The following is a 56,700-nucleotide window of genomic DNA, read 5'->3' on the forward strand; positions in this document are numbered from 1 at the left end:
CCTCGCCCATCAGCTCCTCCGCGTAGAGACCGCCGTCCGGCCGCCTGAACTGCACGTGCCGCTTGCGCGGCACCTCCCCAACGACCCGGTAGTACGGCATCCGCTCCTCCATATGTCCGTTAATCGGACGGGAGTGTCCTTTATATGCAACAACCGTCCGCTAAAGCGCTGGAGATGTCAACCCGGGCCCAGCGTCAATCGAGCGCCGCGGCCAGTTCCGCGGCGGCCGCGACCACCCGTGGCCCGGTGGACTCCTCCAGCGGCCCGAACGTCACCACCCCCACCGACGCCTCCAGCCACGGCAGGCCGGTGACGGGCGCGGCGACGCCTCGCGCCCCTTCCTGCAACTGCCCCTCCGTGACGAAGTAGTCGTCACGCCCGTCGCGCAGCGCCAGGATCGCCCGTCCTGCCGCACCTTTCTCCAGCGGATGGCGCGCGCCCTCGCGATAGGCCACGTGCATGTTCGTCCAGGACGGCTCGACCACCGCCACGGCCAGCCCGTCGTCGCCCTCCGCCACGGTCAGGTGCGCGGTCGCGCCCACGTCCTCGGCCAGCCGCCGCAACGTCGGCACCGCCGCCGCCCGCAGCAGCGGCTGCACGGCCTGCGCCAGCACGAGCACCCCGAACCCGAGATGCACCCGCCCCTCGGCGTCCCTGCGGACGAATCCCTCGTTCATCAGCGTCGTCAGCAGCCGGTACACCACAGGGCGGCTCAGCGACAGCTCGGCGCTCAGCTCGGTCGGCGTCCGGCCGCTCTTCCCGTCGGCGAGCAACCTCAGCAGGCGAAGCCCGCGTTCCAGGGTCTGAGCGGATTCAGCGGCCATGCGACCGATTATCCAGCGGCGCCGCGCCGGCGTCCGGGCGCGCGACTCACGACGTGCGGCCATGAACAGGCGGTGAAGGGGTACGTACCGAGGGAGAAAGCCGGGGGGTGACGATGCGGCACGGGTGGGTGCTCCTTCTTGCGGGCTTGGCCATGTGCGGGTTGTCCCCTTTTGCGGCCTCGTTCGGCGTCCCCATGGTGCACATGTCCAGGGACACCCCGCTCGACCCCGCGGACCGCGGGCTGGTGGAGGACACCTTCTACCTCACCGAGGGCATCGAGGTGAGCCAGTGGCTGCTGCCCACCGCGAAGGGCGTGGCCTTCCGCGCCGCGTACCTCGCGGTCGGGATCAAGGTCGATCAGGGCGGCAAGCTGTACGGGACGCCGCAACGCTCCGGCACCTACGTCGCCCCGGTCCAGCTCTGCGCCGGCCAGCTGTGCTCGGCGCAGGAGCTCACCCTCGTGGTGCTCGGCAACGTGCCGTGGGAGCCGCGCGAGCTGACGTTCCCCGGCTCCGTGGGCCGGCCGCTGCGCGGTGAGATCGGCATCAACGGCGGTCCCGCGGGCGTGGTGCCCACCTTCACCGTGACCGACCACGCCAAGCTGCCGCAGGACGTGACCATCGGGCCTGACGGCCACGTGGGCGGCGTCCCGGCCGCGCCCGGCATCTCCGAGGTGCCGGTACGCGTCTGCGTGGCGGGGAACTGCGCGGGCGTCGTGGTCCGGCTCATCGTCGTCTGAGCAGCCGTGGCGGGCGGAGTGGCCTGGTAGGGCGCGCACTACCCGCTGTTCGGGGGACGACGGGCATGAATCGGACAGGCCGGACGGCGGAGACTTCAAGGGTGATCCGCACACCCAGGGAGGCCGTCGTGAGCACCGTTGACAGCATCGAGAAGACAGTCGTCGCCGCCGCCGATCCACCGCCGGTCGTCCACACGGCCGCGACGCTGTGGCTGGCGGCGGTCGCGGCGGGGGCGTTCGAGACCGTGCTCATGGTCGTCAGCCAGCTCGCCGGGGGCACCGCGCTCATGGGCCTGCTGCCGGGGGCGGGGTTCCGGATGGCGGTGTTCGCCGGCGCGATCTTCCTGGCGCTGCGGCTGAGGAGCGGCCAGAACTGGGCGCGCTGGACGCTCGCGGGGACGCTCGGCGTGTTCGGGACGCTCTCGCTCCTGATCGGGCCCGTCGAGTGGCTGCTGGGGGGAGGCTCGATCGCCGAGGTCGTCGCCGGGGCGGACACGCTGTGGTGGGTGTTCGCGGCCAGCAGGACCCTGCACGTGGCGGCCGTGCTGGGGGCGCTGACCCTGATGTTCCAGCCCAGGGCCAACGCCTACTTCAGGTCAGCGTGACGGACTCTGGCTCCCGGGGCGCGCAGGTTGCGCACCCCGGGCGACAGCAGCGCGGCGAGCGTGGCCACCACGATGATGACCGCGCAGGCGAGCAGCGCCTCCTCCGTGCCGAACAGGTAGGCCGCGGGCCCCGCGAGCATCAGCCCGATCGGGCCGAACATGAGCGACCCGAGCATGTCGTACGAGCTGACCCGCGACAGCGCGTCGGCCGGGACCTCGCGCTGCATCGTGGTCATCCACAGCACGCCGAACATGTCGAAGCAGACCCCGAGCACGAAGGCGCCGATCACGATGGCCCAGAGCGGCGCGTCCAGCCCGAGCAGCACGTACGGCAGCGCGGCCGGCAGGCAGAGCAGCACGGCCACGAGGATCGGCCGCTTGGGCCGCAGCCGCATCGAGAACAGCACCCCGACGATGGTCCCGATCGCCTCGCCGGCGAGGAACGCCGACCAGGCCCCGGGACCGCCCAGGGTCTCCTTCGCCAGCAGCGGCCCGAGCACCCCGTGCCCGGCCTGGATGGCCATGACCAGCAGCGAGAACTGCAGGACCACCACCCAGATCCACTGCCGCGAGCTGAACTCCCGCCAGCCGTCGCGCAGGTCGCTCAGCACCGAGTGCCGCTCATCGCGCGGCGCGGGCTCGCCTTCTGACGGGTCCTCCGCCGCGGGGACGCGCACCGCTTCCGGCACGGGAGCGCGGTCCAGGCGGAGCATCGCGATCAGCACGCCCGCCAGCGCGAACATCGCCCCGCTCACCACCAGCGCCCAGCCCCCGCCGAACAGCACCACCGTGCCGCCGCCCAGCACCGCCCCGGCCACCCGCGAGGCGTTCGCGCCCAGGCCGAGCAGCGCGTTGCCGGCCTGCAGCCGGTCGAGGGGGACGACCTCGGGGATGATCCCGGTCAGCGCGGGGAACGTGATCGCCGTGGCCAGCCCGCTCAGCGCCGCCGCCGCGCTCAGCGCGGGCAGCGGGGTCCAGCCGGTGAGCAGCATGACCGCCAGGGCGAAGAACCCCGCCGCCATCACGAACTCACCCGCCATCATCACCCGCTGCCGCGGCAGCCGGTCCGCGATCACGCCGCCGGCCAGCATGAACACGATCATGGGCAGCGACTCGGCGGTGAGCACGACGGACAGGGTGGTGGCGTTCGCGCCGGGCAGGGCGAGGATGCCGAACGCCAGGGCCACGGGCGCGAACGCACTTCCCAGGACGGAGATGGTGCGCGCCGAGAGCAACAGCGTGAAGCGGCGATCTCGGAGCAGCCCGAGATCGCTCAAGTAACTGTGCACGGCACCGAACCCCCTGGAAAAACGGTCAAAGCCGATCTATTCTGCCGTTCTTTCGCACCCTTGTCGTCCCAATATTTCGGCGGACTTGTCACGCCGCTAACAAGACCGGTTGCGGAATGTGGAGGGGTTTGGCAAGAATCGCACCTTCTTCTCCCGTAATTTGCTAGGTCCCTGCTGTCGGCGAGGGGACCAGGCATGCGTGACACGCTGATCGCCCAGGTGGCCAGATGGGCGCGGGAGACGCCGGGCGCGCCCGCGTACACGTTCGTGGACCATCTCGGTGACGGCTCGCGGCGGACGCTCACCTGGCGGCAGGCCGACCTCAAGGCCAGGGCCCTGGCCGTACGGCTGCGCGAGCTCGCCGGGCCCGGCGACCGCGCGGCGGTGCTCGCGCCCCAGGGGCTGGACTACGTGGTGGCGATGCTCGGCACGATGTACGCCAGGCTCGTCGCGGTGCCGCTGTTCGCGCCGGGGCTGCCCGGCCACGCCGAGCGGCTGGCCGGGGCGTACGCCGACGCCGACCCGGTGATCGTGCTGACCACGACGGCGGCGCTCCCCGGCGTCACGGACTTCCTGGCCGGCGCGTACGCGCCCAAGCACGTCGTCACCGTGGACACCGTCTCCGACCTGCTGGCCGACGAGTGGGAGCCCGACCGCGCCGGGCCGGACGACCTGGCCTACCTGCAGTACACCTCCGGCTCCACCCGCGCGCCCGCCGGGGTCGAGATCACGCACGCGAACCTCACGGCCAACGCCGCCCAGCTCTGGGAGGTGTTCGAGGCCAGGCCCGGCACGTCGGTCGCGGTGCTGTGGCTGCCGCTCTTCCACGACATGGGGCTGGTCGCCACCGTCGCGATGCCGATGATGGGCGGGAACCAGGCGGTGTTCATGGACCCGGTGGCGTTCGTCATGAGCCCGGTGCGGTGGCTGCGGCTGATGTCGGAGTTCGGCGAGGTGTTCACCGGCGGGCCCAACTTCGCCTACGAGTACACCGCCGCCCGGGTCGGCGAGGCGGACAAGGCGGGGCTGGACCTGTCCGGCGTGCGGGTCATGCTGAACGGCGCGGAGCCGGTCAGGCCGGGCGCGATCGCCGCGTTCGACGCCGCGTTCGCCGGGTGCGGGCTGCGGCCCGAGGCGCACACCCCGGCGTACGGGCTGGCCGAGGCCACCGTGTTCGTGGCCGCCATGAGCCGGGGCGAGCGGCCGCTGGCGACCGGTTTCGACCGCGACGCGCTGCGGGACGGGCACGCGGTCCCGCACACGGGGACGGGCGCGCGCAGCCTGCTCGTCTCCTGCGGGCGGCCGCACGGCCAGCGGGTACGCGTCGCCGGCCCGGACGGGCGGGAGCGGCGCGACGGTGAGGTGGGGGAGGTCTGGGTGCAGGGGCCGAACGTGGCCCGCGCCTACTGGCGGGATCCGGCGCGCAGCTCGGAGGTGTTCGGCGCGGTGCTGGAGGGTGCGGAGGGGACCTGGCTGCGGACCGGTGACCTGGGCGTGCTCTACGACGGGCAGCTGTACATCACCGGGCGGATCAAGGATCTGATCATCGTGGACGGGCGGAATCACTATCCGCAGGACGTCGAGGTCACGGTGCAGGAGGCGCATCGGGCGGTGCGGCGGGATCGGGTGGCGGCGTTCGCGGTGCCGGGGGAGGAGACCGAGCGGCTCGTGGTGGTGGCCGAGCGCTCGCGCCACTTCCCGCTCGCCGCCGGCCCCGCTGGTACGGAGGAGGAGGTGGCACGGGCGGTGCGGGCGGCCGTACGGAAATATCACGACTTGTCGGTGCATGATGTCGTGCTGGCCGAGCCCGGGGCCGTGCCGAGGACGTCGAGCGGGAAGATCGCCCGCCGGGCCTGCCTGCGGGCCTACCTCGACGGCGCGCTGGTCCGGGCCGAGGCTGGTTGAGAAGCCGTTGTTCGAGCTCGCGGGCCGCCTCGTCTATCGCGGCAGATGGACGCTGCTGGTGCTGAGCCTGGCGGCGGCCGTACTCGTGGCGCCGCTGGGGATGGAGCTGTTCGGGCGGATGGCGGACGGCGGCTTCGAGGCCCCGCGTGCCGACTCCACGACCGCCGCGCGCTGGAACGACGAATGGTACGGCGGCGACGCCCCCGACGTGGTCGTCCTCTACCGGCATCCGTCGGTCAAGGCACGGGATCCGCGTTACAAGAAGGCCGTGCACGACTCGCTGCGCGCGCTGCCCCGCGCGTACGTGCGCAAGATGGTCACGTACTGGACGAGCGGCGCCAAGGAGATGGTCTCCGAGGACGGGCACTCGACGTACGCGCTGGTGACGTTGAAAGGCGGGCCGCAGGCCAAGCAGGACGGCTACGCGGCGATCGCGGACCGGCTCGAACGCGTCGAGAACCTGCGCGTCGAGGTCGGCGGGTCGGTGCCGCTGCTCAAGGAGCTCAACGAGCAGACCGCCGCGGACCTGGCCAGGGCCGAGGCCATCTCGATGCCGGTGCTGCTGGTGCTGCTCGTGGTGGTGTTCGGGAGCCTGGTCGCGGCCGGGCTGCCGCTGCTCGTCGGGCTGCTCTCGGTGCTCGGCGCGCTGGTGCTGCTGCGGCTGCTCACCGAGGTCACCGAGGTCTCCGTCTTCTCCTTGAACGTCGTCACCATGCTCGGGCTCGGGCTGTCCATCGACTACTCGCTGTTCGTGCTCAAGGCGTTCAGGGAGGAGATCAGGCGCGGGGCCACCAACGAGCAGGCCGTGGTCGCGACGATGGCCACGGCCGGGCGGACCGTGGCCTTCTCCGGGCTCACGGTCGCGACGGCGCTGCTCGGGCTGCTGCTGTTCCCGCAGATGTTCCTGCGCTCGATCGGGCTCGGGGCGGCGGCGGTGGTGCTGGTCGCCATGGGGTCCGCGCTGGTCGTGCTGCCGGCGGTGCTGGGGATACTCGGGCGGCGGGTGGACGCGCTGCGGATCACGCCCGACTTCGGGCGCGGCCGGGGCCCGGAGCGTGGATCCTCGTCCGGGCTGTGGCATGCCGTCGCGTCGAGCGTGATGCGGCGGCCCGTGGCGTACCTCGTCGTGGTCACGGTGGTGCTGGTGTCGCTGGCGGTGCCGTTCCTGCACGTGAAGTTCGGGAACGTGGACCACAGGGTGCTGCCGGCCGCCTCCGAGAGCCGCGGGGTCGCCGAGACCCTGGATCGCGACTTCGCCCGGAACTCCATGTCGCCGATCGACGTCCACGTGCTGGTCGAGCGCTCCTTCACCGAACGAGCCGCGACCCCAGGGCCGCTCGGGCAGGGGCACACGCCGATCAGCGCCGTCACGAGCGTGACGCCCGCCGACGTCAAGCCCCTGGTCGGGCGGCTGAAGCGGCTGCCCCATGTCACCGGGGTCGATGCGCGGGGCCTCTCGCAGGAGAACGGCGCGGTGCGGCTCGCGGTCCGTTACGACCGGGAACCGATGTCGGACGAGGCGCAGGAGCTCGTCACGTTGATCAGGTCGATGACTCCCGAGCCGAACGTGCGGCGGGTGGTGGTCGGGGGACCGACGGCGGCGCAGATGGACCTGCTGGACAGCCTCTTCGCGACCCTCCCGTGGATGGCGCTGGTGGTCTGCTCGGTGACGGGGGTGCTGCTGTTCGCCGCTTTCGGGTCGATCGTGCTGCCCGTCAAGGCGCTGCTGATGAACGTGCTGTCCATCGGGGCGTCGTTCGGGGTGATCGTGTGGGCGTTCCAGGACGGGCACCTGGCCTCCGTCCTGGGGTTCACGTCCACGGGGTCGATCGAGGCGACCGTGACGGTGCTGATCCTGGCGGTGGTGTTCGGGCTGTCCATGGATTACGAGCTGTTCCTGCTGTCGCGGGTGCGGGCCGAGTGGCTGCGCACGGGGGACAACACGGCGGCGGTGGCGGTGGGGCTGCAGCAGACGGGCGGTGTGATCACCAGCGCGGCGTTGCTGCTGCTGGTGGTCATCGGGGCCTTCTCCACGGCCGGGATCACGATCGTGAAGCTGCTCGGGGTGGGGATGTTCGTGGCCATCGTGGTGGACGCCACGCTGGTGCGGGCGCTGCTGGTGCCGGCGACGATGCGGCTGATGGGCGGGGCGAACTGGTGGCTGCCGGGGCCGCTGCGCCGCTTCCACGCCCGCATCGAACTCCACGAACCCCCCACCGCCTCGGCGGGTACGGCGCCGCCTGCTGTCCCGCCGCCCGGTGTGGATCGGCGCCCTCTTGCGGCGAATGTGCCCGGTGAGCTGGGCGATCCCCTGTCGCGGGTGACCGTCAACGGGCGGCCGGCCGTGTTCGGCGCGGACACCGATCCCCTGCCGCTGGCCGCCGAGCACGAGCCGGTCGCCGGCCAGCCGGCGGCGGCGGGTCAGGCCGTCGAGAGGGTGCCGTTTCGCAAGCGTCCCTACTCCATCGGTCCGGTGCGGGACCAGGTTCCAGCGCTCACCGAGCCGTCCGAGTCCACCGAGCCGGCCGCGTGCGGTGAGCGGGAGCGGGTTCGGTGGGTGCGGGTTACGGAAGGGCGTACCAAGGTGGTGCGGGCCGGGGCTCAGGGCGAGGGATGGGTGTGGGCGGAGGTGGACGAGTGAGCCTCGCGGTCACCTCCGAACGGCGGGCCGGGAAAGCCGGAGCGCTGTTCCTCGTCGTCGGCCTCGCCGGGTTCATCACCACGCTGGACAACACGGTCGTCACCGTCGCACTCCCCAGCATCCAGCGCGACTTCGGCGCCCGGCTCGCCGCGCTGGAGTGGGTGGCCACCGGCTACATCCTGACCTTCGCGGGTCTCATGCTCGCCGGCGGCAGGCTGGCCGACGTCTACGGGCATCGGCGGGTGCTGCTGGCCGGGCTCGCGATGTTCACCGGAGCCTCGCTGGGTGCGGGGCTGGCGGGCTCCGTTCAGCTTCTCGTCGCCGCCCGGCTGGCCCAGGGGGCGGGGGCCGCGATGATCCTGCCCGCGACGCTGGCCGTGCTGGCCGGGCGGCAGGAGCGGCAGCGGTCCATGGGGGTGGCCGTGTGGATGGCGTCCGGCGCGGGAGCGCTGGCGCTCGGTCCGGTCGTGGGCGGCTATCTCAGCCAATATGCGCACTGGAGCTGGGTGTTCCTGCTGAACGTGCCCGTGGGCGCGGTGGTCATCGCGCTCGCCTGGGCGGGCGTGCCGTCCGGGGCGCGGGGCGGGCGGAGCCTGGACGTGCCCGGCGTGCTGGCCTCCGTGGTGTTCCTGGCCGCGGGGACGTTCGCGCTGATCCACGGGGGTGAGTACGGCTGGACGTCCCCTGCCGTCGTCGCCGCCCTCGTGGTGTGCCTGGGCGGCGGGGCGGTCTTCGTGGTCGTCGAGCGGCGGGCCGCGGACCCGATGGTGGCGCTGGGGCTGTTCGCGGCCAGGAGTTTCACCGGTGGGGTGATCGCGCAGGTGCTCTGGGGGCTCGGCGTGAACGGGGTGTTCTTCTACACCGCGCTCTTCCTGCAGGGCGTGCTCCGGTTCGGCCCCGTGGAGTCCGGGATGGCGTTCGTGCCGCTGGCCCTGCTGGTGGTGCTGGTCACGCCGCTGGCTCCGATGGTCGCGCGGCGGCTCGGGGCCGGGCACACGGTGGCGGCCGGGCTGACGCTCGTGGCGGGCGGGATGGTGGTCGCGGCCTTTCTGGAGGCGGGGGACGGGTGGGAGTGGTTGCTGCCGGCCGTCTGCGCCATCGGGGTCGGGTCGGCGCTGACCATGCCGCTCGGGTCGGCGGTGCTGGGGGCGGTGCCGGAGTCGCGGGCCGGGGTGGCGGGCGGGGTCTTCTCGGTTAGTCGTGAAATTTCGGGACTCTTTGGGATTGGTGCCATCGGGGTGATCGTGCACGCGGCAGGGAGCTTCGCCGCCGGGTACGCGGCCGGCCTGCTGGTGGCGGCCGGGCTGGTGCTGGTGGGGGCCCTGGTCAGCTTGGTGACGTTGCCGTGAAAGCCGGCGATGCCGCTGGTCCCACAGTGACGGTGGCGGTGAGGGTGTGAAGGTGGCGGTGCTGGGGTTCGGGTCTCGGGGGGATGTGCAGCCGGGGGCGGGGCTGGCGCTGGAGCTGGCGCGGCGGGGGCATGGCGTCACGCTCGTCGCGGCCCGCCGGTACGGCGCGCTGGCGGGTGCGGGCGTGGGGTTCGCGCCGCTCGGCGTGGATCCGGTGGCCATCCTGGAGAGCGACGAGGGGCAGGCCTGGCTGCGGAGCGGGCCCATGGGGTTCGTACGGGGGTTCAGGACCGTCGTGGAGCCGCTGGCCGCCGAGCTGGTCGCCGAGGTGGACGCCGCCTGCGCCACGGCCGACCTGGTGCTCGCCCCCGCGCTGGGCGCGTTCGGCCGGCATCTCCACGACCGGTACGGGATGCCGTACCGGATCCTGCATTTCCAGCCCGGCGAGCCGACCGGCGAGTTCCCCAATCCGCTGGTGCCGTTCGAGACGCTGGGCCGGCTGGGGAACCGGGCCAGTTACGCTCTGGTGGAGCGGGTCGGCTGGATGATGCTCGGGCGGATGGTGAACCGGCTGCGTTCGAGCGTCCTGGGGCTCGGGCCGATGCGGGGCAGCCCGTTCGCGGCCGATCGGCGGGCCAGGGTGCCGGTGCTGTGCGGGGTCAGCCCGCTGGTGGTGCCCAGACCGGCGGACTGGGGTGAGCACGTTCATCTCACGGGCTACTGGCGGCTCCCGGAGAACGGCGGGCTCGCCGGGCTCCGGGACTTTCTGGAAGCGGGGCCGGAGCCGGTGTTCGTCGGGTTCGGGAGCATGGTGCCGGGTGAGCCCGCGCGATTGGCCGAGGAGGTGGTCGCCGGGCTGCGTGGGGCGCGGATGCGGGGGATCGTGCAGGGGCTGCCCGTGGCGGCGTCCGATGACGTGCGGGTGGTGGGGGAGGTGGCGCACGACGTGCTGTTCCCGAGGACGGCGGCGGTCGTGCACCACGGCGGCGCGGGGACCACCGGGACGGCGCTGGCGGCGGGGGTGCCGAATGTGGTGTGCCCGTTCTTCGCCGATCAGCCGTTCTGGGGGCGCAGGGTGGCCGCGCTGGGGGCCGGGCCGCCGCCGTTGCCGATCAGCGGGCTCACCAGGGAGGAGCTGACTGCACGGCTGCTCGCCGTACCGAAATATCGCGAAAAATCAGCGCAACTGGGACGGCTACTCCGCGTCGAGAACGGCGTGAAGAAGGCGGTGGATGTGATTGAACGTTGTTGATCGTCCAGATATTGTGCGATATGCCCACGATCACCCCCTGGAAGTAAGGCGCCATGCGACTGCGGCTACGGCAGATCTTCGTCATCGGACTCGCCCTCTCACTCCTGGGCATCGGCGTCCCGGCGTGGTCGGAGGACGACCCGCGGAGCTGTAACGACCTGATGTCCGCCGACACCCCGGCGTTCGTGGTCTGCCGCTGGATGGCGACCCCGGAAGAGGCCGCGGACATCGCGAAGTTCTGGCTCGACAACGACGGCCAGAACATGATCGACGCCGGCCCCATGGATCCCATCACCATCGACTGCGCCGAATCCGGCTCCGAGTGCCCCGTCGACTCCGAGGGCGACGGCGAGATGCACGACGTCGGCTCTCCTGACGTCGAAGGCGCCGAGGACGGCGGCACGCCCGAGTGCCAGAACGGCGAGCAGTGCTACGTCGACGGCAGCGAGATCAGCGCGGCCGAGAAGGCCGCCGCCGCGGAGACCCCGGCGGGCACCGCCACGAAGGCCGCCGTGCAGGCCCAGACGAACATGCGCATCTGGATCGAGACCGAGCTGGCCGACGACTACAAGGCGGGCAAGCTCGCCGAAGCCGTCAAGAAGGTCGCCGCGCTCGCCACGCAGCCGGGGGTCGTCGGCATCAGGTTCACCTCGCAGCTCGGCTACAACAAGACGTTCACCACCGCCGAGGAGATGGACAAGTTCGTCGCCGAGACCGCGACCGCGCTGCGCACCCTGTCGCCGGGCAAGAAGCTGGCCGCGCACACGGTGGTGCCGGTGTTCGGCTGCGGCGCCAATGACGCCTGCAAGGCCGAGCTGACGAAGAAGTACCCGCTGCTGAACCCCGACCGCATCGGCGCCTGGCTCTCCGCCGGCCTGATCGACCAGCTCTCCCTCGACAGCGGCCACCTGGGCACCGAGTACGCCACCTGGAAGATCGACGCCGCCGAGGCCCAGCGCAACCAGTGGATCCAGGTACGGGCCCGCGCCTGGGACGCCTACGCGCAGATCGCCTCCGAGGATGCCTCCTTCGCCTCCGCCGGGACCGCCCAGCTCAACGAGGAGCAGGCCACCAAGGCCATCACCGAGCGCATCGCCGCCCCGCTCCAGGACGACGCCGCCGAGACGGTCACCCTGTGGACCCGCTGGCAGAGCGACCAGGGCCAGGTCAGCCGCGTGTACGGCGAGAAGTGGGCCGCGAACGTGACCTGGGACCAGCTCAAGAAGCTCAGCACGGTCCGCCCCCGCCTGGCCACCATCTACGACCCGGCCAACCCCGAGGTGGACGTGGCCACGGACCTGAAGAACCTCTCCGAGGTCTTCGGCCAGGTGTACCTGCACGCCGCCTGATCCCCCTCCAGGACACGCACCCGATAGCCCCCGCCCGTCGCGCGACAGCCGATCGGCGGGGGCTATCGCGTTCTATCGGCGAGGCGCGAAATGTCCGGTCTCACTGGATCAGTGGCCTCGTCGTTAGGGTCCTGTGGCCCCCTTCTCCGGCCGTTGCCCCGCCCGGCGAACGCGTGAGAGTTTCGTAGCTCACGGGAAGAGGTCATCGGTCAGTGACGTCTGCGCTACGGCCGGTGACCTGGGGGATTTCACAGTTTTCAGAAGGGGGCTCCACCATGGCGGAAAACTTCGCCGAGCTGCCGCAGTCAAATTCCGTGCGGTTGATCGACTTCGAGGACGTCCGGGTTGTACCGGGGATCGTGCCCAACTCGTTCATCCTGATCGTCAGCGGCACCAAGCCGTACCTGAACATGAAGGTCTCGCTGTCGCCGCTCGTCTACATCAAGCAGCCTGAGTTCTGGGGGATCGAGGTCGTCGGCTCGCTGCCGGGGATCGGGCTGCCGGCCACGGCCCCCTACACGGTGTCGCTGCCGCTCGACGGCATCCTCGGCACCAAGGGGATCGAGGTCATCGGGGCGAACGTCCGCAAGACGTTCGACGTCCCGTAGACCCGTACACAAGGATCACCGCTGGGCCGCCGGCCAGGAGCGCGCTCGACGCGCCCCTGGCCGGCGCGGGGTTCTAGCCGCCGCGGAGCCCCAGCGCTCTGACGATCATGGGGTACGACCTCTTGAACTCGCGGGTCCAGTACGGCCAGGTGTGCGTGCCGTTCCCGTACAGGTGGAGGGTGTGCGGGATGCCGAGCTTCTTCAGCCGGGCGCTCAGGGCCTTGCCGGTGTAGGCCGAGAGGGGCTCGCCCAGGTGGGCCGGATGCCACGGGGAGCCGGGCGGGTCGAGCGGGCCGTTGAAGCTGTTCGTGCCGCTGGAGAGGTAGAGGCTGACGCCCCTGAGGTTCGGGGCCAGCACCATCGGGTCGTTGGCGGCCCAGACCTTCTTGTCCCGCTTCGGGTGCCCCCACAGCGCCAGGGGATCCTGTTTCTCGCTGGACTGGGCGTTCATGATGATCTCCGGGATGCCGGGGAGCTCGGTGGCCATGATGCCGCTGTACGCGCCGGCGAAGCGGAACATGCCGGGATAGCGGGCGGCGTACTTGATCGCGCCGTACGCGCCCATCGACAGGCCCGCGATCGCGCGCCTGGGCCCGGCGCGGTAGCCGACCTCCAGCAGGCGGCGCACCTCGTACGTGTGGAACGTCGCCCACGCCGGCGGGCCGCCCCTGCCGCCGTTGTGCCAGTCCGAGTAGTTGCCCGCCCGGCCCGCCTCCGGCATGACGACGATGGCGTCCAGGTTCGCGGTGTAGGCGGCGACGTCGGTCATGCGGGTCCACGACGTGTAGTCGTCCGCGCCGCCGTGCAGCAGGTACAGCACCGGCCACGTCCGCCGCGCGCTCTTCGACCAGCCTCGGGGGAGCAGCAGGCGGACCGGCGTCATCCGGCCGATGGACGGCGAGGAGATGAGGACGTCCAGCGTGCGCGCGTCCACGCGGCGCTCCCGCACGACGCGGGCGGTCCCCGGGAGCGCCGGCTGGCCCGGCGCGTAGCCGGACTGCCCGGACGGCGTGGGCGTGGGCGCGGCCGACTGCCCGCCACCGCCGTCGGGCACGATCGCCCAGTCGGGGTCGGCCGCGCGGGCGGGTGTGGTGCTCGTGCCCAGGCCGGCCGCTTGGGCGGGTGTGGTGCTCGTGCCGAGGAGCAGCAGCGTCGCCGCCAGTGCCGTCAGGCCGGACCGTCGCATGGTGGCCCCCCTTCGCCGTGGGTGCAGGCGAGGCTAGGGCGTACGGCATAGGTCCAGCTATGACCGCAGGCAACGAAATGCCAGCCGTTGTTGCGCGATGCCGGATAAATCAGCGGATTGTCACTCGCGTGACAAAGAGGACCCGAGGAATGTTCCGTTCGAGCCTGCCTCTCGCCCTGAACGGATGGGTATGTTGGCCGATCACCCCGGCTGCATGGGAGTGTTCCGTGGACGTACCCGGCGAAGGTGAGATCCGCCGCTTCCTCGTCGAGCGGCTCGGCGAGCACGTGGATCCCGATCGGCCGCTGGAGGAGTACGGGCTGTCGTCGCGAGAGGCGGTGGCGATCGCGGGCGAATTGGCCGAGCTGGTCGGCCGTGAGCTGAGCCCGACGCTCGTGTGGGAGCACCCGACGATCGCGCGCCTGTCCCGGGCGCTGTCCGCACCCGTCCCTCCCCCGGTACGCCTGCCGCCCGGCCCGGGCGAGCCGATCGCCGTGGTCGGGATCGGCTGCAGGTTCCCCGGGGCGCACGGGCCCGCCGCGTACTGGGAGCTGCTGATCGACGGCCGCGACGCGGTCGGGCAGGTGCCGGAGGGGCGGTGGGAGGCGTTCGACGACGGGTCGGCGCGCACCGGGGCGGTGCTGGCGGGCATGTCCAGGCACGGAGGGTTCCTGGACGACGTCGCGGGGTTCGACGCGGAGTTCTTCGGCATCGCGCCCGGGGAGGCGGCGGCCATGGACCCGCAGCAGCGGCTGCTCCTGGAGACGGCCTGGGAGGCGCTCGAACACGGCGGCATCGCGCCCAGATCCCTGGCCGGGACCAGGACCGGCGTGTTCGCCGGCCTGTCAGGCAACGAGTACGCCCACCTGACCGGCGCCGACCTGGCCGCCGTGGACGCGTGGACGGCGACCGGCGCGGCGTTCAGCATCGCCGCCAACCGCCTGTCCTACCTCCTCGACCTGCGCGGGCCGTCCCTGGCCGTGGACACCGCCTGCTCCTCCTCGCTCGTCGCCGTCCACCTGGCGGTCACCAGCCTGCGGGCCGGCGAATCCGACCTCGCGCTCGCCGCCGGCGTGAACCTCCTCCTCTCGCCCCTCATCACGCTGGCCTTCGAGCGCGGGGGCGGGACGGCGCCGGACGGGCGGTGCAAGGCGTTCGACGCCGCGGCGGACGGGATGGTCAGGGCCGAGGGGTGCGGGGTGGTGGTGCTCAAGCGGCTGGCGGACGCCGTACGGGCTGGGGACCGCGTGCTGGCGGTGATCCGCGAGAGCGCCGTCAACCAGGACGGCCGCTCGAACGGGCTGGTCGCGCCCAACCCCGAGGCCCAGGAACGCCTGCTCAGGCAGGTGTACGAGGGGCTGGGCCGGGGCCCCGACCACATCGAGGCCCACGGGACCGGCACGCTGCTCGGCGACCCCATCGAGGCGCGCGCCATCGCCGCCGCGATTCCGGCGCCGGTGCTGCTGGGCTCGGCCAAGACGAACCTGGGGCACCTGGAGGCCGCCGCCGGGGTGGCCGGGCTGATCAAGACCGTCCTGGCCCTGCACCACGGTGTCATCCCGCCCAGCCTGCACTTCCGCCACCCGAACCCGCACATCCCCTGGGACACCCTCCGCGTCGTCACCGCGCCCACGCCCTGGCCGCGGGCGGGGGCGCGGGCGGGGGTGTCGGCGTTCGGCTTCGGCGGCACCAACGCGCACGTCGCCCTGGACGCACCCGCCTTGAACGCACCCGTCCTGGGCGCACCCGTCCTGGACGCACCTACCTTGAGCGCGGCCGGGCAGGCGGCACGGGAGGCGGCGGGCACGAGCAAGCACGTGTTCCTGCTCACCGACACCACGGCCGAACGCGTCCGCGACCACGCCAGGGCCCTGGCCGCCTGGCAGCCCGCCGGCGACCTGCGGGACGTCGCCCACACCCTGGCCAGACGGGCAGGCCGCGGCAAGATGGCCGCGGCCGTGCTGGCAGGGGACGCGGCGGAGCTGGCCGAACGGCTGCGTACCGTCCGCCCCACAGCCCGGACGGCGGGGAAGGGTCCGGTGTGGGTGTTCGGCGGATACAGCCCGCAGCCGCCCCTCATGGACCTGTACGCCACCGAGCCCGCCTTCGCCCGCACGATCGACGACCTGGCTCCGCTCCTGGCCGCCGAGGCGGGGATAGACGTCCACGATCCGAACCCCTCCGGCGTCGCCACGCGGCAGCCGATCGCCTTCGCCGTCCAGATGGCCCTGGCGAACCTGTGGCGGGCCTACGGGTTCGAGCCGGCCGCGGTGATCGGCCACTCCATGGGGGAAGTGGCCGCCGCGGTGGTGGCGGGCGGGCTCCCGACGGCCGACGCCGTCAAGGTCATCTGTACGCGGGCCCGCCTGCTGGGCACCCTGGGCGGTGGCGGGACGATGGCGGTGCTCGGCGTGTGCGCGGCCGAGGTGCCGGACGACCTGCACGTGGCCGTCCACTCCTCGCCCGTGCAGAGCGTGGTGACGGGGGATCCGGCGCGGGTGGCGGAGTTCGCGGCCGAGGTGGCGGGGCGCGGGCTGTTCGCCAGGACGCTGACGGCCGAAGGGGCCGGGCACTCGCCCCAGGTGCAGCCGCTGCTTCCGCGGCTCAGGGCCGAGCTGGCCGCGATCGTCGCGGGCAGGCCCGTCGTTCCCTACTACTCCACGGTCTTCGACGATCCCCGGGAGACGCCGGCGTTCGAGGCCGCGTACTGGGCCGCGGGGGTCCGCCGTCCCGTACGTCTCATGCAGGCCGTGCTGGCGGCGGCCGGGGACGGGCACACCGTGTTCACGGAGCTGAGCCCCCGGCCGCTGCTCGCGGGCGCGCTGCGGGCCACCCTCCCCCCTGCGGCCCTGGTCACCGGGGGCGACTTCCACGCGGCGGTGGCGACGACCGCCACTGCCGTCACCCCGCGCACCGCAGGGCGGATCGTGGACGTGCCGCCGTCGCCCTGGCGTCATGTACGGCACTGGGCGGCCGGCCGCAAGCCTCCGGCGGGGCATCGGCTGCTCGGCACGCATGTGGAGACCCCGTCGGGGCACTCGTGGTCGACCACGCTCGACGACCTCGCCGAGGCTCCCTGGCGGCTGCCACGGGACGCATGGCACCGCGACGGCCATCCTGTCCTTCCGATCGCGGTCGTGGCCGGGCTCGCGCGGGCGGCGGTCGCCGAGGTGCACGGAGCGGCGGAGCTGCACGACGTCGAGCTCCATGCCCTGCTGCCGTTGCCCGCCCAGGTCACCGTCACCTTGTCTGAGGGGCTGGTCGAGCTGTCCGCCAAGAACGCGGCGGGCGCCTGGACCGTGCACGGCACGGCGACCCTCGCATCCGGAAGGATTCGCGAGGGTGCCGGCTCAGGTTCCGTGCGGGTGGGTGGAGTGCTGGAGCGGATCCGGCACGTGGCCCTGGACGGTGCCCTCTCAGCCGCCGAGACCGCCGATTCGCCTCCAGAGCCGGTCCCGACCACGCTGGACGCCAAACTGGTCGTCCGCGCCTGGGCTCCCACGCCACCACGGGAGGCGGGCCCGGCCCGCGCCTGGCTCATCCTGGCCGATGAGGGGGATGCGCGGGCGGCCCGCCTCCGTTCCCTCCTCGCCACGACCGGGCCGTCGTCCGGGCCGTCGAGCGGGCCGTCATCCGGGCCGTCATCTGGGGTCCTCGTGCTGCCGCCCCGGCTTCTCGGCCCGGCCGGTGCCCAGCGGGTCCTGCTCCAGGTCGCCGCGCTGGCCCGGCAGGGTGCTCGGATCGTCATCGCGACCGAGCGGGCGCAGGCCGTACGGGAAGGGGAGGCGCCGGATCCGGGACCGGCGGCGTTACGCGGCCTGGTCAGGGTCCTGGCGCTGGAGCACCCGGAGACCCGCGCCACCCTGGTGGACTTCGACGACCTCGGCGACCTGGTCACGGAGCTGGCGTGCGACCCGGCCGACGACGAGGTGGCCTGGCGCGGCGGGGTCCGGTACGCGGCCCGCCTGCGCCGCGCCCCCCTTCCGCCGCCCGCGCGACCGGCTCGTCCCGTCACCGGTCCCGGCGCGTACGTGATCACCGGCGGGTCCGGCAGGCTCGGCCGGCTCGTCGCCCGCCGGCTCGCCGCACGCGGCGCCGACCGCATCATCCTGAACGGCCGCACCGCCGCCGCGCTTCCGGACGGATGCGGTGGGGTCACGCAGGTGATCGCGGGCGATCTGGCGGCCCCCGGGACGGCGGAGCGGCTGGTGGCGGCGGCGACGGCCGGCGGGGTACGGCTGCGCGGCGTGATCCACGCGGCCGGCGTCCTGGAGGACCGGCTGATCGCCGACCTGGACCCCGGCAGCCTCGAACGCGTCTGGGCCGCCAAGGTCACCGGCGGCCTGCGACTCCACGAGGCCACCAAGGACCTGGACCTGGACTGGTGGGTCGCGTTCTCCTCGGCCGCCGGGCTGCTCGGCTCGCCGGGCCAGGCCGCGTACGCCGCCGCGAACGCCTGGCTGGACGCGCTGTGCGAACGTCGCAGGGCCGAGGGGCTGCCCGCGATCAGCATCGCCTGGGGAACGTGGGCCGGCGCCACCGCCCTGCCCTTCGTCGAACCGCTGACCCCGGAGGAGGGCCTGGAGGCGCTGGAGGCGCTGATCCAGCGGGATCTGCCCGCCGGTGTCATCAAGCTGGACACCACCCGGGCGGTAGCGCTATTTCCCGCTATCGCCCGCATACCGTATTTCTCCGACTTCACCGACGGAACCGAGACGCCCGCCCCCGACCTCGCCGCCCTGCCGCCCGGCGCGGCGCTGACCGCCGTGACGGGACGGCTCAGGGACCGGGTCGCCGCGGTGCTCGGGGTGGAGGCGGACCGGCTCGACGAGGACACCGTGCTGACGGACCTCGGGCTGGACTCCCTGGCCGCCACCCGGCTGCGCGGCACCGTCGAGTACGACTTCGGCGTCACCGTGCCCACCGCCCCGCTGCTCAAGGGCGGCACGTTGGGCGCCCTCGCCCGAACGATCACCGAAAACCTGCCCGCCAAGCCCGCCGCACCCGAGCACCCCGCCGCACCCGCCCAGCCCGCCGCACCCGAGCACCCCGCCGCCCCCACCGCGCGTGCCGCCCCGACCGACCTGACCGCCCCGACCGCGCCCGCCGCGTCTGCCGCGTCCGCTGTGGGGCCGAGGGATGCGGCGGAGCGGCAGGTGGTTCGCGTGCTCACCGGGCTGCTCGGCCGCGAGCCGTCCGTGACGGAGCCCGGCGTGGCGCGGATCGCGGACGCCGTCAGGGCGGTGGACGAGACGGCGGCCCGGCGCGGCGTCGTCCGTCCGCTGAACGCCGTGACCACCGGCAGGCCGCTCTTCCTGGCGCACCCGGCAGGCGGCACCACCGGCGTCTACACGCTGCTGGCCGCCCGGCTCCCCGTCCCCGTGTTCGGCCTCGAAAGGCTGGACGGCGCCGCCGGGATCCCCGAGCGGGCGAAAAGGTACGCCGAGGCCGTCCAGGACGTCTGCGAAGGCCCGTACCGGCTGGGCGGCTGGTCGTTCGGCGGCATCCTGGCCTTCGAGCTCGCACACCGGCTGGACGACGTGGAGCTGGTGGCGATGATCGACTCCGGGCTGCCCGACCGCGTGACCGAGCCGGCGCGGCGGGAGGCGCACGCCCGCCGGTACGCGGACTTCGCGGCATACCTCCGCGAGACCTACGGCGTCGCGGTCCGGCTGGAGCGGGCCGAGCTGGCCGGGCTGGACGAGGAGGCCCAGCTCGCCCTCGTACAGGCCCGGATCGCGGACTCCGGTGTCCTGAGCGAGCTGAGCCCGGCGATCGTCCATCACCAGCTCGCCTCCCACGAGGACACCAGGGCCATCGAACGCTACGAACCGGAGCCGTACGACGGAAGGGTCGTCCTCTACCGGTCCACCGAGGTCACCCCCTGGGCGGTGGCGGATGCCCGCTACGCGCACGAGAACGACCCGGCCAGGGGCTTCGGCCCGTACAGCAACCGTCTGGAGATCGTCGAGATCCCCGGATCGCACCACCTCAACCTGCTCGACCCCCCGCACGTCGAGGTCGTCGCCGAGCACCTGAAGGGACTGCTATGACGCTGGCACAGGCCGTGGTGGCAGGCGCGGAACGCGCCGAGCTGGAGCACCTGGACGTTCCCTCGGCCTACCGGGCCGCGCACCTCCGCAAGGAGGAGGTGGGAACGTTCGACCAGCACGACGCCGACAAGGATGTGCGCAGGACCATCCACGTCGGCGAGGTGCCGATGCCGGAGCTGGCCGCCGACGAGGTGCTCGTCGCGGTGATGGCCAGCGCGATCAACTTCAACACGGTCTGGTCGGCGATGTTCGAGCCGATCCCGACGTTCGCGTTCCTGGAGCGGTTCGGGCGTGCGGATCCGCGGCACGACCTGCCGACGCACGTGCTCGGCTCGGACGCGTCCGGCGTGATCGTCCGTACGGGGGCCGCGGTGCGCAGGTGGCGGCCCGGCGACCGGGTGGTCACCAGCCCCGCCTACGTCGACGGCGAGGACCCGGTCATCCAGCACGACGGCATGCTGGCGGCCGACCTGCGGGCCTGGGGCTTCGAGACGAACTTCGGCGGCCTGGCCGACTTCGCCGTGGTCAAGGCCACCCAGCTGCTGCCCAAGCCCAGGCACCTGAGCTGGGAGGAGGCGGCCTGCAACATGCTGTGCGCCTCGACCGCGTACCGGATGCTGGTCGGCGAGCGCGGCGCGCGGATGAAGCAGGGCGACGTGGTGCTGCTGTGGGGCGCGACGGGCGGCCTCGGCGGGTACGGCGTCCAGCTCGTCAGGAACGGCGGCGGCATCCCCGTCGGCGTCGTCAGCTCCCAGGGCAAGGCCGACCTGCTGCGCAGAATGGGCTGCGCGCACGTCGTGGACCGCTCGCAGTTCGAGGACCTGACCGACGAGAAGTCCTGGCGCAGGCTCGGGGCGGAGGTCCGGCGGCAGGTGGGGGAGGATCCGGCCATCGTGTTCGAGCACACGGGCAGGGAGACGTTCGGCGCGTCCGTGTACGTCGCGCGCAGGGGCGGCTCGGTGGTCACCTGCGGATCATCCAGCGGGTACGCCCACGAGTACGACAACAGGCACCTGTGGATGAAGCTCAAGCGCATCATCGGCTCCCACGGCGCGAACTATCAGGAATGCCACGAGGTGAACAGGCTCATCTCGCTCGGCCTGATCCACCCCACGCTGTCCGCCGTGTACCCGCTGACGGAGACGGGCGAGGCGGCCCGCGCCGTACAGCTCAACCAGCACGTCGGCAAGGTCGGCGTCCTGGCGCTGGCCCCCGGGGAACACCTCGGCATCGAGGACCACGAGCTGCGCGAGCGCATCGGGGAGGACCGGCTCGGACTGTTCCGCACACGATGAGAAGGCCCCGCCCGGGAGGGTTCAGATCTGGGCAGGAGCCGCATGTCGGTAGTTTGAGTGCGACCCAAACCTGCGACAGAGGGGACCGCACGTGTCCGACGATGCCGGCCTTCAGGCCCTCCGCGAGGCGGCGCGCCTATCCCCGGACAACCTCCCGCTCCGCCGTCACCTGGCCGGGCAGCTGCTCGCCCAGGGCTATCTCGCCGACGCCGAGGCCGAATTCCGGGCCGCGCTCGTGCTCGCGCCGAAGGACCCCGGCATCACGGCGGGGCTGGCGGAGGCGTTCGTCCGGCAGAGCGCCCACGGGTCGGCCCTGGCCGCGCTCGAACCGCTGCTGGCCGAGCCCGGCTACCCGCCCGCGCTCGGCGTGCTGGCGGCCCGGGCGCTGCTCGGCGAGGGCGACACGGCACGGGCGGGCTACCGCTACCACGAGGCGATCTCCCGCGACCCGTCCGTGGCCGACGCCGACCTCGCCGCCCGCCTGTCGCCCCCGCCCGCCCCCTCTCACGCCGCCCCTGCCCAGCCACAGGGCACGGCCGATCCGGTCGCCCCGCCCGTGACCCCGTACGGCGCGCCCGCCCCGCCGTACGGCGTCGCGCCGGGACCGGTCGCGCCCGCGTCAGGGCCCGGAGCCAGCGCCGAGGTCGAGCACTCGAAGCTCTCCTTTGCCGACGTGGCCGGCATGGACGCGGTCAAGGAGGCCCTGCGCGTCAAGCTGCTGCTCCCGCTCCAGCAGCCGGAGCTGTTCGCCGCGTTCGGCAAGCGCGCCGGCGGCGGCGTCCTGCTGTACGGCCCTCCGGGAGCGGGCAAGACCCACCTGGCCAGGGCGGCGGCCGGGGAGCTCGGCGCGTCGTTCGTCAACGTGGGCCTGGCCGACATCCTCGACATGTACATCGGATCGAGCGAACGCAACCTGCGCGCCACGTTCGACCTGGCCCGCCGCAACCGGCCATGCGTGCTGTTCTTCGACGAGGTGGACGCGCTGGCCGCGCGCCGCTCCGACATGCGCCAGGCGCACACGAGGCAACTGGTCAACCAGTTCCTGGCCGAGCTCGACGGCGTGGACCAGCACGCCAACGAGGGCGTGCTGGTGCTGGCCGCCACGAACGCCCCCTGGTACGTGGACGTCGCCTTCCGCCGCCCTGGACGGTTCGACCAGCCGGTGTTCGTGCCGCCGCCCGACCACGCCGCGCGCGCGGCCATCCTGCGCATCCTGTGCAGGGACAAGCCCCTGGCCGAGATGGACTTCGACGCGGTGGCCCGGATCACCGACCACTTCGTCGGCGCGGACCTCAAGGGCGTCGTGGACCGTGCGGTGGAGGCCAAGCTGCACCAGTCGATCAGCGCGGGCCGCGCGATCCCGCTGACCACTCCCGACCTGCTGGCGGCGGCCCAGAGCGTGCGGCCCACCGCCGTACGCGAGTGGATGGCCACCGCGCGCAACTACGTGATGCACGCCAACGACTCCGGCACGTGGGACGAGCTGATGCCCTGGGTCAAGGGCAAGTGGTGACCGTAGCCGATCCCATTCAGCGGGCGCGGACACTCCTGCAGCTGCGCCGGCCGGCCGAGGCCGAGCGTGAGCTGCGCGGGGTGCTCGCCCAGGAGCCGCAGCACGCCACCGCGCACTCCTTCCTCGCTCTCGCCCTCGTCCAGCAGGGCAGCGTCGCCGAGGCCGTCGCGGAGGCGCACGAGGCGGTACGGCTCACGCCCGACCAGTGGTTCGCCCACTACGCGGCCGGCCAGGTGTACTACCGCGCCCGCCGCCCCGACGAGGCGCTGGCCGCGATCGGCGCCTCGCTCGACCTCCAGCCCGAGCACGCGCCCACCTGGGAGTTGCTGGCCCGCGCGCACATGCTGAAGGGCGAATGGCACCGGATGGCCGATGCGGCGCGGCGCGGCCTGGCCATCGATCCGGAGGACACCGACCTGGTGAGCCTGCTGGCCGTGGCGCTCACCGAGCTCGGGGACGCGGGGCAGGCCCAGGCCGCCGCCGCGCACGCCGTAGGGCTCGATCCGGAGAGCGCCACCGCGCACCTCGTCTACGGGCGTGCGGCGCTGGCCTTCGGCGACCCCCGACGGGCGGCGGACGCCTTCCGCGAGGTGCTGCGCCTCGATCCCGGCTTCGGCCAGGCCAGGGACCTGCTGGTGGCGGCGCTGAAGCAGCGCAACCCGCTCTACCGCAGGCTCGTGCGGCTGCGCCAGGGCTATCGGGGCGGCTGGCGGCTGGTGTTCCTGCTGCCCGCGGTGCCGCCGCTGATCGTGGTCTTCATCCTCATCGCGGTACTGCACTGGGCGGCCTGGGTCGCCGAGGCGTGGACCACGCTCAGGCTGGCCCGGGCCAAGGCCACCAGCCTGCTGTTCGAGGACGCGGAGTCGCGCGTGGCCATGCTGTCCTGCGGCCTGGCGGTCGCGGGGGCGGTGGTGCTCGCGCTGGGCGTGTGGCTCGGCCAGGAGGCGCTCGGGACCGCGGGCGTCGCCGTCATGGTGCTGGTCACCGCCGTCCAGGAGGCCGCGCACACCGGCTCGGCCGGGGGACGCGCGCTCCTGTACGGCTGGGCGGTCCTGCTCGCGCTGGCCGCCGTCACCTCGGTGATCGTCGCGGTGCCGGCCGTGGCGCTGCTCAGCGCGTACGCCGGGCTGGCCACGATCTGGATCGCGGCCGGCGTGCGGCGCGTCACCGGCACCCCGGCATAGCGGCCGCCCAGGAGCCGCCGGCCGGGCGCGGCCAGTCGGTCGCGCCCGGCCAGTCGTGACCAGCCAGCCGCGGTCGGTCGGTCGCGCCCGGCCAGTCGCGGCCAGTCGCATCCGGTCAGAGCAAGGTGCCGCCCGTCACCTCGAACGTGGCCAGGGCCTCGTCGATCCTGGCCAGCGTGTCGGGGTGCAGGGTGAGGTCGGTGGCGGCCAGGTTCTCCTCGATGTGGGACGGCGTGCGGCTGCCGGGGATGGCCACCACGTGCTCGTCCTGATGCAGCAGCCAGGCCAGAGCGAGCTGCGCGGGGGAGATGCCCAGCCGGGTGGCCAGGTCCCGGATCGGGGCGTACCGGTCGTTGTTGCTCGACAGGTTCTCCGCCGAGAAGCGCGGGGCGTTGTGGCGGAAGTCGCCGTCCCCCAGGGCCTGCACCGTGCCCGTCAGGAAGCCGTTGCCCAGCGGGCTCCAGGCCACGAGGCCGACGCCCAGCTCGCGCGCGGTCGCCAGCAGGGCGGCGTCCGCGGGCCGCCACATCGACCACTCGTTCTGCACGGCCGCCACGGGGTGGACGGCGTGTGCCGCCCTGAGCTGCGCGGCCGTCACGTTGGACAGGCCGACGTGCCTGATCAGCCCGGCCCGCACCAGCTCCGCCATGGCGCCCACCGTGTCCTCGATCGGCACGCCGGGGTCCGGGTAGTGGGCGTAGTAGAGGTCGATCACGTCGGTGCCCAGATGGCGCAGGCTGCGCTCGGCGTAGCCGCGGACCAGGCGGGGCTCGGCGTTCACACGGAGCTCGTTGAAGGCGTAGCCGACCGGCTGCGACCTGCTCGACTCCCCCTCGGGGATCGCCAGGCCGAACTTGGTCGCGACCACCACCTCGTCCCTGCGCCCCTTGATCGCGCGGCCCACGAGGCGTTCGTTGTGCCCGTCCGCGCCGTAGGCGTCACTGGTGTCGATGTGGGTCGCGCCCGCGTCCAGCGCCGTCTTGAGTGCCGCCTCCGCGCGGGTGTCGTCGATCTCGCCGTACACACCGGGTGAGAGCACCATGGCGCCGTAACCGATGGCCGGGACCTGCAAGCTGCCGAGTACGCGTGTCTTCATGCCGACGATCCTGCCGCCCAGCCTGCACGGGCGTCCAAGACCCTTTGCTATAACCAATGGCTATGGACGTCCATCTGCGGGAGCTGCGCTATTTCGTCGCGGTGGCCGAGGAGCTCAACGTGACGCGGGCCGCCGAGCGGCTGTTCGTCTCCCAGCCCGCGCTGTCCAAGCAGCTCAGGGTGCTGGAGCGGCAGCTCGGGTTCCGGCTGTTCGAGCGGGTGCACAGCGGCGTGGCGCTCACCAGGCAGGGTCAGGCGCTGCTGCCCATCGCCCGCGACCTGCTCGGACGGTGGGGCGCCGGGGTGGAGGAGGCGCGTGCGGCGGCGCCGACGGGGACGCTGGTGATCGGGATGCAGACGGCCGTGGGGCGGGGGCTGCAGCAGGAGGCCCTGCGCCGGTTCCGGAAGAAGATGCCGGGGTGGGAGGTGTCACTGCGGCTGGTCGGCTGGGACGACCCCAGCGGCGGGCTAAGCGACGGGACCTCCGACGTGGCGTTCATCTGGCTGCCGGTGCCGCCGGGGCTGCGCACGTACGTGCTGGCGACCGAGAGCAGGGGAGTGGCCATGCCGGCGGGCCACCGGCTGGCGGAGCTGGCGGAGGTACCGTTCGGGGCGTTGCGGGACGAGCCGTTCATCGCGCTGCCGGTCGCGGCGGGGCCGTTGCGCGACTACTGGCTCGGGCGCGACGCCCGCGAGGACGATCCGGTCGTGGGGGTCACCGCCAACACGCCGGAGGAGGTGTTCGAGGCGGTGACCAGCGGGCTCGGCGTCGTGCTCGTCGCGGAGGGGAACGCCACGCTCTACAGCAGGCCGGGAATGGTCTATCGGCCGGTTACGGGGCTGCCTCCTGGGGAACTGGCCATTGCTTGGCGCGAAGGTGATGTCAGCCCACAAGTCATGGCATTCATCGACGCGTTGCGACAAGTGACCACTAAGGTCTGACGCGATATCGGATCTCGCATGAAGGGCGACACATGAGCGACTACGCCATCACCTTCGACCTGATCGACGCCGACAAGGACGGCCGCATCTCCGCGGTCGAGCTCGTCAGGCTGATGGAGGTGCTCGGCCAGCCGGTGAGCTTGGAGGCCGCGCAGGAAGGGGTGCTGAAGCTCGACAAGGACGGCGACGGTCTGATTGATCTGGAGGAGTTCGCCGCTTTCCTCCAGAAGTGATAGAAAACAAGCACTTGCTACACAATCTCTTGTTGCCTGGGTCACAATGGCGGCAGGAGGGACGATGGCCAACAAGAGTGACAACAGCGAAAGCCGTACACCCGCGGACATCGTACGAACGCTCAGAGCGGGCATCGGCCGGGTCTCCCAAGAGGTGATCGAGGAGATCCAGGCCCGGATCCCCGAATACGCCCGCCCGTCGGACGAGCTCTACATCAAGGTCGTCCGGACGGCGGTCGAACAGGGCATCGAGGGCTTCCTCGACCGCATCGAGCACCCGGGCGCCTCCTGGGACCCGGAGCCGTTCCGCATGATCGGCAAGGGCGAGGCGGCGGAAGGCCGCAATCTGGAGCCGCTGCAGACCGCGATGCGGCTCGGCGCCCGGGTCGGCTGGCGGCGGCTGACGGAGATCGCCGACCCGCTCGGCCTGTCCCCGCAGTCCCTGTACGACCTGGGCGAGGCCATCTTCGTCTACCTCGACCAGCTCGCCGACGCGGCGGCCGAGGGCTTCGAGGAGGCCAGGGCGCACTCCGCCGGCGAGATGGACCGCCGCCGCAACCGCCTGCTCGACCTGCTGCTCAGCCGGCCGCCCGCCGGCGCGGAGGCCATCGCCGGCCTGGCCAAGGCGGCCGGCTGGCGGCTGCCGCGAACGGTCGCGTGCGTGGCGCTGGACGACCGGCACGCCACCCGCCGCGCCCCCGCGCTGCCGCCCGACGTGCTGTTGGGCCTGGAGCGGCCCGCGCCCTGCCTGCTGGTGCCCGACCCGAACGGCCCTGGCCAGGGCCCGATGCTGGACCACGCCCTGCGCGGCTACCGGGCCGCCATCGGGCCCGCCGTGCCGCTGGCCGCCGCCGCGACGTCGCTGCGGTGGGCGCGCGAGGCGCTGGAGCTGTCGGGGCGCGGCGTCCTGCCGCGCGGGCTGCTGCGGTGCGCGGACCACCTGGCGACGCTGGTGGTGTTCAAGGACGAGGAGCTGGTCAGCGCCCTGGCCGAGGTGCGGCTCGCGCCGCTGGCCCACCTGCGGCCCACGCAGCAGGACCGGCTGGCGGAGACGCTGCTGGCCTGGCTGCGGCACGGGCGCGGGGCGGGCGAGGTGGCCGCCAGACTGCACGTGCATCCGCAGACCGTGCGCTACCGGCTGCGGCAGCTGGAGGAGCTGTACGGTGACCAGCTCGCCGACCCGGAGATCCGCTTCGAGCTGGAGATCGCCCTGAGAGCCAGACAGGCCGTGGGCGCGAGCCTCCGGGGCTGAGCCTCGGCCTCGGGAGCTGGGCCTCGGGAGCTGGGCCCGCACCGGCCCCCTGAGGCCGATCTCGCACCGGCCTCAGTGGTGGACCGCGCGTCTCGACGGGTACCAGGTGTCGCCGACCGGTTCGCCGGCCAGGTTCCAGCTCCACGAGAGAGCCGGCACGATGCGGGCGTAGAGGCCGGGACCGGCCACGCTGACCCGCTCCACCGGCGCCTCGGCCGCGCCGTAGACCCGCATCCCCCGCGCGATGAAGGGATCGAGCGAGACCAGGTCGTCCACGACCAGGGCCACCTTGGTACGGCCCGCCAGGACGTTGCGGAACTTACGGGTGCGGAGCGTGCTCTCGCCCACCCCGCCGACCCAGAAGCACGTCCCGTCGAACTCGTACGCGAGCGGCACCACGTCCGGCTGCCCGCCCTCCGCGAGCGTCGCGACCCGCGCGAGCGGCTGCGAGCGGAGGTAGGCGATCTCTTCCTCGGTGAACGACATGCGGGCTGCTCCTTCGGCTGGATGAGGTTCCGCATCGTTCATACGAACACCGGCGGCCCAGATCGACCAATGATCCGTAACATGTTCGGATAATTCTTGACAGGAGGCTCACGTGCCGACCCCCATCATCCTCGACTGCGACCCGGGACACGACGACGTCTTCGCGATCTGGCTGGCCGCCGGGAGCCCGGAGATCGACCTGCGGGCCATCACCACCGTCGGCGGCAACGGGCGGCTCAGCCACACCACCTACAACGCCAGGGTGGTGACCGAGCTGGCCGGGATCACCGGCGTGCCGATCTCGCCCGGCGCCGCGAGCCCGCTGGTGCGGAGGCTGACGCCGGCCGAGGGGATCCACGGGGACAACGCGCTCGGCGGCCCCGACCTGCCCGCGCCGTCCGTGGCGGCCGACCCGCGGACCGCGATCGAGCTGATCAGGGACACGCTCGATCAGGCGGAGCAGGAGGTGACGATCGTGGCCACCGGGCCGTTGACGAACGTCGCGATGTTCGTCAGGGCCTATGAGGACCGGCTCTCCCGGGTCAGGGAGGTCGTCTGGATGGGCGGGTCCACGGGGCGGGGGAACATCACGCCGTACGCCGAGTTCAACTCCTGGACCGACCCCGAGGCGGCGGCCATCGTGCTGGAGTCGGGGGTGCCGTTCACGATGATCGGGCTGAACGTCACCCACCAGGCCCTCGTCACACCGGACGTCCTCGCCAGGATCGGCGCGATCGGCAACAGGACGGCCGCCTTCGGGGTGGAGCTGCTCAGCTTCTTCAACACCGCGTACGAGGCGGACCAGGGCATGCCGGCGGGGCCGCTGCACGACCCGGTCGCGGTGGCGCTGGTGGCCGCGCCCGGGGTGGTGGGCACCGTACGGGCCAGGCTCGACATCGAGCTGCACGGCACGGAGACGGCGGGCGCGACCAGCGTCGACCTGACCGGCACGCTCAGGCGCCCGCCGAACGCGCGCGTGGGCGCCGGGATCGACGTCGAGGAGTTCTGGCGGATGGTCGAGGCCGCGATCCGCACGCTGGCCTGATCGGGCCCGCGCGCCTGACCGCGTGAATCGGGGGTAGCGGGGGGCGCATGCGACTGACGTACACCTCCGACGTCTGGTACAAGAACGCGGTCGTCTACTGCCTCGACGTGGAGACCTTCAAAGACGGCAACGGCGACGGCGTGGGCGACTTCCGCGGGCTGACGCAGGAGATCGACTATCTCGCCGGGCTCGGCGTGACCTGCCTCTGGCTCATGCCGTTCTTCCCGACTCCCAACAAAGATGACGGATACGACATCACCGACTTCTACTCCATCGACCCGCGATTGGGGACGCTGGGCGACTTCGTGGAGTTCATGCGGACCGCCACCGACCGGGGGCTGCGGGTGATCGCCGACCTGGTCGTGAACCACACCTCGGACCAGCACCCGTGGTTCAAGGAGTCGCGGTCGGGCCGGGACTCGCCGCGCCGCGACTGGTACGTCTGGTCCGACACCCCGGAGCCGGACGATCCCAAGCAGGTCGTCTTCCCCGACAAGGAGAACAGCATCTGGGAGTACGACGAGGGGTCCGGCCAGTACTACCTGCACAGTTTCTACCGGCACCAGCCGGACCTGAACGTCGGCAACCCCGAGGTCAGGGACGAGATCGCGCGCATACTCGGCTTCTGGATGGAGCTGGGCCTGTCGGGGTTCAGGGTGGACGCGGTGCCGTTCCTCATCGAGAACGTCACCCCGCGGCTGGCGAGCCCGCACGAGTTCCTGGCGGACCTGCGGGCGTTCATGACGCGGCGCAAGGGCGGATCGATCCTGCTCGGCGAGGTGAACCTGCCGTACAAGGACCTGATGCAGTACTTCGGCGACGGCCTGGGCGACCAGGTCACCATGTGCTTCGACTTCATCGGCATGCAGCGCGCGTGGCTGTCGCTGGCCCGCAACGAGGCGGGGCCGCTGGCCTCCGCCCTGCGCGAGCGTCCTGAGCCGCCGAAGGACTGCCAGTGGGCCATGTTCCTGCGCAACCACGACGAGCTCACCCTCGACAAGCTGACGAAGGAGGAGCGGCAGGAGATCTTCGCGGCGTTCGGCCCGAGCGAGGACATGCAGATCTACGGCCGGGGGCTGCGCCGACGCCTGCCGACCATGTTCGGCGGCGACCTGCGGCGGATCAAGATGGCCTACAGCCTGCTGTTCTCGTTGCCGGGCACGCCCGTGATCTTCTACGGCGAGGAGATCGGCATGGGCGAGAACCTCGACGAGGAGGGCCGCATGGCGGTCCGCATCCCGATGCAGTGGTCGCGGGACGGCGGCTTCAGCCAGGCGGAGCCGGTGCGCGAGGTCCCGGACGGCTCCTTCGCCCCCGACCGGGTGAACGTGGCGGACCAGAAGCGGGACACGAGCTCGCTGCTGCGCTGGTTCCAGCTCCTCATCGAGCGTTACCGGGAGTGTCCCGAGCTGGCCTGGGGCGAGTACACCGTGCTCGACACCGGCCATCCCGCGGTGCTCGCCCACCGCTCCGACGCCGACGGCGCCACGGTCGTGGTCGCGCACAACCTCTGCGACACGGCCCAGGACGTGGAGCTGAAACTGGCCGGGCTGGAGCGGTACCGGCTCACGGACCTGCTGGTGGACGGCACGGTCGACGTCTCGGCGGACGGCGTGGTGCGGCTGCCGCTGGACCCGCACGGCTGCCGCTGGCTGCGCGCCGCGCCCCCGGAGATCCCCCCGGAGGACGCCTCGGTCAAGTCCCTGTAACAGCCGCTGTACCCGCGGCCGGCCAGGCGGACATGGCCAGCGTGGCGATCCTGCGCAGCTCGTCATGGCCGGCCCCGTCGCGCGACTGCGTCGACATGCCCTGGATCACCGAGGCGAAGAACGCGGCCAGCCCCGCCGTGTCGGTGCCGGCCGCCAGCCGCCCGGCCGCGACGTCGCCGTCGATCCGCCCCTTGATCGCCGCCTTCGCCGCCTCCCTGAACCCGCGCAGCAGCTCCTCCACCTCCGCGGACTCGGGCCCGCAGTTGACCGCCGCCGAGATGATCAGGCAGCCGCGCGGATGGTCGTCACGCGCGTACTCGGCCGCCGACTCGCGCAGCACCCGTTCGACGGCCTGCCGCCCGGTCGGCTCCTCCGCCAGCGCCCGCGTGGTGAAGGCGCCGTAGGTCTCCTGGTATCGGCGCACGGCCTCCTCGAACAGCCGCCGCTTGTCCCCGAACGCCGCGTACAGGCTGGGCGGCCTGATCCCCATCGCGGCGGTGAGCTCGGCGATCGAGGTCGCCTCGTAGCCGTGCCGCCAGAACGCCCGCAGCGCGCTCTCCAGCGCCGTCTCCCTGTCGAATGCCCGCTGTCTCGCCACGCGTCCATTCTATAGCGTTCGCTATGTTATCGTTCTGTATCGATCGCTAAAGAATCGAGACGGGAGCGACAGCAGATGCCCACGGCCATCCACGACTCGGGCGCTGTGCACTACCACCGGGCCGGCAGCGGCCCCGGGCTGGTCATGGTGCACGGCACCGGCGGCGACGCCGTCACCAACTACGCCCACCTCGTGCCGGGTCTCACCGACCTCCGCACCGTCATCACCCCCGACTACGCGGGCAGCGGCGAGAGCGCCGATCCCGGCGGCGACCTCACGCTCGGCCTGCTCGCGGGCCAGGTCGCGGCCACCTTTGAGGGCCCGTCCGACCTCGTCGGCTTCTCGCTGGGCGCGGCCGTGGCCGTGGCGGTCGCCGCCGAGCGCCCCGAGCTGGTCAGGCGCCTGGTCCTGATCGGCGGATGGACGCACGCCGAGGACAGCCGGCTGCTGCTCGGCCTGCGGACCTGGGCCAGGCTGGCGGCCACCGACCCGGAGAGCTTCGCCGCGTACGGGCCGCTGATGGCGTTCAGCCCGGGATTCGTGAGCCGGGCGGGGACGGACACCCTGCTGGCCGGCGAGCCGCCGCGCGGCACCCTCCGCCAGATCGAGCTGGACCTGCGGGTGGACCTCCGGGGCCTGCTGCCGAAGGTCACCGCGCCCACGCTGGTCGTCGGCAGCACCCAGGACTACCTGATCCCCGTCGAGGGCGCCCGCGCCCTGCACGCCGCGCTGCCCGGCAGCGAGTACGCCGAGCTCGACAGCGGTCACGTGGTCCTGCACGAGCGCCCGGCCGAGATCACGGCGCTGATCCGGGACTTCGTCGGCCGGGGAGATTCGTAATCAACGAGTAATTTGTCCCGGTTACCCTCCGGCTCATGCAGACCAAGAAGCTAGCACTCACCGGGGCCGCCGCACTGTGCGCGCTGGCCCTGGTGGCGCCCCCCGCGCAGGCCGGCGCCCGATCGGTGACCGTCACCGTGATGGGCACGTCCGACCTCCACAGCAACGCCCTCAACTGGGACTACTTCAAGGACACCGCCTACGCCGACAGCGCCGGCAACAGCGTCGGGCTGGCCAAGGTGTCCTCGCTGGTCAAGCAGATCAGGGCGGAGCGCGGGGCGGACCACACGCTGCTGTTCGACTCGGGCGACACCATCCAGGGCACCCCGCTGGCCTACTACTACGCCAAGGTGGAGCCGATCACCCAGACCGGGCAGATCCACCCGATGGCCAAGGCCATGAACGCCGTCGGGTACGACGCCGTGACCCTGGGCAACCACGAGTTCAACTACGGTCTGCCGCTGCTGGCCACCTGGATCAAGCAGATGAGGGCGCCGGTGCTGGGCGCGAACGCGGTCTACGCCACGTCGGGGCTGCCCGCGTACAAGCCGTTCGTGATCAAGACCATGAAGGTCAAGGGCGACAAACCGATCAAGGTCGGCGTGCTCGGGCTGACCAACCCGGGCGTGGCCATCTGGGACAAGGCGAACGTCGAGGGCAAGCTGCGCTTCACCGACCTGGTCGAGTCGGCCAGGCGGTGGGTGCCGATCATCAGAGGGCTCGGCGCCGACGTGGTCGTGGTGACCGCGCACGCGGGCGACAACGGCATGTCCTCCTACGGCGGCGACCTGCCGGTCGAGAACGCCTCCGCGATGGTGGCCGAGCAGGTGCCGGGCATCGACGCGGTGCTGTTCGGGCACGCGCACAACGACGTGCCGCAGCGGTTCGTCACGAACAAGACCACCGGGCGGCAGGTGCTGCTGACCGAGCCGGGCAAGTGGGGCCAGCGCCTGTCGAAGCTGGACTTCCAGCTCACCAAGCAGCGCGGCCGGTGGGCGGTCACCGCCAAGTCCGCCACCACGATCAACACGAACACCGTCGCGGAGGACCCGAAGATCGTCGAGCTGCTCAAGCCGCAGCACGACACCACGGTCGGCTACGTGAACAGGGTCGTGGCGCAGTCGGCGCAGGAGCTGTCGGCGGCCGAGTCGCCGTACAAGGACACGCCGATCCTCGACTACATCCAGCAGGTGCAGGTGGAGACGGTCAAGCAGGCGCTGCCGGGCAACACGCTGCCGGTGCTGTCGATCGCGGCGCCGTTCAGCCGCACCGCCGTCTTCCCCGCGGGTGACGTCCGGGTCAGGGACGTGGCGGGGCTGTACGTCTTCGACAACACGCTGCTGGCGGTCAAGCTGACGGGCGCGCAGATCAAGGACTATCTGGAGTACTCGGCCAAGTACTTCAACCAGCTCGCCCCCGGAGCCCCGGTGGACGTCACCAAGCTGACGAACGCCGCGAACACCCCGGACTACAACTACGACCAGCTTTCCGGGGTCTCGTACGACATCGACGTGGCCAAGCCGGTCGGCCAGCGGATCGCGAACCTGACCTTCGACGGCGCGCCGGTCCCGGCGGACAAGGAGTTCGTGGTCGCGATCAACAACTACCGCCAGTCGGGCGGCGGCGGGTTCCCGCACGTCACCGGGGCCGAGGTGCTCTACAACGCGCAGGTGGAGATCCGGCAGGCGCTGATCGAGTACGCCACGGCCAAGGGCACCATCAACCCGCCGGACTTCGCCGCCGCCAACTGGAAGCTGACCAGGGACGGGGTGCCCCTCTTCTAGTCAGTACGGCTGCGCACGGGAGGACCCACCCGCCGTCCGGGGCCGGGCTCCCTCCAGGGCAACGCTCACCGTGCGCACGTGGCGGGCCGCCGCGACGTGCGCACGGGCACCGTCCGACGAGGCTCACAGGTACGAAGGCCCGCTGACCCGGTGCCTGAACAACCACCACACCCACGCCTGCGCCGACACCAGCAGCGGGATCATGACGAGGATCACCGGCACCAGCACGGCCCCCGACGTGCCCGGATGCAACGGCAGCCGCAGCCCGGCCAGCACCCCCACGATCCCCAGGGCCGCGGCGGTGAGCGCGTACGTGCGCGCCTCCCCGGCCCCGCCCGACAGCACCCCGGCGCGCTCCCGCAGCACCCCGCGCAGCCGCAGCGCGGCGAAGGTCAGCCCGTGCGTCCCGAACAGCGCGACCACCACCAGCGCCCCCAGGACCGCGACCGGCCCCTCGATGCCGAGCAGCAGGTGGCTGAGCAGCATCCCCCAGCTCAGCGCCAGCCCCCAGCTGCCGGCCACCACCGCGCCGTCCCAGAACGCCTGCCAGCGCGTCCCCGGCACGCGTCCGCGCAGCCACAGGCCCATGTCGCGGACCACCCAGGCCAGGACCAGCGTCACGACGAGCGTGTAGTTCCCGGTCAGCAGCTCGCCCTCCAGCTCGGGGAAGAGCCCGGCCAGCACGCCGGCCGTGGCCACCAGCCACACCTCGTTGCCCAGGAAGAACGGCGCGATCGCGGCGATCACCTCGCGCCGCTCGGCCGCCGACCGCCCCAGGTACGGCAGCGCCATGCCGACCCCGATGTCCGCGCCGGCCAGCACGAGGTAGCCGAGCGCGAAGAAGGCCAGGATGAAGATCTCCATGACGGCTCCTCAGAAGGAAGGGACGGGGACGGGGGCCTCGATCGGGCGATCGCCCAGTGCCACGGCATCGGGCCCGCGCCGGGCGCTTCTGGCCAGCAGCCAGTAGTTGACCACGATCAGCAGCGCGAACACGGCGGCGAATGCGGTCAAGGAGAAGGTCATCTGCGCCCCTGTCACAGGTGACATCGCATCCGCCGTGGTCAGCAGCCCGTACACGGCCCAGGGCTGGCGGCCCATCTCACGGAAGAGCCAGCCGGCGATCATGGTCAGGAACGGGACCGGAATCATGATCATCAGCAGCCAGTGCCACAGCCTGAACCCGCGGACGACCGGCCGGAAGAACATCAGCAGGCAGCTCAGCCCGGCCACGAGCATCAGCACCGCGAACAGCGTCAGCATCGCGATGCCGCCGCTCTGCACCCAGCCGGTCGACGGCAGCCAGTCGCCGGGGCCGTGCTCGGCCACCATCTCGGCCTGGGCCGCGGCGAGCCGGTCGGCGGACCCGCTCCACGCCGCCACCTTGGTCGGCTGCAGCGTCTCGAACCCGAGCCCGCCGAACGTCGCGGTGAAGAACACCGCGGGCAGCGCCACGCCGATCCCGATGCGCAGCGACTTACGGAAGAAGTCCTGCTCGGCCGTGCGCCTGCGCAGGTGGTACGCGCTCACCCCGGCCATGAAGAACCCGCCGACGACCAGCGCGCCGCCCGCGATGTGCCAGAACGCCACCTGCGCGGCCGGATTGGCCACCATCGCGCCGAAGTCCGTCAGCCGCAGCCGGCCGCCATCCACCACGTGGCCCACGGGGTTCTGCAGGAAGCCGTTCGCCACCATGATCCAGAACGCCGACGCGTAGGCCGTCGCCGTCACGATCCAGATCAGCGCCAGGTGGGCCCACCGGTTCAGCTTGTTCCAGCCGAAGATCCACAGGCCCAGGAACGTGGACTCGACGAAGAACGCCACCAGCGTCTCGATCGCCAGCGCCGAGCCGAAGACGTTGCCCGCGTACTCGGTCAGGCCGCTCCAGGACAGCCCGAGCTGGAACTCCATCACGAGCCCGGTGACGATGCCCATGGCGTAGTTGATGATGTAGAGCTGCCCCCAGAACCTGGTCATCCGCTGGTGCACGGGGCTTCTGCCGAACGTCGCCCTGGTCTGGATGACGGCCACGAGGGTCGCCAGTCCCAGGGTCAGCGCGACGAAGAGGAAGTGCGCGCCCGCGGTGAGCGCGAACTGCAGGCGGGCGAGCTCCACGGTTTCCATGCTTCAGAGAATCCGGGTACGGCTCGGCCCGCCGCGTCATGCTCAGGCGGGCACCTGGCGTACATCCCAGGTTGTAAGGGACCGCCCGCCGTACATCTCAGGGGGTAAGCCACCCCGGAGTGATCATGCCGGCCTCGTACGCGATGACCACCAGTTGCGCCCTGTCGCGCACGGCCAGCTTGGTCATGATCCGGCTCACGTGCGTCTTCGCCGTGGACGGGCTGAGCACGAGCCTGGCCGCGATCTCGTCGTTCGACAGGCCGGCCGCGACCAGCGCCATGACCTCGCGCTCGCGGTCGGTGAGCGCGTTCAGCTCGGGGCCGGGGTCGGGGCGCTTGACCCGGCCGGCGAACTCGGCGATCAGCCGCCGGGTGATCGCGGGCGCGATCAGCGCGTCGCCCCTGGCCACGACCCTGACCGCGTGGATCAGCTCGGCCGGCTCGGTGTCCTTGACCAGGAAGCCGCCCGCGCCGGCGCGCAAAGCGCCGTACACGTAGTCGTCCAGGTCGAACGTGGTCAGGATGATCACGCGGACGTCGGCGAGGCGGGGGTCGCCGGCGATCCGGCGGGTGGCCTCCAGGCCGTCGAGCTCCGGCATGCGGATGTCCATCAGGACCACGTCGGGCCGCAGCTCGCGGGCCTTGGCGACGGCCACGGCGCCGTTGGGGGCCTCGCCGACCACCTCGATGTCGTCCTCGTCGCTCAGAATGGACCGGAACCCGGCTCGTACCAGGGTCTGGTCGTCGGCGAGCAGTACGCGGATCATCGGGCTCCGTTCAGCGGCAGGCGGGCGGTGACGCGGAAGCCGCCCTCGGGGCGCGGACCGGCCTCCAGGGTGCCGCCGAGCGCGGTGGCGCGCTCGCGCATGCCCTGCAGGCCGAAGCCGGTGCCCCCGTGGTAGGCGGCACCGGGTCCATCATCTTCCACATCGATCACGATATTTCCTGACGTGCTGGTGATGGTGAGTTTGGCCTGGGCGGTGCCTGAATGGCGGGAGACGTTCGTGAGCGACTCCTTGACGATCCGGGTGGCGGCCAGGTCCACCTCGGTCGGCAGGGCGTCCAGCGGCCCGGTCAGCTCCGTACGCACCTCCAGCCCCGAGTCGGCGACCAGCTCGGCCACCCGCGCCAGGCTGGCGGCGGGCGCGGTCGGCGCGTCCTCGTCCACCTGGCGCAGCACGCCCAGCGTGGTGCGCAGCTCGCGCAGCGTCTCCTTGCTGGTGTCCTTGATCGTCCTGAGCGCCGTCTCGGCCTCCTCCGGACGCTTCTTCAGCCCGTGCAGCGCCGCGGCGGCCTGCACGTTGATCATGGAGATGTTGTGGCCGAGCACGTCGTGCAGCTCCCTGGCGATGCGCAGCCGCTCCTCGCTCTCCCTGCGCCTGGCCTCCTCCTCCTTGCTGTGCTCGGCGTCGAGCGCGCGCCGCTCGGCCTCCTGCAGGTAGGCGCGGCGGTTACGGGTGACGCCGCCGAACGCGATGGCCGCGACCACCCAGCCGGCGATCATCATGAACATGCTGTCGTCCACGTGCCTGACCCCGCCGGCCTCGCCGAACCCCATGGCCAGCAGCAGGGCCCCGCCCGTGGCGATGGCCGCGGTGAGGTGCCCCCTGTCGGCGGCGGTGTAGAGGGCGACGAACGGCAGCACGATGAGCGGCCCGTCGAGCGCGGCCCAGGGGTAGTAGGCGGTGACCGACACGGCCACGATGATCAGCCCGGCGATGGGATGACGCCGGCGGATCAGCAGCCCGCCGAAGGCCGCGATCGGCAGCACGACGTCCAGGGCGTTCGGGGGCCTGCCGGTCCTGATCACGAAGGTGAGCAGCGTGCCGGCGAGCACGGCGGCGATGACCGCGAGCGACGCGATCGTGCTCTTCGAGGGCCTGCGCATGCCCCCATTGTGGACGTCTGCGCAGATGCCGGGGTAATCGGCGGTGCGCATGTGGGTAGAGCCGGTGAATGAGCACTAAGGACGAACTACAGCAGGTCGAAGCGGACCTGGCGAGGTTGAGGGCCGAGATCAAGGACATGCGCGACCAGATCGGCGAGGTCGGCGCGACCGACCAGGTGGAGATCTCGTCCATGATCAGCCAGGCGGACGAGCAGGAGGAGCTGGCCGCCGAGCTCGAACGCCGCCGCGACGTCCTGCGGCAGCGGCTGGAGGGCGAGGGGTGAGGGGGCGCGTGGGCGCCCCCCGGTTTGTCGGGGGGTGTTGAGCGAGGCACGGCTGTCCGGTGGAGCGCGGAGGCTCAGGTGCGCGCGGGCTCCTGGCGGAGCGCGGCGCCGACCTCGTGCAGATGCCGCAACGCCTGCCCGTACGACGCGACCAGCCCGGTCTCCAGGTAGCTGACGCCGATCTCCGCGCAGTACTTCTCGACGATCGGCTGGGCCTTGCGCAGGCTCGGGGCCGGCATGTTGGGGAACAGATGGTGCTCGATCTGGTAGTTGAGCTGGCCGAGCGCCACGTCCGTGAACCAGCCGCCCTTGACGTTGCGCGAGGTCAGCACCTGCTTGCGCAGGAAGTCGAGCTTGTCGTCCTTGGTCAGGACGGGCATGCCCTTGTGGTTCGGCGCGAACGAGCACCCGAGGTAGATCCCGAACAGTCCCTGGTGGATGATCAGGAACAGCAGGGCCTTGCCGACCGGCAGCACGGTGAAGATCACGCCGAGGTAGAGCGCGAAATGCGTGAGCAGCAGCGCCAGCTCCGGGCCGCGCCGCTTGGCGCCGGGCTGGAACAGGGCTTTGACGCTGGCCACATGGAGATGCCATGCCTCCAGCGTGAGCAGCGGAAAGAACCAGAAAGCCTGATACTTCGCAAAAAATCGCGGTATCCCGGTGCTTCTGGCCACCTGATCCTCCGACCAGACGATCACGGCCGGTGAGACGTCAGGGTCGTGGTCCTCGTGGTTCGGGTTGGCGTGGTGGCGGTTGTGCTTGGTGGTCCACCACCCCCAGCCGAGTCCGACGCCGAGATTGCCGATCAACAGGCCGGCGATGTCGCTCGGCCGCCGCGTCCTGAAGACCTGGCGGTGTCCGAGATCGTGGGCGACGAACCCCAACTGGGTGAAGATCACGGCCATCGCGACCGCGACCAGCATTTGCAGCCACGAGTCGCCCAGCCAGACGAACAGCGCCCAGCCCCCAAGATAGAGGGCCACGACGATGGACAGTCTCGCTGCGTAATAAAAGGGACGCCGGTCTAGGAGTCCGGCGTCCGTGATCTTTCGGGCTAGTTGGGCGAAATCACTGCCCTTGGTGTCGAGCGTGCCAGGACTGGCCACAGGTCTCCTCACTTCACGATGAAGGTAGCCCTAACCTAGGCGCATCTGAGGCAAAACGAAAAGATTCCACGGCGCACAAGTCGGCGATCGTAAGGTGGCCGGTGTGATTTACACGCAGACGCCCCTGACTTCGGCGATCCGCAAGGCCGTGGCTTTGACCTGGGGAGTCACCGGAGAGGGCGAGCGCCTGTACGGTGGCGAGGAGTCGGCGGCCTACCGTCTCGACGGCCACGTCGTCCGCGTCGGCCCGGCCTGGCGCGCGCCGGCGGAGTCCGAGTGGTGCCACGCGATCGCCCACCACGCCGCCGCCAAGCTGCCGGAGGCCGTCGCGCCGCTGCGGGTCCCTGGCGGCACGACGGTCGTCATGGTGGAGGGCCGCCCGATCTCCTGCTGGCCGTACATCGAAGGGGCCTGGCCGGACTCGGACGTGCCCGAGCAGCGCCTGGCGGGCGCGCGCCTGCTGGCCGGCCTGCACGAGGCCCTCGTCGGGTGCCGTCCTGGCCCGCGCCCTGTGCTCGCCTTCCAGGAACACGGCCTGTACGGCGACCCGCCGGGGGACGCCGCCGCGCTGGCCGACCCCGAGCTGGACCGCTGGCTGGCCGCCTTCCACGCCACGCACCCGGTGCGCCATCCCCTGCACGGCGACTACTACACCGGCAACACCCTGGCCAGCGACGGCAGGATCGTGGCGGTGCTCGACTGGGACGAGACCTTCGTCGGCGCCCCGGAGATCGAGCTGGCCGCGGCGGCGCTGGAGTGGGGCGACGACGAGCTGGGGCCCAGTAAGGAGTTCGTGGCCGCCTACCACGAGGCGGGCGGGACGGCCGGTCACCTCGACGAGGAGTCGCTGGCCCAGCTCATCCGGCACAAGCTGCGCAGGGAGTACGCCTACTTCCGCAAGGCCGTACGCGCGGGGGTCCGGCATGACGCGGACGACCTCGAATACCACCGCACCCGAACCGAACTCTTCCACCGCCTCCGCCCCTGATCCCCTCCACCCCTCACCCGTAACCGCCTCCGCCCGTGACGACGCCCGCTTGGGGCGTGATCGACCGCGCACGCCACCCCACCGCACGTCACGGGGACGTGACCGGCCCCAGAGCGTACGTCTCGGGGTCCGGCATCGCCGCCCCGCGCGCCAGCGCGGAGCGGTAGGCGTCCGGGCCCAGGGCGTCCAGGCACCGCCGCTCCAGCTCGTCGACGAAGGGATCGGCGGATTCGGCGATCCCGCGTAACGCCCGCGCCGCACCGACCAGCTCGGCCGCGACCACCGGCTCCAGGTGCCAGGCCACGCCTTCGAGCACGGTCGCCCGCGCGGTCCTGTCCGAGCACCCGGCCATCAGCTCCAGCGCCGCGCGCAACGGCCCGCCCGGCGAGGCGCACACCCGGGCCAGCTCGACGTTCATGAACGCCCTGAACTGGGCGGGCACCTCGATGTCGAACGCGAGCGCCGCACCGAGCAGCCGCTCGGCCCGTCCGGGGTCGCCGGCCCGCCTGGCCAGCTCGGCCTGCGCGTGCATGACCCTGGCGACCTGGGTCTGGTCCTCGGAGCGCACGGCCGCCTCCCAGGCCCGCCGCAGCGCCTCGGCGGCCCCGGCGTGGTCACCCGCCCGGCCCTTGAGCTGCCCCGCCCGCAGCAGGAACGTCATGGGCCCCAGCGGCGTGTCCAGCCCGCTCAGGTCGGCGGCGAGCCGCTCCGGCTCCTCGGCGAGCGCGACGGCAGCGCGGAAGTCCCCGCGGTTCTCCGCCACCAGGGAGAGCCAGTAGAGCCCCGCCCACTGCCCCCACCGGTCGCCGGTGGCCCTGAACCCGGCCAGCGCCGGCTCCAGCAGGTCCTCGGCCCCCGCCACCGCCCCGTACTCGAACCGGACGATGCCCCCGACCAGCAGCGCCGCGGACCTGGTCCACAGGTCGGGATGGGTGCGCAGCCGCGCCACGCACCGCTCCGTCATGCGTACCACGTCGTCGGGAGGCCCGATCGAGCCGCCCAGAGCCCACGAGTTCAGTGCGGCGGGGTGGTCGGACTCGTGCACCGCCTCGTTCGGCCCGGCGCCCAGGAGCACCTGGCAGAGCCCGTACGCCAGCTCTCGTCCCTCGGGTGCCACGTCGCCCACCCTGCGCAGCACGACGGCGGCCTGCTCGCTCATCTCGCGCTGCCGCCCGCGCATGATCCAGGGCCAGAACCTGGGCAGGATCGCCCGGAGCGGATCGCCGGAGTGCCGCAGCGCCGCGTCCAGGTTGCCCTGCTCGGCATCCAGCGTCGCCAGCCAGGCGAGCTGCGCGCCGGTGCGCAGGTGCGGCTCGGCGGCCTCGGCCAGCTCGGTGTAGTAGCGGGCGTGGGCCTGCCGGAGGTCGGGGAGGTCGGCGGCGGCGTACTGCCTGATGGTCTCCAGCATGGTGTAGCGGTCGCCGGTGACCGAGATAAGCGACTTGTCCACCAGCGAGGAGAGCAGGTCCGGGTCGCCGCCACAGACCTGGGAGATGGCCTCGTACGTGGCGCCCCCCGAGAACACCGTCAGCCCGCGCAGCAGGTCGCGCTCGCGTTCCGACAGCAGGTTCCAGCTCCAGTCGATGACGGCGCGAAGGGTGCGGTGCCGCGGCTCCGACGTGCGCCCGCCACGGAAGGCCAGCCGGTCGCCGAGCTGCTCGACCAGCACGGACACCGGCATGGTACGCAGCCGCGCGGCGGCCAGCTCGATGGCCAGCGGAATGCCGTCGAGCTCACGACAGATCCGCACCACCTGCTCCCGCCCAACCCTCAGCCCCGTCCCTGGGTCCCGCGCGCCGTCCGTCCCTCGGCCCGACCCCAGATTCCGGGTCCGGGTCCGGTCCGTCTCCCGGCCAGACGTCAGACCAGACGCCAGGTGGGGTGCCAGGATCGGCAGGAGGTCAGGTCTGGCGGCGGTGGCCCGATCCGTGAAGAGCTCGGCCGCCTGGTCTTCGGGCAAAGGCCGCACCTGGTGCAGGGTCTCTCCCGGGATGTCGAGCGGCTCCCTGCTGGTGGCGAGGATCCGCAGCCCTGGGAGCTCGGACAGCAGCCACCGCGCCACCCGGGCGGCCTCCTCGATGACGTGCTCGCAGTTGTCCAGCACGATCAGCGGGGAGGTGCCGCGCAGGGCGGTCACGAGGTCGGTCGCCTTGAGCGTGCTCTCCACCGCCACCCGCACCTCGCCCTGAGCGGCGGAGGCCAGCTCGACCAGCCACACGCCGTCCGGCAGGTCGAGCCCCGAGGCCACCTCCAGCGCCAGCCGCGTCTTGCCCGCCCCGCCGAACCCGACCAGCGTCACCAGCCTGACCCCGCCGGTCGCCGCGCTGAGCAAGCCGCTGAGCCGCGAAATATCCTCCGATCGGCCCACGAAGGTGGTGAGCCGGGCAGGCAGGTTCGTACGCGGCACCGGCTCCGCGTCCCGCAACGCCGCCAGATGCGCATCCCGCAGCTCGGGCCCCGGATCGACGCCCAGCTCCGTCACCAGGCCCGCCTTGACCCGCTCGAACACCTCCAGCGCCTCCCCACGCCGCCCCTGCGCGACCAGCGCCCGCATCAGCAACGCCTGGAACGGCTCCCGCGACGGATGCGCGGCCGTCATCTCCTCCAACTCAGCCACAATCCCAGCCAAGGAGGGCATTCCGCCCAGCTCGCCCAGCTCGCCCAGCTCGCCCAGCTCGCCCAGCTCGGACGGCCCGCCCTGCTCGGCCCGCTCGGACGGTTCGGACGGCTTGGACGGTTCGGGTGGCCTGGTCAGCCCGTTGCGTGGGTTCGCCGTGTGGGCGGCGAGGTCGTTCGCGATCCTCGTGGCCAGGGCGGTGAGCCTCAGCTCCGCCAGCCGCGCCGCAGGAGCGGCCGCGAAGGGCAGGTCGGCCGCGTCCGCCAGCGCCGGACCCCGCCACAGCGCCAGCGCCCGGTGCGCGTCACCATCCCGCACCAGCCGCTCGAACGCCCATGCGTCCACCTCTCCGGCCGGCACATCGAGCAGGTATCCGGCCGGATGCGACCCGATCACCCCTGGCGCCTCACGCCGGGCCCTGGACACCAGCGACTGCAACGCGGCCATCGGATGGGCAGGCGGCTCATCCGGCCAGAGATCGTCGATCAGCCGATCGGCGGTCACCACACGTCCAGGATCGAGGGCCAGGCGCACCAGCAGCGCCCGCACCCGGGCCCCGCCGATCGCGGCCCCGCCCACCTGCAGCGGCCCCAGAATCCCGACCCGCATCCACCCTCCACGATCGCGCGCCGCCTCCACAGTACGCACCCCGCACCACCACAGGAGCAGCCGGCGCACGTCACGGCGGAGCCCGTTCCATCACGTGAGCGGGACGCTCAGGGGCTGAGGCGCTCCTGCAGCAGATCCACGGGCAGGTGCGGCACCATGGCCTCGCCGAACTCCGGCAGCCCGACCACCAGCTCCCCGTCCTCCGCGACCCGCAGCCCCGCACCCTCGCAGTAACCCCTGGTGAACCGTGGCTCGAAGTTGTAGAAGCTCCCCGTCCCGTAGTCGATCCGCACGCTCTCCACCGCCGCCCGCGCGCTGGCCAGGCACGCGCCCATCGGCAGCCCCAGGTCGGTCGGCGAGGTCCGGGTGTGGGCGTTGCCGGCGACCACGAGCATGGGCTCGGCGTGCGACTCCAGCACCCGCCGCGCCATGTTGGCGTCCCGCTGCGACCAGTCCCCGGTGAACATCCCCCCGTCGAACAACGTGACCCGCACCCCCGCCATCGCCTTGAGCACCGCCAGATGCCCGGCGGTGACGCGCCCGTCGCCGAGCCACCACAGCGCATGATCGAGCCCGCCGCCCTGCGCCAGGTAGAGGTCGAGCTGCGGCGCGAGGTCCTCCGGCCACTCCAGGGCCAGGCTGGTGAGCCCGAGTGCCCGCATGAGACCGAGCACCACCAGCGGATTCTCCCTGACCCCATGGATCTCACCGAGCAGCAGCAGCCCGGACTCCTCGATCGAACGCCCGGCCCGTTCGAGCGCCGCCTCCGTCACAGACAGCTCGAATCCATCGGTATCGAACTCGGCCACGGCCCGCAGCAGACCGTCAATCGTGTCGATGCCTGGCATGCCTCCACACTGTCCGCGCAGGTGCGCCCGCGCAACAGGCGCGGTTATGCGAACACCTTGGCCTTCAGCGCGGGGATGCGCTGGACCACGCGCAGGAAGCTCTTGAACCCCATCCTGGCCACCCTGCTGTCACCGATGAACTGCTCGGCCGCGCTCAGCGACCCGCGTACGGCGGCGAAGCCGTACTCGCGCATCCGGGCCTCATAGGCCGCGATGGCCGCGACCGGATCGCCGCCGCCGGTCTGAGCGCCGGTGAGGGCGGCGCAGAGCAGGTGGGCGTCGCGCAGGGCGGTGTTCGCGCCGATGCCGCGCATCGGGGTCATGCTGTGGATGGCGTCGCCGAGCAGGGTGATGTTCGTGGCGGGCCAGGGTTCGATCGGGATCGAGGTACGGATCGGCAGCAGCGTGACGGTGTCAGGGTGCGACAGGTCGATCAGCCGGCGAAGGTCCGGATGCCAGGTCCTGATCATCTTCGCGACGGTGGCCTTGAGCTGGTCGCCGGACATATCGGCAATGTCGGTCGGGAACCGCCCGTTTGTCGCGCCGAACGCCCAGAGGATGTAGCTGCTGGCGTTGTCCATCAGCGCGCCCTCCTGCTCCGTCGCCCCGATCCCGCGAACCCCCGCCCCGCTTGCCCCAGAGCCGGGGCCGAGGTCGTGGGGCGCGGTGAACAGGCCCATGCCTCTGGGCGGGATGACGTTGTTCGGCCCGTCGACCAGCCGGGGCGTCAGCAGCCTCCTGGTCTCGTCCGTCAGCGGGAACTTGCCCGCCACCGTGACGATCCCCGTGTCCACCCGCTCGGCGTGCGGCAGGTACTGCTTGCGCACTCGCGAGTTCCCGCCGTCCGCGGCGACCACGATGTCGGCGCTCTCGCGGGTGCCGTCCGCGAAGGACAGCTCGACCCGCCCGTCCGGCAGCCGCCGGTAGCTCTCGTACGTCTTGCCGAACCGTACGACGTCGTCGAGCCCCGACAGCAGCACCTGCCTGAGCGTGATGCGGCTGACGGAGTGGTGGTCGTCGGCCGGATCGGCCGCCTTGGGGGTCTCCAGCAGCGTGAGCGTCTTGAGCTGCTCGGTGACGAAGCCGAAGTCCTGGCCGCCGTGCCCGGTCGTGTCGAGGAACGCCTGCCAGAGACCCGGCGGGAGGCAGTCGTGCAGCGCGCGGGCGCCGTTCGGGTCGATGTGCACCCGGTAGCCCTGCAGGCGGCCGGCGGGCGTGCGGTCCCGCTCGTGGACGGTCACGTGCTGACCCGCCTTGCGCAGCCCCTGAGCCAGGCAGAGCCCGCCGATCCCGCCACCGATGATCGCGATGTGTCGTGTCATGCGCCGACTATCATCCATTCGGATGAAACTGTCAACCATCCGGATGGATGATAAGCTCGGCGGCATGAGACGAGCACCGGAGGAGAAGCAGCGCGATCCCGAGCGCACGAAGGCCCGCATCCTGCAGGCGGCGCTGGAGGAGTTCGCGGCGAAGGGGTTCGCCGGGGCGAGAGTCAGCGAGATCGCCGCCAGAGCCGGGATGAACAAGCAGCTCATCTCGTACTACTTCGGTGGCAAGGAGGGCCTCTACCAGGCGCTGAACACGCGCTGGCAGGACGAGGAGAGCGCCTTCGCCGACCGTTCCGCCCCGCTCGGCGAGCTGGCCGCCGACTACGTGCGGGCCAATTCCTCCCGGCGCGAGTACGGCAGGCTGATGCTCTGGCAGAGCCTGACCGACGACGGGCCGCCCGATCCCGCGTTCGCCACGGACGTCCGCCGCGACGTGGAGCTCCTGCGCCGGCGTCAGCAGGAGGGTGAGCTGCCCGCCGACCTGGACCCTGGCGCGGTCCTGGTGGCGCTGTTCTCCATGGCCTCGGCCGGCATCTCCTTTCCCCAGCTCGTCCGGGCCGTCTGGGATCAGGATCCGGCGTCGCCGGAGTTCGCCGAGCACTACGCGGGCCAGATCGAGAAGCTGCTGGGTTACCTGCGCCCCGGGGGCGGCGTTCCCGCTTCGTAAGGTCTGCGTGGCACGGGCCGGTGTTGGATCGGTGGCATGCGCGTATTGCTCACCGGCTCGTCCGGGTTCATCGGCAGCCACATCGCGGAGGCGCTCGGGCAGGAGCACGAGGTGATCGCCGCCGACCTCCGTACGGGCGTGGACGTGCGCGACCCCGAGGCCCTCGACCGTCTCCTGCCGGGCGTCGACGCCGTGATCCACCAGGCGGCCAAGGTCGGGCTCGGCGTGAACGTGGCCGACCTGCCCGAGTACACGTCGGTCAACGCGTACGGGACGGCGATCCTGCTGGCCGCCATGGCCAGGCACGGCGTGGGCCGGCTGGTGCTGGCCTCGTCGATGGTCGTGTACGGCGAGGGCGCCTACGACTGCCCGCGCCACGACCGCGTCCGCCCCGGCCCGAGAAGGGTGGAGGACCTGGCGGCGGGCGTGTTCGACCCGAGATGCCCGCTCTGTGAGAGCGTCTTGTCCCCGTCGGTCGTCGGCGAAGACGCCCCGCCCGACCCGCGCAACGCCTACGCCACCACCAAACTGGCCCAGGAGCACCTGGCCGCGAACTGGGCGCGCGAGACCTCCGGCACCGCCGTGGCCCTGCGCTACCACAACGTCTACGGCCCGCGGATGCCGCGGGACACGCCCTACGCCGGGGTCGCGTCCATCTTCCTGTCGGCACTGCTGTCAGGACGGTCGCCGGCGGTCTTCGAGGACGGGGGCCAGCGCCGCGACTTCGTCCACGTACGCGACGTGGCCAGGGCCAACGTCCTCGCGCTGGCTGCGGGGAGGGCTGGGGAGCTGAGGGCGTACAACATCGCCAGCGGCGTCCCGCACACGGTGGGCGAGCTCGCGGCGGCGCTGGCGGCGCAGACGGGCGGCCCCGCGCCGGTGACGACGGGCGACTACCGGCTGGGCGACGTGCGCCACATCGTCGCCGCACCCGCCAAGGCCGCGAACGAACTGGGCTTCACGGCCTCGATCTCCTTCGAGGAAGGACTCAAGGAGTTCGCCGCACAGCACGAGCTGCACAGCACGAGCCGCAACCTGACCCGCACACCCTGACCCTGAGCTGCACACCCTGAGCGGAGTGTCCTACCCATGATCGATGTCGTGCTGCCCTGCCTGGACGAGGCCGAGGCGCTGCCCTGGGTGCTGTCCCGGATGCCGGCCGGTTACCGGCCCATCGTGGTCGACAACGGCTCGGCCGACGGCTCCGACCAGGTGGCCGCCGAACACGGGGCGCTGGTCGTACGGGAGCCGGTCCGCGGGTTCGGCGCGGCCTGCCACGCCGGCCTGCTGGCCGCCACCAGCGCGGTCGTGTGCTTCATGGACGCCGACGCCTCGCTCGATCCCCGCCAGCTCCCGCTCGTCGTCGATCCGGTGCTCGCGGGGGAGTCGGACCTGGTGCTCGGGCGGCGGGTGCCCGCGGCGGCGGGCGCCTGGCCCGCCCATGCGCGCCTGGCGAACGCCGTGCTCGCGCGCCGGCTGCGGCGCGGCGCCGGGGTGCCGCTGCGCGATCTCGGGCCGATGCGGGCGGGCCGCCGCACCGCGCTGCTCGGGCTGGAGCTGGCCGACCGCCGCTTCGGCTATCCGCTGGAGATGGTGCTGCGGGCCGCCGCCGCAGGATGGCGGGTCACCGAGGCCGACGTACGCTACCTGCCCCGCACGGGGCGCTCCAAGGTCACCGGCACCGTACGGGGGACGTTCCGGGCCATCGCCGACATGCGGGCCGTGCTGGCCGCGCACGGCGGTCAGGGGCAGCGGACGACCATCCCCGCATAGGACAGATTGCCCCCGAACCCGAACAGCAGCATCGGCGCCCCCTTCCGCACCTCGCCGCGCTCAAGCAGCTTCGACAGGGCCAGCGGCACGCTCGCGGCCGAGGTGTTCCCCGACTCGACCACGTCACGCGCGATGATCGCGTTGACCGCGCCGAGCTTGGCGGCGATGGGCTCGATGATGCGCAGGTTCGCCTGGTGCAGCACCACCGCGGCCAGGTCCTCCGGGCGGACGCCGCCGCGCTCGCACGCCTGCCGGGCGATCCCGGGAAGCTGGGTGGTGGCCCACCGGTAGACGCTCTGCCCGTCCTGGGAGAAGCGCGTCGGAGTGCCCTCGATCCGCACGGCGGTGCCGAGCTCCGGCGCCGAACCCCACACAACCGGACCGATCTCCGCCTCCGGAGCCGCGCTGACCACGGCCGCCCCGGCCCCGTCGCCGGTCAGCACGCACGTGGTCCTGTCGGTCCAGTCGGTGACGGCGCTCATCTTGTCGACGCCCACGACCAGGGCGTTCGTGGCGGCGCCCGCGCGGATCGTGTGGTCGGCCAGGGCCAGGGCGTGGGTGAAACCGGAGCACGAGACCCCGACGTCCATCAGCGCCGCGCCGGGCACGCCGAGCCGGGCCGCGACGCGGGAGGCCACGTTGGGGGCCCGCTCGGTCTGCGTGCAGGTGGCGATCAGCAGCAGGTCGATGTCGGAGGCGTTCAGGCCGCCGGCGGCCAGGGCCTTGGCGGCGGCGTGCCACGCCATGTCCGCCACGCTCTCGTCGGGTGCGGCCACATGCCTGGTACGGATGCCGACCCGCTTGCTGATCCACTCGTCGCTGGTGTCCACCATCGCCGCCAGATCATCATTGGTCAGGACCTTGGCGGGTTGGTAGTGGCCTGTTGCGACAAGTCGTGATCCGCTCATGGCGTCGCACTATAGCAAGCGAACGTTCGGACGCTAAAGGGGCCGACGTGGGCGCTAAAGTGACGGCATGAGCCCGCGCAAGTCCGTCGTGGAAGCCCTCGGCACCCGCTCCGCCATCCTCGACCGCTCGGTCGCGATCGCCTCCGCCGAAGGGCTCGAAGGGCTCACCATCGGCCGCCTCGCCGGGGAGCTGGGCATGAGCAAGTCGGGCGTGCTCGGGCACTTCGGCTCCAAGGAGGCGCTGCAGCTCGCGGTGCTGGACCGGGCGGGGGAGATCTTCCGCGCCGAGGTCTGGGAGCCCGCCCTGCCCGCCGCGCCCGGCCTGACCAGGCTCAGAGTGCTGTGCGAGTCATGGGTCTCCTACCTCGAACGCGGCGTCTTCCCCGGCGGCTGCTTCTTCGTGGCGGCGGCGCACGAGTTCGACGGCCGGAAGGGGGCGGTGCGGGACGCGGTCGAGGCCAGGTTCGACACCTGGCGCGAACGGCTGCACAAGGAGGCCGGGCGCGCCGTGGACGCCGGTGACCTGCCCCAGGGGACGGATCCAGGACAGCTCGCGTTCGAGCTGCTGGGGCTGGTGATGGCGCTGAACCACGCCATCCAGCTCCACCACGACCCCCAGGCACCCGCCCGCGCCCGCCACGCCATCAGGTCCCGCCTCGGCGGCACGCCTTAGCGCGCCTCGGCGACACGCCGCAGGTCGCCGGAGCGTGGCAGGTCGCCAAGACAGGGCGGGTCGTCGGAGCGGTCAGGGCGCCAAGGCACCGCAGGTCGCCGGAGCGTCAGGCCGCCAACACGGGGCAGATCGCCCGGAGCGGTCAGGTCGCCGGGTGCTAGCTTGCCGAGAGACGGTCGAAGAGCTCCAGCGCCGCCCGCCGCACCTCTTCGGGCGAGAGCCCGTCGAGGGTGTGCCTGGCGTCGTTGATGTCACGCGTAGTCGCCAGTGTGATGGCCACGGACGAGGCGGCGGCGCGGTCGATCGATCCCGTCGGGGCGGCGTCGGCCAGCTGCTGGGCGCTCGCGGCGAGGTCGAGGTTGTCTCTCAACGGATCTCCTCGGGTGAAGACGGCTCGGCCCATTGCATCACTTTGCGTCGTGCCGCATCCACCATTCGGTGAATTCCCGGCATCGCCCGTCGGGCACGAACCGTATCACCCACAGGTTGCTGTATGTCTTGTCGGGATAAGTGGTGACGCCCTGGATGACGCTCACGTCATCCGTCACGGACACCGGATGCCACTCGAATGTGGCTTCGCCCGGTTTGTCCTGCCGGCCCAGCCACTGGGAGACGATCTCATCGCGTCCCTGCCAGGGCGAGCTGTACGGCTCGGTGTAGTAAACCGCGTTCTCGGTGAACAGGGCGGAGATGTCGTCGGGATCGTTCGAGTTCCATGCGAGCACGTAGCCCTCGATCCACGATCGTGGCTCGACCATCGGTCTCTATCCTCTCAGCGGGTCGTGACCCACGGACATGAGCTCACGCCGAGACTCGTCGTCCGTCCTGTCACCCATCGTCTCCACGAGGTCCACGACCTGCTGCATCGCCGCGAAGTCCGCCTTGGTGAGGTCGCCCTTCCGCTTGCGCAGGATGTGCAGCACGGCCCGCCCCAGCTCGTCGATGCCCAGGTCCGGGTCGGGTGGGAAACCCTCTTCGTCCGAGGCGTCGGCGAGCAGATATTTCCGCAGCTCCTCGGAGTTCATGTTGACCACCCGGTGGAACTCATCCCACAGCCTGCCGATGTCGAAACCCTCAGTCATATCGCCCGTCTACCCCCGAGGCTCCGCGTTACGCACCGCGAACGCCCAGGCCGAGGGCAGTATTGCCCTATTTCCCGACGCTGGAGGGACCCGAGCAGCCGGCGATGCGGCCGTCCCGCGTGCGGCTCAGGCGACGCCGTCGGCGAGCTTGGCGACCGTGTCGGCGACGCGCCGCTGCCTGGTCTCGGGCTTCTTGGCGGCCTCGACCTGCAGCACCCAGCGCAGCTTGCGCGAATAGGACAGGCTCTCGAAGAACGTCTTGGCCTCCGGGACGAGGTCGAGCGCGGCGGCCAGGTCGGCGGGCACCTCGACCTCGCGCGGCGCGGTGTCCAGCTCGACGGCCACCTCGACCTCGTCACCCGCCGCCACCCCGGCCCCCTGGCGGTTCTCCGCGCTGAGCGGCAGCATGAACCGGCCGCCCATGCTCGCCACGGTGCTGCGGTAGGTGTGGGCGCCGATGGTGACGGTCACGGCCGGCCGCTTGCCGCTGCCGAGCGCCTCGACCACCTCGGCGGGGACCTCGAACCCGGTGGCGGTCTTGCCGCCCAGCTCGATCGTGCTGCGGAATCTCATCCGAAGAACCCTTCCAGTACGGGCGCCAGCGCGGCCGGCTTGACGATGTGGGTCTGCCCTTCGAGCGTGCGGTACTCGGCGCCGGGCAGCAGGGCGGCCAGCGACCTGGCCGCGTTGCGGATCCACGGCCGGCTCTTGCCGCCGTCCATGACCAGCGTAGGCACCTTCACCGAGGACCAGTGCCCCTCCGGGTAGGGGACGCCGCGCTCGTACGGGGCCACGAAGGCGGCGTCGTACGGGAGCGTGTGCGCCACCGCCTTGAGCGTGGACCAGGCGGGCATGAACCGCATCATGGCCACCACCGCGCCCGGCAGCCCGACGCCCCTGCGCATGAAGTAGCGGACCAGGTCGGCGCGGCGGTCCGCGGCCAGCAGCTCGTCCAGCGTGGACAGGTAGTCGGCGGGGATGGCCGGCCGGGTACCGTCCACGATGAACGGCGGCTCGTACAGCGCCAGTTTCTCCACCGGCACCCCGCTCTCCGTCGCGGCCAGCGCGAGCGCGGCTCCCGACGACGTGCCGTACAGCCGCACCGGGCCGCCGCCGGCCGCCGCCACGATCGCGGCCAGGTCCTCGATCTCCCGCTCGGGCGCGAACGGCGCGGTGTCGCCGCTCTCGCCCCGCCCGCGCCGGTCGTAGGTGTAGACGGTGAAGTGGCCGGCGAGCGCCGTGGCCAGGCCGGTGTTGACACTCTGCCCCCGGAAGCTGAGCGCGCCGTCGACCAGGATCACCGCCGGGCCGAGGCCTGCGCGGGTGTAGGCGATCGAGGTGCCGTCCGCGGATGAGACCGTGCTCATGGTTGCTCTCCGTTCCGTGTGTGGTTTGAGAGTAGCTTCCGACAAAAAAATTTGTCAAGGCTTGAGCTGGGAGATTACGGCACGCGTGGCTGACGAACAGGGCGGCTGGACGGCGCAGTGGCGCTGGTCACGGGAAGCGCGCGGGGGCACTCTGAGCTGCTGATTCGCCTGATGTCGAAATTTTTCAGGTATAGGGGTACTCAGGCGGTCCCTTTCCCGCTCTTACATGCTGGAGTCGTCTCAGCGTGGGGGACGCGGGGGCGGCTCCGACAGCGTGCCGCGGAGGAGGGGACGGCACGTGCCGAGGTCAGGGTGAGCGGTCTGCCAGCCGCCGGCCCATCGCCCTCGGCACGTGCCGAAGGCGGCGTCGCTGAGGTCGCCCGCTGAGGTAGCCCGAGGTCACTCGCGGTGGGCGGGGCCGGTGCTGCCGCGGGGCGTGAGGATGGCGGCCTGGTCCTCGAACGGCGGCACGCTCTCGCCGGAGATCAGGGCCAGCAACCGCTGGGCGGCGTGCGCGCCGTAGGCCGGGATGTCGCGGGTGAGCGCGGTCAGCGGCGGCCGGACGACCTGGGCCAGCGGCGAGTCGTCCCAGGCCACGATGGACAGGTCGCGCGGCACCTCGACCCGCATCTCCTGGGCCACGGACAGGCCCGCCACGGCCATGATGTCGTTGTCGTAAACGATCGCCGTGGGCCGGTCGGGCGAGCTGAGCAGCCGCCGGGTGGCCCTCGCGCCCTCCTCGCCGGTGTAGTCGGTGTGCACCACGACGTGCTCGGCCACGCCCTCGCAGGCGGCGATGAACGCCTGGTCGCGTACGGTCGTGTGGACCAGCTCAGGCAGCCCGGCCACCCGCGCGATGCGGCGGTGGCCGAGCGCCACCAGATAGCCGACGGTCTCGCGGACGGCCTCGCCGTCGTCGGACCAGATGGCCGAGAGCGTGCCGGACTGCGAGGGATGGCCGATGACCACGACCGGCATGCCGAGCCGCTCCAGCTCGGCCACGCGGGCGTCCGAATAGTGCAGATCGACGAGGAAGACGCCGTCGATGCGGCTCTCGCCCCACCAGTGGCGGTAGACCTCGCTCTCCTGCTGGTGGCTGGTGACGACCTGGAGCAGCAGCCCGTAGGACCGGTCGGCGAGCACGCCCTCCATGCCGCTGATCAGCTCCATGAAGAACGGCTCGACGCCGAGGATGCGCGCGGGCCGGCAGAGCGCCAGGCCGACGCAGTTGGCCCTGGCGCCGTTGAGCGCCCGCGCCGCGCTGTTGGGCCGCCAGCCGATCTCGTCGGCGATGGCGACGATCCTGGCCCGCGTCGCCTCGGACACGCCCGGCTGCCCGTTGAGCGCGTAGGAGACCGCCACCTTGGACACTCCCGCCCGGCTGGCGATGTCGGCGATCGTCGGTCGCTTCACGGACTCCCTCTCTGAACCGGATAACCACACCTACTGTAGGCCACGCCGCTCGGTGGCCGCGGTGCCCATCCAGTGAGGCCGTTAACCGCTTAAGCCACGTGCCAGGGCCTGGATTCCTGCGTCTCCTTGGCGGGCGCGTCATCCGGGCCGGCGACGCGCAACGCGTACGTGGGCCGGTCCGCGCCCTCGACCGGGCCCAGGTAGGTGTGGCCGGTCAGGTGGCACCAGGCGGGCAGGTCGACGGGCGCGGCGGGATCGGTGGCGATCAGGTGGATCACGGCGCCTGGACCGGCCGTGCGCACGTGACCGCGCAGCTCCATGAGGAGTTGCACGCACAGCTTGTCGCCGCCGTCCACCACGAGATCAGGCATGCGTATAGGAAACCACTCCCAGGGGCCTGCGCGTGCCGGAGTGTCAGGAGATGCCGGGCGGGGAGGTGGAGTCCCTGATGACGAGCTGGCAGGGCATCTTGTGCACGCCGGGCGTGGCCTTGCCGTCGATGGCCGCGAACAGGTGCTGGGCGGCGGTCCTGCCGAGCAGCTCCAGGTTCATGTCCACGGTCGTCAGCGCGGGCCGGGTCTCGGTGGACAGCACCTCCCAGTTGTCGTAGCCGACCACCGCGATGTCGTCGGGCACCCGGCGCCCGCGCTCCCTGGCCGCCTCCACGAACCCGGCCGCGATCTGGTCGCTGCCGCAGAACACCGCGTCGATCTCGGGCTCGGCCATCAGCAGCATCTCGGCCGCGTGCCGCCCCCACCGCTGCGACCACGCGCCCGACAGCGTCTGGCCCGCCTGCGCCAGGCCCGCCTCACTGAGAGCGGAGCGCAGGCCCTCCTCGCGGTCGCGCGCCGCCTTGTAGTGCGTGGGCCCCGTGACGTGCGCGATCCTGCGGCGGCCCATGGCCAGCAGATGGTTGACGGCCATGGCGGCGGCGCCCACGTCGTCGGGCACGAACGACACGTCGTCGGAGTCCTCCGACGGGCCGTAGGCGTACACGACCGGGATCGGCAGGTCCTTGCTCACCGGAGGGCGCGGGTTGGTGCTCTCGCCCACCACGATCAGTCCGTCCACCCGGCGCGACAGCAGGGCCCGCAGGTGGTGCTGCTCCCTGATCGCGTCGCCCCGCGCGTCGCAGAGCAGCACGGCCATCTCGCCCGCGCCGAACGCGTCCTCGGCGCCGAGCAGCACCGGAATGCCGAACCGGCCGACGCTGTCGGAGGTGAGCAGCCCGACCGTGCGGGTCTGCCCGGACAACAGTCCCCTGGCCAGGGCGTTCGGCTGGAAGGAGAGCTCCGCCGCGGCGGCGAGCACGCGCTCGCGCGTGGCCGGCCGCACGTCTTGACGTCCGTTCAGCGCTTTGGACGCCGTGGCGATCGATACCCCCGCCAGCGAGGCCACATCGTTGATGGTCGCCCGCTTACTCGCCATGTTTCGAAACCCTTTTCGGTCATTTGTGAACTGCATAGCACCCTAGCACCCATTGACATGGGCTCTTGTTTCTTCTACGTTTCCGAAAACCTTTAAGTCCAGGAGCACATCATGAGACGAAGGCTGGCCGGGATCTCCCTACTCGGTGTGTTAGCGCTCACAGCGGCGGCCTGCGGCAGCGGCGGCGGCAGCGGGGGCAGCACGCCGCCGGCGAACGGTCCCGTGACGATCACCATGTGGACCCGTGCGGCCACCCAGACGCAGAGCGAGCGGCTGGTCGCGGCCTACAACAGCAGTCACAAGAACCAGGTGAAGCTCACCGTCATCCCGACCGACAACTACCAGCCGCGCATCGCCGCGGCGGCCGGCGCCAAGCAGCTCCCCGACGTCTTCGCGGCCGACGTCATCTTCGTCCCGAACTACACCTCCCAGGGCCTGTTCATGGACGTCTCCGAGCGCGTCGCGGCGCTGCCGTACAAGGACAGCCTCGCACCCTCGCACATGAAGCTGGGCACGCTCGACGGACGTCAGTACACGCTCCCGCACACGCTCGACCTGTCGGTCTGGTTCTGGAACAAGGACCTCTACGCCAAGGCCGGGCTGGACCCCGAGAAGGGGCCGAAGACGCTGAAGGAGTTCGCCGAGCAGGCCACCACGATCCAGGACAAGCTCGGCAAGGACGGCAAGGTGCACGGCACCTTCTTCGGCGGCAACTGCGGCGGCTGCTACGTCTTCACCTTCTGGCCCTCGGTCTGGGCCGCGGGCGCGCAGGTCATGAACGCCGAGGGCACCACCTCGCTCAACGACCAGCCCGCGATGACCGACGTGTTCAAGGTCTACCACGACCTGTACGCCAAGAAGGCGACGGGCCCGACGGCCAAGGAGGAGCAGGGCCCGACCTGGACCGGGTTCTTCCCCAAGGGCGAGATCGGCGTCATGCCGATGCCCTCCACCACGCTCGGCCTGATGCCCAAGGACATGAAGATCGGCGTCACCCCGATCGCCGGTCCCGACGGCGGCGAGTCGACGTTCGTCGGCGGCGACTCCGTCGGCATCTCCGCCACCAGCAAGAACCCGGACGCGGCCTGGGAGTTCCTGTCCTGGACGGTCTCCGACGACGCCCAGGTGGAGGTCATGGCCAAGAACAAGGACGTGCTCGCGCGCACCGACCTGGCCAGCAACAAGTACTCCTCGGAGGACCCGCGCGTGGTCCTGATCAACTCGCTGGTGGCCAAGGGCCAGACGCCGTTCGCGCTGCGCTTCGGCCAGACCTTCAACGACCCGCAGGGCCCGTGGCTGCGCCTGGCGCGCGAGGCCGTGTTCGGCGACGCCGCGAAGGTTCCCCAGCTCAACACCGAAATCACGAAGTCCCTGCAGCAATGACCCTGACGATCACGCGATCCGGGCGGCGGCCGGCGCACTCCGCGCCGTCCGCCCGGTGGCGGAGCAGGAAGGTCCAGGGCTGGCTGTACGCGGCCCCGACGGCCGTCATCGTGGGCGTGCTGTTCATCGCGCCCCTGGTGCTGGTCGGCTGGATGTCGCTGAACCGCTGGCCGCTGCTCGGCCCGGCCTCCTTCAACGCCCCCGCCAACTATCTCAAGATCGCTGACAACCCGCTCTTCATCGACGCGGTCCTGTTCACGCTGAAGTACACCGCCATCACCACCGTCCTGCTGTCCGGCGTGGCGCTCGGCCTGGCGCTGCTGGTGCAGGATCGCGGTCGCGGCATCGGCTTCTTCAGGACCGCGTTCTTCCTGCCGGGCGCCGTGGGCTTCGCCGCCGCCGGGCTGCTGTTCTACGGGATGCTGAACAACGACT

The 56,700-nt window shown here is 71.8% G+C and carries 51 protein-coding genes (2 of these 51 cut by a window edge); 27 read left to right on the forward strand and 24 right to left on the reverse strand.

Annotation, left to right across the window (positions count from 1 at the left end; translation table 11 throughout):
- On the reverse strand, positions 1–100 hold the 5' end (the start) of the coding sequence (locus ABEA43_RS29795; RefSeq protein ID WP_345566907.1) for a homogentisate 1,2-dioxygenase. It extends 1,070 nt beyond the left edge of the window; only the first 100 of its 1,170 coding nucleotides appear in the window; its start codon is at positions 98–100; the stop codon falls past the left edge of the window.
- Positions 101–194: 94 nt separating this feature from the next.
- Entirely contained in the window at positions 195–824 is a 630-nt protein-coding gene (locus ABEA43_RS29800) for a helix-turn-helix domain-containing protein (RefSeq protein ID WP_345566908.1), read from the reverse strand.
- 203 nt (positions 825–1,027) lie between these two features.
- On the opposite strand from ABEA43_RS29800, the gene ABEA43_RS29805 reads away from it, so the two are divergent.
- Both ABEA43_RS29805 and ABEA43_RS29810 read left to right on the forward strand, forming a co-directional pair.
- On the forward strand, positions 1,028–1,564 hold the full coding sequence (locus tag ABEA43_RS29805; RefSeq protein WP_345566909.1) for a hypothetical protein: 537 nt from the start codon (positions 1,028–1,030) through the stop codon (positions 1,562–1,564).
- A gap of 128 nt (positions 1,565–1,692) precedes the next feature.
- Positions 1,693–2,169, forward strand: a complete 477-nt coding sequence (locus ABEA43_RS29810) for a hypothetical protein (RefSeq protein ID WP_345566910.1) — start codon at positions 1,693–1,695, stop codon at positions 2,167–2,169.
- Here the strand turns inward: ABEA43_RS29810 and ABEA43_RS29815 are convergent.
- Entirely contained in the window at positions 2,151–3,458 is a 1,308-nt protein-coding gene (locus ABEA43_RS29815; protein ID WP_345566912.1) for an MFS transporter, read from the reverse strand. The genes ABEA43_RS29810 and ABEA43_RS29815 overlap by 19 nt on opposite strands.
- A gap of 195 nt (positions 3,459–3,653) precedes the next feature.
- Here ABEA43_RS29815 and ABEA43_RS29820 point away from each other — a divergent pair, with 195 nt between their 5' ends.
- The 6 genes from ABEA43_RS29820 (at position 3,654) to ABEA43_RS29845 (ending at position 12,562) form a co-directional block, all read left to right on the forward strand.
- Positions 3,654–5,363, forward strand: a complete 1,710-nt coding sequence (locus ABEA43_RS29820) for a fatty acyl-AMP ligase (protein ID WP_345566914.1) — start codon at positions 3,654–3,656, stop codon at positions 5,361–5,363.
- Between the two features lie 7 nt (positions 5,364–5,370).
- Positions 5,371–8,004: an MMPL family transporter gene (locus tag ABEA43_RS29825; protein WP_345566917.1), complete on the forward strand. Its 2,634-nt coding sequence runs from the start codon at positions 5,371–5,373 to the stop codon at positions 8,002–8,004.
- Positions 8,001–9,353: an MFS transporter gene (locus ABEA43_RS29830; protein ID WP_345566918.1), complete on the forward strand. Its 1,353-nt coding sequence runs from the start codon at positions 8,001–8,003 to the stop codon at positions 9,351–9,353. Before ABEA43_RS29825 ends, ABEA43_RS29830 begins: the two co-directional genes overlap by 4 nt.
- Positions 9,354–9,399: 46 nt before the next feature.
- Complete coding sequence (locus ABEA43_RS29835) at positions 9,400–10,605, forward strand: glycosyltransferase (RefSeq protein ID WP_345566920.1); 1,206 nt, start codon at positions 9,400–9,402, stop codon at positions 10,603–10,605.
- Between the two features lie 53 nt (positions 10,606–10,658).
- Positions 10,659–11,954, forward strand: coding sequence for a hypothetical protein (locus ABEA43_RS29840; protein WP_345566921.1), 1,296 nt, complete (start codon positions 10,659–10,661; stop codon positions 11,952–11,954).
- Positions 11,955–12,229: 275 nt separating this feature from the next.
- The gene (locus tag ABEA43_RS29845; RefSeq protein WP_345566923.1) at positions 12,230–12,562 is read left to right on the forward strand and encodes a hypothetical protein; all 333 of its coding nucleotides are present in this window, start codon (positions 12,230–12,232) and stop codon (positions 12,560–12,562) included.
- A gap of 73 nt (positions 12,563–12,635) precedes the next feature.
- Here the strand turns inward: ABEA43_RS29845 and ABEA43_RS29850 are convergent, their stop codons facing one another.
- Entirely contained in the window at positions 12,636–13,748 is a 1,113-nt protein-coding gene (locus tag ABEA43_RS29850; protein ID WP_345566925.1) for an alpha/beta hydrolase, read from the reverse strand.
- A gap of 227 nt (positions 13,749–13,975) precedes the next feature.
- On the opposite strand from ABEA43_RS29850, the gene ABEA43_RS29855 reads away from it, so the two are divergent.
- From ABEA43_RS29855 to ABEA43_RS29870, 4 genes are all read left to right on the forward strand, one after another.
- Positions 13,976–19,801: an SDR family NAD(P)-dependent oxidoreductase gene (locus ABEA43_RS29855; RefSeq protein WP_345566927.1), complete on the forward strand. Its 5,826-nt coding sequence runs from the start codon at positions 13,976–13,978 to the stop codon at positions 19,799–19,801.
- Complete coding sequence (gene ccrA, locus ABEA43_RS29860) at positions 19,798–21,096, forward strand: crotonyl-CoA carboxylase/reductase (protein WP_345566928.1); 1,299 nt, start codon at positions 19,798–19,800, stop codon at positions 21,094–21,096. The genes ABEA43_RS29855 and ccrA overlap by 4 nt, the downstream gene beginning before the upstream one ends.
- Positions 21,097–21,187: 91 nt before the next feature.
- Positions 21,188–22,609 carry an AAA family ATPase gene (locus tag ABEA43_RS29865; protein WP_345566930.1) on the forward strand — a complete coding sequence of 474 codons (1,422 nt, stop codon included), beginning with the start codon at positions 21,188–21,190 and terminating at the stop codon, positions 22,607–22,609.
- Positions 22,606–23,793, forward strand: coding sequence for a tetratricopeptide repeat protein (locus tag ABEA43_RS29870; protein ID WP_345566931.1), 1,188 nt, complete (start codon positions 22,606–22,608; stop codon positions 23,791–23,793). Before ABEA43_RS29865 ends, ABEA43_RS29870 begins: the two co-directional genes overlap by 4 nt.
- Before the next feature lie 115 nt (positions 23,794–23,908).
- Here ABEA43_RS29870 and ABEA43_RS29875 read toward each other — a convergent pair whose 3' ends face one another.
- Positions 23,909–24,889: an aldo/keto reductase gene (locus tag ABEA43_RS29875; RefSeq protein ID WP_345566933.1), complete on the reverse strand. Its 981-nt coding sequence runs from the start codon at positions 24,887–24,889 to the stop codon at positions 23,909–23,911.
- Positions 24,890–24,951: 62 nt separating this feature from the next.
- Here ABEA43_RS29875 and ABEA43_RS29880 point away from each other — a divergent pair, with 62 nt between their 5' ends.
- The 3 genes from ABEA43_RS29880 to ABEA43_RS29890 all read left to right on the forward strand — a co-directional run bounded on the left by ABEA43_RS29880 (position 24,952) and on the right by ABEA43_RS29890 (position 27,315).
- On the forward strand, positions 24,952–25,830 hold the full coding sequence (locus tag ABEA43_RS29880) for a LysR family transcriptional regulator (protein ID WP_345566934.1): 879 nt from the start codon (positions 24,952–24,954) through the stop codon (positions 25,828–25,830).
- 32 nt (positions 25,831–25,862) lie between these two features.
- Positions 25,863–26,063: an EF-hand domain-containing protein gene (locus ABEA43_RS29885; protein WP_345566935.1), complete on the forward strand. Its 201-nt coding sequence runs from the start codon at positions 25,863–25,865 to the stop codon at positions 26,061–26,063.
- A 64-nt stretch (positions 26,064–26,127) separates the two neighbouring features.
- On the forward strand, positions 26,128–27,315 hold the full coding sequence (locus ABEA43_RS29890) for a PucR-like N-terminal domain-containing protein (protein WP_345566937.1): 1,188 nt from the start codon (positions 26,128–26,130) through the stop codon (positions 27,313–27,315).
- Positions 27,316–27,387: 72 nt separating this feature from the next.
- On the opposite strand, the gene ABEA43_RS29895 is transcribed toward ABEA43_RS29890, so the two are convergent.
- Complete coding sequence (locus tag ABEA43_RS29895; RefSeq protein WP_345566939.1) at positions 27,388–27,801, reverse strand: PPOX class F420-dependent oxidoreductase; 414 nt, start codon at positions 27,799–27,801, stop codon at positions 27,388–27,390.
- 112 nt (positions 27,802–27,913) lie between these two features.
- Between ABEA43_RS29895 and ABEA43_RS29900 the strand changes: the two genes are divergently transcribed.
- Together ABEA43_RS29900 and ABEA43_RS29905 are read left to right on the forward strand one after the other, a co-directional pair.
- Positions 27,914–28,846, forward strand: coding sequence for a nucleoside hydrolase (locus tag ABEA43_RS29900; RefSeq protein ID WP_345566941.1), 933 nt, complete (start codon positions 27,914–27,916; stop codon positions 28,844–28,846).
- Positions 28,847–28,893: 47 nt separating this feature from the next.
- The gene (locus ABEA43_RS29905; RefSeq protein ID WP_345566943.1) at positions 28,894–30,555 is read left to right on the forward strand and encodes an alpha-amylase family protein; all 1,662 of its coding nucleotides are present in this window, start codon (positions 28,894–28,896) and stop codon (positions 30,553–30,555) included.
- Here the strand turns inward: ABEA43_RS29905 and ABEA43_RS29910 are convergent.
- Entirely contained in the window at positions 30,542–31,153 is a 612-nt protein-coding gene (locus ABEA43_RS29910) for a TetR/AcrR family transcriptional regulator (protein WP_345566944.1), read from the reverse strand. The two genes, ABEA43_RS29905 and ABEA43_RS29910, sit on opposite strands and share 14 nt — an antisense overlap.
- Before the next feature lie 75 nt (positions 31,154–31,228).
- On the opposite strand from ABEA43_RS29910, the gene ABEA43_RS29915 reads away from it, so the two are divergent.
- Both ABEA43_RS29915 and ABEA43_RS29920 read left to right on the forward strand, forming a co-directional pair.
- On the forward strand, positions 31,229–31,993 hold the full coding sequence (locus ABEA43_RS29915) for an alpha/beta fold hydrolase (protein WP_345566945.1): 765 nt from the start codon (positions 31,229–31,231) through the stop codon (positions 31,991–31,993).
- Between the two features lie 35 nt (positions 31,994–32,028).
- Positions 32,029–33,777, forward strand: a complete 1,749-nt coding sequence (locus ABEA43_RS29920; RefSeq protein WP_345566946.1) for a bifunctional metallophosphatase/5'-nucleotidase — start codon at positions 32,029–32,031, stop codon at positions 33,775–33,777.
- A gap of 123 nt (positions 33,778–33,900) precedes the next feature.
- On the opposite strand, the gene ABEA43_RS29925 is transcribed toward ABEA43_RS29920, so the two are convergent.
- The 4 genes from ABEA43_RS29925 to ABEA43_RS29940 form a co-directional block, all read right to left on the reverse strand.
- Positions 33,901–34,641: a cytochrome d ubiquinol oxidase subunit II gene (locus ABEA43_RS29925; protein ID WP_345566947.1), complete on the reverse strand. Its 741-nt coding sequence runs from the start codon at positions 34,639–34,641 to the stop codon at positions 33,901–33,903.
- A gap of 9 nt (positions 34,642–34,650) precedes the next feature.
- Positions 34,651–35,901, reverse strand: a complete 1,251-nt coding sequence (locus tag ABEA43_RS29930; RefSeq protein WP_345566949.1) for a cytochrome ubiquinol oxidase subunit I — start codon at positions 35,899–35,901, stop codon at positions 34,651–34,653.
- A 97-nt stretch (positions 35,902–35,998) separates the two neighbouring features.
- A complete protein-coding gene (locus tag ABEA43_RS29935; protein WP_345566951.1) occupies positions 35,999–36,667 on the reverse strand; it encodes a response regulator in 669 nt (222 codons plus the stop codon).
- Positions 36,664–37,788: a sensor histidine kinase gene (locus ABEA43_RS29940; protein ID WP_345566953.1), complete on the reverse strand. Its 1,125-nt coding sequence runs from the start codon at positions 37,786–37,788 to the stop codon at positions 36,664–36,666. Before ABEA43_RS29940 ends, ABEA43_RS29935 begins: the two co-directional genes overlap by 4 nt.
- Before the next feature lie 68 nt (positions 37,789–37,856).
- Between ABEA43_RS29940 and ABEA43_RS29945 the strand changes: the two genes are divergently transcribed.
- Positions 37,857–38,072, forward strand: a complete 216-nt coding sequence (locus ABEA43_RS29945) for a hypothetical protein (RefSeq protein WP_345566954.1) — start codon at positions 37,857–37,859, stop codon at positions 38,070–38,072.
- A 74-nt stretch (positions 38,073–38,146) separates the two neighbouring features.
- On the opposite strand, the gene ABEA43_RS29950 is transcribed toward ABEA43_RS29945, so the two are convergent.
- Positions 38,147–39,055, reverse strand: coding sequence for a fatty acid desaturase family protein (locus ABEA43_RS29950; RefSeq protein ID WP_345566956.1), 909 nt, complete (start codon positions 39,053–39,055; stop codon positions 38,147–38,149).
- 226 nt (positions 39,056–39,281) lie between these two features.
- Here ABEA43_RS29950 and ABEA43_RS29955 point away from each other — a divergent pair, with 226 nt between their 5' ends.
- On the forward strand, positions 39,282–40,166 hold the full coding sequence (locus ABEA43_RS29955) for a phosphotransferase enzyme family protein (protein WP_345566957.1): 885 nt from the start codon (positions 39,282–39,284) through the stop codon (positions 40,164–40,166).
- Between the two features lie 88 nt (positions 40,167–40,254).
- On the opposite strand, the gene ABEA43_RS29960 is transcribed toward ABEA43_RS29955, so the two are convergent.
- The 3 genes from ABEA43_RS29960 to ABEA43_RS29970 all read right to left on the reverse strand — a co-directional run bounded on the left by ABEA43_RS29960 (position 40,255) and on the right by ABEA43_RS29970 (position 45,562).
- Positions 40,255–43,392 carry an AfsR/SARP family transcriptional regulator gene (locus tag ABEA43_RS29960; protein WP_345566959.1) on the reverse strand — a complete coding sequence of 1,046 codons (3,138 nt, stop codon included), beginning with the start codon at positions 43,390–43,392 and terminating at the stop codon, positions 40,255–40,257.
- Between the two features lie 107 nt (positions 43,393–43,499).
- The gene (locus ABEA43_RS29965) at positions 43,500–44,240 is read right to left on the reverse strand and encodes a hypothetical protein (protein WP_345566960.1); all 741 of its coding nucleotides are present in this window, start codon (positions 44,238–44,240) and stop codon (positions 43,500–43,502) included.
- 44 nt (positions 44,241–44,284) lie between these two features.
- On the reverse strand, positions 44,285–45,562 hold the full coding sequence (locus ABEA43_RS29970) for an FAD-dependent oxidoreductase (RefSeq protein WP_345566962.1): 1,278 nt from the start codon (positions 45,560–45,562) through the stop codon (positions 44,285–44,287).
- Between the two features lie 64 nt (positions 45,563–45,626).
- Here ABEA43_RS29970 and ABEA43_RS29975 point away from each other — a divergent pair, with 64 nt between their 5' ends.
- The 3 genes from ABEA43_RS29975 to ABEA43_RS29985 are packed head-to-tail and all read left to right on the forward strand — an operon-like array spanning position 45,627 to position 48,011.
- The gene (locus ABEA43_RS29975) at positions 45,627–46,238 is read left to right on the forward strand and encodes a TetR/AcrR family transcriptional regulator (protein WP_345566964.1); all 612 of its coding nucleotides are present in this window, start codon (positions 45,627–45,629) and stop codon (positions 46,236–46,238) included.
- A gap of 36 nt (positions 46,239–46,274) precedes the next feature.
- Positions 46,275–47,291, forward strand: coding sequence for an NAD-dependent epimerase/dehydratase family protein (locus ABEA43_RS29980; RefSeq protein WP_345566966.1), 1,017 nt, complete (start codon positions 46,275–46,277; stop codon positions 47,289–47,291).
- 36 nt (positions 47,292–47,327) lie between these two features.
- Complete coding sequence (locus ABEA43_RS29985) at positions 47,328–48,011, forward strand: glycosyltransferase family 2 protein (protein ID WP_345566968.1); 684 nt, start codon at positions 47,328–47,330, stop codon at positions 48,009–48,011.
- Here ABEA43_RS29985 and ABEA43_RS29990 read toward each other — a convergent pair.
- A complete protein-coding gene (locus tag ABEA43_RS29990) occupies positions 47,981–48,919 on the reverse strand; it encodes a beta-ketoacyl-ACP synthase III (RefSeq protein WP_345566970.1) in 939 nt (312 codons plus the stop codon). The genes ABEA43_RS29985 and ABEA43_RS29990 overlap by 31 nt on opposite strands.
- A gap of 67 nt (positions 48,920–48,986) precedes the next feature.
- Here ABEA43_RS29990 and ABEA43_RS29995 point away from each other — a divergent pair, with 67 nt between their 5' ends.
- A complete protein-coding gene (locus tag ABEA43_RS29995) occupies positions 48,987–49,592 on the forward strand; it encodes a TetR/AcrR family transcriptional regulator (RefSeq protein WP_345566972.1) in 606 nt (201 codons plus the stop codon).
- Positions 49,593–49,749: 157 nt separating this feature from the next.
- Here the strand turns inward: ABEA43_RS29995 and ABEA43_RS30000 are convergent, their stop codons facing one another.
- The 8 genes from ABEA43_RS30000 to ABEA43_RS30035 all read right to left on the reverse strand — a co-directional run bounded on the left by ABEA43_RS30000 (position 49,750) and on the right by ABEA43_RS30035 (position 54,882).
- Complete coding sequence (locus ABEA43_RS30000; protein ID WP_345566973.1) at positions 49,750–49,962, reverse strand: hypothetical protein; 213 nt, start codon at positions 49,960–49,962, stop codon at positions 49,750–49,752.
- A gap of 37 nt (positions 49,963–49,999) precedes the next feature.
- A complete protein-coding gene (locus tag ABEA43_RS30005; protein ID WP_345566975.1) occupies positions 50,000–50,350 on the reverse strand; it encodes a YybH family protein in 351 nt (116 codons plus the stop codon).
- A 6-nt stretch (positions 50,351–50,356) separates the two neighbouring features.
- Positions 50,357–50,674 (reverse strand): DUF3140 domain-containing protein, encoded by a 318-nt coding sequence (locus ABEA43_RS30010; RefSeq protein ID WP_345566976.1) that lies wholly within the window; start codon positions 50,672–50,674, stop codon positions 50,357–50,359.
- A 126-nt stretch (positions 50,675–50,800) separates the two neighbouring features.
- Positions 50,801–51,247, reverse strand: a complete 447-nt coding sequence (locus ABEA43_RS30015) for a YdeI/OmpD-associated family protein (protein WP_345566978.1) — start codon at positions 51,245–51,247, stop codon at positions 50,801–50,803.
- Complete coding sequence (locus ABEA43_RS30020; protein WP_345566980.1) at positions 51,244–52,041, reverse strand: alpha/beta fold hydrolase; 798 nt, start codon at positions 52,039–52,041, stop codon at positions 51,244–51,246. The genes ABEA43_RS30015 and ABEA43_RS30020 overlap by 4 nt, the downstream gene beginning before the upstream one ends.
- Positions 52,042–52,440: 399 nt before the next feature.
- Positions 52,441–53,454: a LacI family DNA-binding transcriptional regulator gene (locus ABEA43_RS30025; protein ID WP_345566981.1), complete on the reverse strand. Its 1,014-nt coding sequence runs from the start codon at positions 53,452–53,454 to the stop codon at positions 52,441–52,443.
- 89 nt (positions 53,455–53,543) lie between these two features.
- A complete protein-coding gene (locus ABEA43_RS30030) occupies positions 53,544–53,825 on the reverse strand; it encodes a sulfurtransferase TusA family protein (RefSeq protein WP_345566983.1) in 282 nt (93 codons plus the stop codon).
- 43 nt (positions 53,826–53,868) lie between these two features.
- Positions 53,869–54,882 (reverse strand): LacI family DNA-binding transcriptional regulator, encoded by a 1,014-nt coding sequence (locus ABEA43_RS30035; protein ID WP_345566985.1) that lies wholly within the window; start codon positions 54,880–54,882, stop codon positions 53,869–53,871.
- Between the two features lie 111 nt (positions 54,883–54,993).
- Between ABEA43_RS30035 and ABEA43_RS30040 the strand changes: the two genes are divergently transcribed.
- Together ABEA43_RS30040 and ABEA43_RS30045 are read left to right on the forward strand one after the other, a co-directional pair.
- The gene (locus ABEA43_RS30040) at positions 54,994–56,265 is read left to right on the forward strand and encodes an ABC transporter substrate-binding protein (RefSeq protein ID WP_345566987.1); all 1,272 of its coding nucleotides are present in this window, start codon (positions 54,994–54,996) and stop codon (positions 56,263–56,265) included.
- Positions 56,262–56,700, forward strand: partial view of a carbohydrate ABC transporter permease gene (locus ABEA43_RS30045; protein ID WP_345566989.1) — the beginning only. It continues 476 nt past the right edge of the window; only the first 439 of its 915 coding nucleotides appear in the window; the start codon lies at positions 56,262–56,264; its stop codon lies beyond the right edge, outside the window. Before ABEA43_RS30040 ends, ABEA43_RS30045 begins: the two co-directional genes overlap by 4 nt.

Origin of the sequence: Nonomuraea rosea (genome assembly GCF_039539705.1) — a bacterium.
In the GTDB taxonomy this organism is placed as follows: domain Bacteria; phylum Actinomycetota; class Actinomycetes; order Streptosporangiales; family Streptosporangiaceae; genus Nonomuraea; species Nonomuraea rosea.

Coding starts and splice junctions, on each gene's coding strand:
- ABEA43_RS29945 (WP_345566954.1), top strand. CDS start 37,857: ATGAGCACTAAGGACGAACTACAGCAGGTCGAAGCGGACCTGGCGAGG.
- ABEA43_RS30035 (WP_345566985.1), bottom strand. CDS start 54,882: ATGGCGAGTAAGCGGGCGACCATCAACGATGTGGCCTCGCTGGCGGGG.
- ABEA43_RS29800 (WP_345566908.1), bottom strand. CDS start 824: ATGGCCGCTGAATCCGCTCAGACCCTGGAACGCGGGCTTCGCCTGCTG.
- ABEA43_RS29920 (WP_345566946.1), top strand. CDS start 32,029: ATGCAGACCAAGAAGCTAGCACTCACCGGGGCCGCCGCACTGTGCGCG.
- ABEA43_RS29885 (WP_345566935.1), top strand. CDS start 25,863: ATGAGCGACTACGCCATCACCTTCGACCTGATCGACGCCGACAAGGAC.
- ABEA43_RS29915 (WP_345566945.1), top strand. CDS start 31,229: ATGCCCACGGCCATCCACGACTCGGGCGCTGTGCACTACCACCGGGCC.
- ABEA43_RS29850 (WP_345566925.1), bottom strand. CDS start 13,748: ATGCGACGGTCCGGCCTGACGGCACTGGCGGCGACGCTGCTGCTCCTC.
- ccrA (WP_345566928.1), top strand. CDS start 19,798: ATGACGCTGGCACAGGCCGTGGTGGCAGGCGCGGAACGCGCCGAGCTG.
- ABEA43_RS29975 (WP_345566964.1), top strand. CDS start 45,627: ATGAGACGAGCACCGGAGGAGAAGCAGCGCGATCCCGAGCGCACGAAG.
- ABEA43_RS30040 (WP_345566987.1), top strand. CDS start 54,994: ATGAGACGAAGGCTGGCCGGGATCTCCCTACTCGGTGTGTTAGCGCTC.
- ABEA43_RS29960 (WP_345566959.1), bottom strand. CDS start 43,392: ATGCGGGTCGGGATTCTGGGGCCGCTGCAGGTGGGCGGGGCCGCGATC.
- ABEA43_RS30005 (WP_345566975.1), bottom strand. CDS start 50,350: ATGGTCGAGCCACGATCGTGGATCGAGGGCTACGTGCTCGCATGGAAC.
- ABEA43_RS30015 (WP_345566978.1), bottom strand. CDS start 51,247: ATGAGATTCCGCAGCACGATCGAGCTGGGCGGCAAGACCGCCACCGGG.
- ABEA43_RS29985 (WP_345566968.1), top strand. CDS start 47,328: ATGATCGATGTCGTGCTGCCCTGCCTGGACGAGGCCGAGGCGCTGCCC.
- ABEA43_RS29895 (WP_345566939.1), bottom strand. CDS start 27,801: ATGTCGTTCACCGAGGAAGAGATCGCCTACCTCCGCTCGCAGCCGCTC.
- ABEA43_RS29890 (WP_345566937.1), top strand. CDS start 26,128: ATGGCCAACAAGAGTGACAACAGCGAAAGCCGTACACCCGCGGACATC.
- ABEA43_RS29970 (WP_345566962.1), bottom strand. CDS start 45,562: ATGACACGACACATCGCGATCATCGGTGGCGGGATCGGCGGGCTCTGC.
- ABEA43_RS29840 (WP_345566921.1), top strand. CDS start 10,659: ATGCGACTGCGGCTACGGCAGATCTTCGTCATCGGACTCGCCCTCTCA.
- ABEA43_RS29880 (WP_345566934.1), top strand. CDS start 24,952: ATGGACGTCCATCTGCGGGAGCTGCGCTATTTCGTCGCGGTGGCCGAG.
- ABEA43_RS29805 (WP_345566909.1), top strand. CDS start 1,028: ATGTCCAGGGACACCCCGCTCGACCCCGCGGACCGCGGGCTGGTGGAG.
- ABEA43_RS29995 (WP_345566972.1), top strand. CDS start 48,987: ATGAGCCCGCGCAAGTCCGTCGTGGAAGCCCTCGGCACCCGCTCCGCC.
- ABEA43_RS29980 (WP_345566966.1), top strand. CDS start 46,275: ATGCGCGTATTGCTCACCGGCTCGTCCGGGTTCATCGGCAGCCACATC.
- ABEA43_RS29925 (WP_345566947.1), bottom strand. CDS start 34,641: ATGGAGATCTTCATCCTGGCCTTCTTCGCGCTCGGCTACCTCGTGCTG.
- ABEA43_RS29940 (WP_345566953.1), bottom strand. CDS start 37,788: ATGCGCAGGCCCTCGAAGAGCACGATCGCGTCGCTCGCGGTCATCGCC.
- ABEA43_RS29905 (WP_345566943.1), top strand. CDS start 28,894: ATGCGACTGACGTACACCTCCGACGTCTGGTACAAGAACGCGGTCGTC.
- ABEA43_RS29875 (WP_345566933.1), bottom strand. CDS start 24,889: ATGAAGACACGCGTACTCGGCAGCTTGCAGGTCCCGGCCATCGGTTAC.
- ABEA43_RS30030 (WP_345566983.1), bottom strand. CDS start 53,825: ATGCCTGATCTCGTGGTGGACGGCGGCGACAAGCTGTGCGTGCAACTC.
- ABEA43_RS30010 (WP_345566976.1), bottom strand. CDS start 50,674: ATGACTGAGGGTTTCGACATCGGCAGGCTGTGGGATGAGTTCCACCGG.
- ABEA43_RS29965 (WP_345566960.1), bottom strand. CDS start 44,240: ATGCCAGGCATCGACACGATTGACGGTCTGCTGCGGGCCGTGGCCGAG.
- ABEA43_RS29930 (WP_345566949.1), bottom strand. CDS start 35,901: ATGGAAACCGTGGAGCTCGCCCGCCTGCAGTTCGCGCTCACCGCGGGC.
- ABEA43_RS29820 (WP_345566914.1), top strand. CDS start 3,654: ATGCGTGACACGCTGATCGCCCAGGTGGCCAGATGGGCGCGGGAGACG.
- ABEA43_RS29845 (WP_345566923.1), top strand. CDS start 12,230: ATGGCGGAAAACTTCGCCGAGCTGCCGCAGTCAAATTCCGTGCGGTTG.
- ABEA43_RS29990 (WP_345566970.1), bottom strand. CDS start 48,919: ATGAGCGGATCACGACTTGTCGCAACAGGCCACTACCAACCCGCCAAG.
- ABEA43_RS30020 (WP_345566980.1), bottom strand. CDS start 52,041: ATGAGCACGGTCTCATCCGCGGACGGCACCTCGATCGCCTACACCCGC.
- ABEA43_RS29935 (WP_345566951.1), bottom strand. CDS start 36,667: ATGATCCGCGTACTGCTCGCCGACGACCAGACCCTGGTACGAGCCGGG.